This is a genomic window from Streptomyces sp. NPDC102441 (assembly GCF_044765585.1).
Lineage (GTDB): Bacteria > Actinomycetota > Actinomycetes > Streptomycetales > Streptomycetaceae > Streptomyces.
In genome coordinates this window covers 637,710-693,621 of the sequence record NZ_JBIWKH010000001.1, presented here as the reverse complement: position 1 = coordinate 693,621, position 55,912 = coordinate 637,710, and the positions used below count along the sequence as shown (strand labels likewise).

Annotated in this window: 55 protein-coding genes and 2 pseudogenes (1 of these 57 running past the window's edge); 36 read left to right on the top strand and 21 right to left on the bottom strand. The window is 71.3% G+C overall.

What is annotated here, in order from left to right; all coding sequences use genetic code 11:
- The 3 genes from ACIREO_RS03225 to ACIREO_RS03215 all read left to right on the top strand — a co-directional run.
- On the top strand, window positions 1-602 hold the 3' portion of the coding sequence (locus tag ACIREO_RS03225) for an ABC transporter ATP-binding protein (RefSeq protein ID WP_404104229.1). 376 nt of this gene lie to the left of the window's left edge; only the last 602 of its 978 coding nucleotides appear in the window; the start codon falls outside the window, past its left edge; it ends in the stop codon at window positions 600-602.
- Window positions 592-1,770, top strand: coding sequence for an ABC transporter ATP-binding protein (locus ACIREO_RS03220; protein ID WP_404104227.1), 1,179 nt, complete (start codon window positions 592-594; stop codon window positions 1,768-1,770). The genes ACIREO_RS03225 and ACIREO_RS03220 overlap by 11 nt, the downstream gene beginning before the upstream one ends.
- Window positions 1,771-1,976: 206 nt before the next feature.
- Window positions 1,977-3,074, top strand: a complete 1,098-nt coding sequence (locus tag ACIREO_RS03215) for a hypothetical protein (RefSeq protein ID WP_404104225.1) — start codon at window positions 1,977-1,979, stop codon at window positions 3,072-3,074.
- A gap of 9 nt (window positions 3,075-3,083) precedes the next feature.
- On the opposite strand, the gene ACIREO_RS03210 is transcribed toward ACIREO_RS03215, so the two are convergent.
- Entirely contained in the window at window positions 3,084-5,210 is a 2,127-nt protein-coding gene (locus ACIREO_RS03210; protein WP_404104222.1) for an alpha/beta fold hydrolase, read from the bottom strand.
- Window positions 5,211-5,376: 166 nt separating this feature from the next.
- Here ACIREO_RS03210 and ACIREO_RS03205 point away from each other — a divergent pair, with 166 nt between their 5' ends.
- The 6 genes and pseudogenes from ACIREO_RS03205 to ACIREO_RS03180 form a co-directional block, all read left to right on the top strand.
- Complete coding sequence (locus ACIREO_RS03205; protein ID WP_386320008.1) at window positions 5,377-5,571, top strand: hypothetical protein; 195 nt, start codon at window positions 5,377-5,379, stop codon at window positions 5,569-5,571.
- Between the two features lie 93 nt (window positions 5,572-5,664).
- Window positions 5,665-6,582: an N-acetyl-1-D-myo-inositol-2-amino-2-deoxy-alpha-D-glucopyranoside deacetylase gene (mshB, locus tag ACIREO_RS03200; RefSeq protein ID WP_404104219.1), complete on the top strand. Its 918-nt coding sequence runs from the start codon at window positions 5,665-5,667 to the stop codon at window positions 6,580-6,582.
- Window positions 6,579-7,040: a DUF6113 family protein gene (locus ACIREO_RS03195; protein ID WP_404104217.1), complete on the top strand. Its 462-nt coding sequence runs from the start codon at window positions 6,579-6,581 to the stop codon at window positions 7,038-7,040. Before mshB ends, ACIREO_RS03195 begins: the two co-directional genes overlap by 4 nt.
- A gap of 430 nt (window positions 7,041-7,470) precedes the next feature.
- Window positions 7,471-9,333, top strand: coding sequence for a hypothetical protein (locus ACIREO_RS03190; RefSeq protein WP_404104214.1), 1,863 nt, complete (start codon window positions 7,471-7,473; stop codon window positions 9,331-9,333).
- Between the two features lie 92 nt (window positions 9,334-9,425).
- Window positions 9,426-9,863 carry a VOC family protein gene (locus ACIREO_RS03185; RefSeq protein WP_404104212.1) on the top strand — a complete coding sequence of 146 codons (438 nt, stop codon included), beginning with the start codon at window positions 9,426-9,428 and terminating at the stop codon, window positions 9,861-9,863.
- A gap of 53 nt (window positions 9,864-9,916) precedes the next feature.
- Window positions 9,917-10,024: pseudogene (locus ACIREO_RS03180) on the top strand (DNA-binding response regulator); the annotation flags it as partial.
- Window positions 10,025-10,072: 48 nt separating this feature from the next.
- Here the strand turns inward: ACIREO_RS03180 and ACIREO_RS03175 are convergent.
- The 3 genes from ACIREO_RS03175 to ACIREO_RS03165 form a co-directional block, all read right to left on the bottom strand.
- Window positions 10,073-11,866: a coagulation factor 5/8 type domain-containing protein gene (locus ACIREO_RS03175; protein WP_404104209.1), complete on the bottom strand. Its 1,794-nt coding sequence runs from the start codon at window positions 11,864-11,866 to the stop codon at window positions 10,073-10,075.
- Between the two features lie 246 nt (window positions 11,867-12,112).
- Window positions 12,113-12,976: a tetratricopeptide repeat protein gene (locus ACIREO_RS03170; protein WP_404104206.1), complete on the bottom strand. Its 864-nt coding sequence runs from the start codon at window positions 12,974-12,976 to the stop codon at window positions 12,113-12,115.
- Window positions 12,977-13,005: 29 nt separating this feature from the next.
- A complete protein-coding gene (locus tag ACIREO_RS03165; protein WP_404104204.1) occupies window positions 13,006-14,007 on the bottom strand; it encodes a GNAT family N-acetyltransferase in 1,002 nt (333 codons plus the stop codon).
- A 117-nt stretch (window positions 14,008-14,124) separates the two neighbouring features.
- Here ACIREO_RS03165 and fdxA point away from each other — a divergent pair, with 117 nt between their 5' ends.
- Together fdxA and dapC are read left to right on the top strand one after the other, a co-directional pair.
- Complete coding sequence (fdxA, locus tag ACIREO_RS03160) at window positions 14,125-14,445, top strand: ferredoxin (protein ID WP_014154250.1); 321 nt, start codon at window positions 14,125-14,127, stop codon at window positions 14,443-14,445.
- A gap of 156 nt (window positions 14,446-14,601) precedes the next feature.
- The gene (dapC, locus tag ACIREO_RS03155) at window positions 14,602-15,708 is read left to right on the top strand and encodes a succinyldiaminopimelate transaminase (RefSeq protein ID WP_404104202.1); all 1,107 of its coding nucleotides are present in this window, start codon (window positions 14,602-14,604) and stop codon (window positions 15,706-15,708) included.
- Between the two features lie 170 nt (window positions 15,709-15,878).
- On the opposite strand, the pseudogene ACIREO_RS03150 reads toward dapC, so the two are convergent.
- Window positions 15,879-16,157, bottom strand: a pseudogene (locus ACIREO_RS03150) (ATP-binding protein); the annotation flags it as partial.
- Between the two features lie 461 nt (window positions 16,158-16,618).
- On the opposite strand from ACIREO_RS03150, the gene dapE reads away from it, so the two are divergent.
- Entirely contained in the window at window positions 16,619-17,698 is a 1,080-nt protein-coding gene (dapE, locus tag ACIREO_RS03145; RefSeq protein ID WP_404104200.1) for a succinyl-diaminopimelate desuccinylase, read from the top strand.
- Between the two features lie 85 nt (window positions 17,699-17,783).
- Window positions 17,784-18,569: a TIGR00730 family Rossman fold protein gene (locus ACIREO_RS03140; protein WP_404104197.1), complete on the top strand. Its 786-nt coding sequence runs from the start codon at window positions 17,784-17,786 to the stop codon at window positions 18,567-18,569.
- Between the two features lie 47 nt (window positions 18,570-18,616).
- Here ACIREO_RS03140 and folP read toward each other — a convergent pair whose 3' ends face one another.
- Window positions 18,617-19,489: a dihydropteroate synthase gene (gene folP / locus ACIREO_RS03135; protein WP_404104195.1), complete on the bottom strand. Its 873-nt coding sequence runs from the start codon at window positions 19,487-19,489 to the stop codon at window positions 18,617-18,619.
- Between the two features lie 130 nt (window positions 19,490-19,619).
- On the opposite strand from folP, the gene ACIREO_RS03130 reads away from it, so the two are divergent.
- The 3 genes from ACIREO_RS03130 to ACIREO_RS03120 all read left to right on the top strand — a co-directional run bounded on the left by ACIREO_RS03130 (window position 19,620) and on the right by ACIREO_RS03120 (window position 22,075).
- A complete protein-coding gene (locus ACIREO_RS03130; protein ID WP_404104192.1) occupies window positions 19,620-21,038 on the top strand; it encodes a PLP-dependent aminotransferase family protein in 1,419 nt (472 codons plus the stop codon).
- Window positions 21,039-21,101: 63 nt separating this feature from the next.
- A complete protein-coding gene (locus ACIREO_RS03125) occupies window positions 21,102-21,494 on the top strand; it encodes a DivIVA domain-containing protein (RefSeq protein WP_404104483.1) in 393 nt (130 codons plus the stop codon).
- A complete protein-coding gene (locus ACIREO_RS03120) occupies window positions 21,491-22,075 on the top strand; it encodes a DNA-3-methyladenine glycosylase I (protein WP_404104189.1) in 585 nt (194 codons plus the stop codon). The genes ACIREO_RS03125 and ACIREO_RS03120 overlap by 4 nt, the downstream gene beginning before the upstream one ends.
- A 2-nt stretch (window positions 22,076-22,077) precedes the next feature.
- On the opposite strand, the gene ACIREO_RS03115 is transcribed toward ACIREO_RS03120, so the two are convergent.
- Entirely contained in the window at window positions 22,078-22,878 is an 801-nt protein-coding gene (locus tag ACIREO_RS03115) for an enoyl-CoA hydratase/isomerase family protein (protein WP_404104187.1), read from the bottom strand.
- 314 nt (window positions 22,879-23,192) lie between these two features.
- Between ACIREO_RS03115 and ACIREO_RS03110 the strand changes: the two genes are divergently transcribed.
- On the top strand, window positions 23,193-23,360 hold the full coding sequence (locus tag ACIREO_RS03110) for a DUF3117 domain-containing protein (RefSeq protein ID WP_003966491.1): 168 nt from the start codon (window positions 23,193-23,195) through the stop codon (window positions 23,358-23,360).
- Between the two features lie 97 nt (window positions 23,361-23,457).
- Here the strand turns inward: ACIREO_RS03110 and ACIREO_RS03105 are convergent, their stop codons facing one another.
- Window positions 23,458-24,123: an O-methyltransferase gene (locus ACIREO_RS03105; RefSeq protein ID WP_404104184.1), complete on the bottom strand. Its 666-nt coding sequence runs from the start codon at window positions 24,121-24,123 to the stop codon at window positions 23,458-23,460.
- A 178-nt stretch (window positions 24,124-24,301) separates the two neighbouring features.
- On the opposite strand from ACIREO_RS03105, the gene sigE reads away from it, so the two are divergent.
- The 5 genes from sigE to ACIREO_RS03080 all read left to right on the top strand — a co-directional run bounded on the left by sigE (window position 24,302) and on the right by ACIREO_RS03080 (window position 29,448).
- A complete protein-coding gene (sigE, locus tag ACIREO_RS03100; RefSeq protein WP_250288661.1) occupies window positions 24,302-25,063 on the top strand; it encodes an RNA polymerase sigma factor SigE in 762 nt (253 codons plus the stop codon).
- Window positions 25,060-26,037, top strand: coding sequence for a zf-HC2 domain-containing protein (locus tag ACIREO_RS03095; RefSeq protein ID WP_404104182.1), 978 nt, complete (start codon window positions 25,060-25,062; stop codon window positions 26,035-26,037). Before sigE ends, ACIREO_RS03095 begins: the two co-directional genes overlap by 4 nt.
- A gap of 89 nt (window positions 26,038-26,126) precedes the next feature.
- The gene (locus ACIREO_RS03090) at window positions 26,127-28,040 is read left to right on the top strand and encodes a trypsin-like peptidase domain-containing protein (RefSeq protein WP_404104180.1); all 1,914 of its coding nucleotides are present in this window, start codon (window positions 26,127-26,129) and stop codon (window positions 28,038-28,040) included.
- Between the two features lie 109 nt (window positions 28,041-28,149).
- On the top strand, window positions 28,150-28,659 hold the full coding sequence (locus tag ACIREO_RS03085; protein ID WP_404104178.1) for a sec-independent translocase: 510 nt from the start codon (window positions 28,150-28,152) through the stop codon (window positions 28,657-28,659).
- Between the two features lie 126 nt (window positions 28,660-28,785).
- Complete coding sequence (locus ACIREO_RS03080) at window positions 28,786-29,448, top strand: hypothetical protein (RefSeq protein WP_404104175.1); 663 nt, start codon at window positions 28,786-28,788, stop codon at window positions 29,446-29,448.
- A 58-nt stretch (window positions 29,449-29,506) separates the two neighbouring features.
- Here the strand turns inward: ACIREO_RS03080 and ACIREO_RS03075 are convergent, their stop codons facing one another.
- From ACIREO_RS03075 to ACIREO_RS03065, 3 genes are read right to left on the bottom strand one after another with little or no spacing between them, the layout of a single operon-like run.
- On the bottom strand, window positions 29,507-30,640 hold the full coding sequence (locus ACIREO_RS03075; RefSeq protein WP_404104173.1) for an Mrp/NBP35 family ATP-binding protein: 1,134 nt from the start codon (window positions 30,638-30,640) through the stop codon (window positions 29,507-29,509).
- Window positions 30,641-30,683: 43 nt separating this feature from the next.
- Entirely contained in the window at window positions 30,684-31,244 is a 561-nt protein-coding gene (locus tag ACIREO_RS03070; RefSeq protein WP_404104171.1) for a DUF1003 domain-containing protein, read from the bottom strand.
- Window positions 31,234-32,508, bottom strand: coding sequence for a magnesium transporter MgtE N-terminal domain-containing protein (locus ACIREO_RS03065; RefSeq protein ID WP_404104168.1), 1,275 nt, complete (start codon window positions 32,506-32,508; stop codon window positions 31,234-31,236). The genes ACIREO_RS03070 and ACIREO_RS03065 overlap by 11 nt, the downstream gene beginning before the upstream one ends.
- Window positions 32,509-32,681: 173 nt before the next feature.
- Here ACIREO_RS03065 and ACIREO_RS03060 point away from each other — a divergent pair, with 173 nt between their 5' ends.
- Window positions 32,682-33,434 (top strand): hypothetical protein, encoded by a 753-nt coding sequence (locus ACIREO_RS03060; protein ID WP_404104165.1) that lies wholly within the window; start codon window positions 32,682-32,684, stop codon window positions 33,432-33,434.
- Window positions 33,435-33,443: 9 nt separating this feature from the next.
- Here the strand turns inward: ACIREO_RS03060 and ACIREO_RS03055 are convergent, their stop codons facing one another.
- Entirely contained in the window at window positions 33,444-33,962 is a 519-nt protein-coding gene (locus ACIREO_RS03055) for a hypothetical protein (RefSeq protein WP_404104163.1), read from the bottom strand.
- A gap of 35 nt (window positions 33,963-33,997) precedes the next feature.
- A complete protein-coding gene (locus ACIREO_RS03050; protein ID WP_404104161.1) occupies window positions 33,998-35,113 on the bottom strand; it encodes a magnesium and cobalt transport protein CorA in 1,116 nt (371 codons plus the stop codon).
- A 410-nt stretch (window positions 35,114-35,523) separates the two neighbouring features.
- Between ACIREO_RS03050 and ACIREO_RS03045 the strand changes: the two genes are divergently transcribed.
- On the top strand, window positions 35,524-36,108 hold the full coding sequence (locus ACIREO_RS03045; RefSeq protein WP_404104159.1) for a suppressor of fused domain protein: 585 nt from the start codon (window positions 35,524-35,526) through the stop codon (window positions 36,106-36,108).
- Window positions 36,109-36,189: 81 nt separating this feature from the next.
- Here ACIREO_RS03045 and ACIREO_RS03040 read toward each other — a convergent pair whose 3' ends face one another.
- On the bottom strand, window positions 36,190-37,422 hold the full coding sequence (locus ACIREO_RS03040) for an MFS transporter (protein ID WP_404104156.1): 1,233 nt from the start codon (window positions 37,420-37,422) through the stop codon (window positions 36,190-36,192).
- A 155-nt stretch (window positions 37,423-37,577) separates the two neighbouring features.
- Here ACIREO_RS03040 and ACIREO_RS03035 point away from each other — a divergent pair, with 155 nt between their 5' ends.
- The 3 genes from ACIREO_RS03035 to ACIREO_RS03025 all read left to right on the top strand — a co-directional run bounded on the left by ACIREO_RS03035 (window position 37,578) and on the right by ACIREO_RS03025 (window position 39,890).
- Window positions 37,578-38,222, top strand: coding sequence for a DUF6758 family protein (locus ACIREO_RS03035; protein ID WP_404104153.1), 645 nt, complete (start codon window positions 37,578-37,580; stop codon window positions 38,220-38,222).
- A gap of 86 nt (window positions 38,223-38,308) precedes the next feature.
- Window positions 38,309-39,175, top strand: coding sequence for a PHP domain-containing protein (locus ACIREO_RS03030; RefSeq protein WP_404104150.1), 867 nt, complete (start codon window positions 38,309-38,311; stop codon window positions 39,173-39,175).
- A 109-nt stretch (window positions 39,176-39,284) separates the two neighbouring features.
- Window positions 39,285-39,890, top strand: coding sequence for a MarC family protein (locus tag ACIREO_RS03025; RefSeq protein ID WP_404104148.1), 606 nt, complete (start codon window positions 39,285-39,287; stop codon window positions 39,888-39,890).
- Between the two features lie 107 nt (window positions 39,891-39,997).
- Here ACIREO_RS03025 and ACIREO_RS03020 read toward each other — a convergent pair whose 3' ends face one another.
- A complete protein-coding gene (locus tag ACIREO_RS03020; protein WP_014154223.1) occupies window positions 39,998-40,150 on the bottom strand; it encodes a hypothetical protein in 153 nt (50 codons plus the stop codon).
- Between the two features lie 212 nt (window positions 40,151-40,362).
- On the opposite strand from ACIREO_RS03020, the gene ACIREO_RS03015 reads away from it, so the two are divergent.
- Window positions 40,363-41,274 carry an NYN domain-containing protein gene (locus tag ACIREO_RS03015; RefSeq protein ID WP_404104145.1) on the top strand — a complete coding sequence of 304 codons (912 nt, stop codon included), beginning with the start codon at window positions 40,363-40,365 and terminating at the stop codon, window positions 41,272-41,274.
- 30 nt (window positions 41,275-41,304) lie between these two features.
- Here the strand turns inward: ACIREO_RS03015 and ACIREO_RS03010 are convergent, their stop codons facing one another.
- Window positions 41,305-42,183, bottom strand: coding sequence for an alpha/beta fold hydrolase (locus ACIREO_RS03010; RefSeq protein WP_404104142.1), 879 nt, complete (start codon window positions 42,181-42,183; stop codon window positions 41,305-41,307).
- Between the two features lie 106 nt (window positions 42,184-42,289).
- A complete protein-coding gene (locus ACIREO_RS03005; RefSeq protein WP_404104139.1) occupies window positions 42,290-44,299 on the bottom strand; it encodes a DEAD/DEAH box helicase in 2,010 nt (669 codons plus the stop codon).
- Between the two features lie 448 nt (window positions 44,300-44,747).
- Here ACIREO_RS03005 and ACIREO_RS03000 point away from each other — a divergent pair, with 448 nt between their 5' ends.
- Window positions 44,748-45,494 (top strand): ferritin-like fold-containing protein, encoded by a 747-nt coding sequence (locus tag ACIREO_RS03000; protein WP_404104136.1) that lies wholly within the window; start codon window positions 44,748-44,750, stop codon window positions 45,492-45,494.
- A gap of 41 nt (window positions 45,495-45,535) precedes the next feature.
- On the opposite strand, the gene ACIREO_RS02995 is transcribed toward ACIREO_RS03000, so the two are convergent.
- From ACIREO_RS02995 to ACIREO_RS02980, 4 genes are all read right to left on the bottom strand, one after another.
- A complete protein-coding gene (locus tag ACIREO_RS02995) occupies window positions 45,536-45,808 on the bottom strand; it encodes a hypothetical protein (protein WP_404104133.1) in 273 nt (90 codons plus the stop codon).
- Window positions 45,809-46,004: 196 nt separating this feature from the next.
- Entirely contained in the window at window positions 46,005-46,232 is a 228-nt protein-coding gene (locus ACIREO_RS02990; RefSeq protein ID WP_404104130.1) for a DUF3107 domain-containing protein, read from the bottom strand.
- 135 nt (window positions 46,233-46,367) lie between these two features.
- Window positions 46,368-47,009, bottom strand: coding sequence for a TetR/AcrR family transcriptional regulator (locus tag ACIREO_RS02985; protein WP_099174612.1), 642 nt, complete (start codon window positions 47,007-47,009; stop codon window positions 46,368-46,370).
- Window positions 47,010-47,177: 168 nt separating this feature from the next.
- Window positions 47,178-47,390, bottom strand: coding sequence for a hypothetical protein (locus ACIREO_RS02980; RefSeq protein WP_404104128.1), 213 nt, complete (start codon window positions 47,388-47,390; stop codon window positions 47,178-47,180).
- A gap of 110 nt (window positions 47,391-47,500) precedes the next feature.
- On the opposite strand from ACIREO_RS02980, the gene ACIREO_RS02975 reads away from it, so the two are divergent.
- From ACIREO_RS02975 to ACIREO_RS02945, 7 genes are all read left to right on the top strand, one after another.
- Entirely contained in the window at window positions 47,501-48,466 is a 966-nt protein-coding gene (locus tag ACIREO_RS02975; protein WP_404104126.1) for an alpha/beta fold hydrolase, read from the top strand.
- An 8-nt stretch (window positions 48,467-48,474) separates the two neighbouring features.
- Window positions 48,475-49,791: a DUF3152 domain-containing protein gene (locus ACIREO_RS02970; protein WP_404104124.1), complete on the top strand. Its 1,317-nt coding sequence runs from the start codon at window positions 48,475-48,477 to the stop codon at window positions 49,789-49,791.
- Between the two features lie 88 nt (window positions 49,792-49,879).
- Window positions 49,880-49,975, top strand: coding sequence for an Ms4533A family Cys-rich leader peptide (locus tag ACIREO_RS02965; RefSeq protein WP_404104122.1), 96 nt, complete (start codon window positions 49,880-49,882; stop codon window positions 49,973-49,975).
- Window positions 49,976-50,177: 202 nt separating this feature from the next.
- Window positions 50,178-51,905, top strand: coding sequence for an ABC transporter substrate-binding protein (locus tag ACIREO_RS02960; protein ID WP_404104119.1), 1,728 nt, complete (start codon window positions 50,178-50,180; stop codon window positions 51,903-51,905).
- Between the two features lie 197 nt (window positions 51,906-52,102).
- Window positions 52,103-53,110 (top strand): ABC transporter permease, encoded by a 1,008-nt coding sequence (locus tag ACIREO_RS02955; RefSeq protein ID WP_404104117.1) that lies wholly within the window; start codon window positions 52,103-52,105, stop codon window positions 53,108-53,110.
- Entirely contained in the window at window positions 53,107-54,096 is a 990-nt protein-coding gene (locus ACIREO_RS02950; protein ID WP_404104115.1) for an ABC transporter permease, read from the top strand. The genes ACIREO_RS02955 and ACIREO_RS02950 overlap by 4 nt, the downstream gene beginning before the upstream one ends.
- Window positions 54,093-55,733, top strand: coding sequence for an ABC transporter ATP-binding protein (locus ACIREO_RS02945; protein ID WP_404104113.1), 1,641 nt, complete (start codon window positions 54,093-54,095; stop codon window positions 55,731-55,733). Before ACIREO_RS02950 ends, ACIREO_RS02945 begins: the two co-directional genes overlap by 4 nt.
- Window positions 55,734-55,912 lie beyond the last annotated feature (179 nt).

Sequence of the window (55,912 nt, the reverse complement as noted above, 5' to 3'; positions counted from 1 at the left end):
ACGCCAAGGCCAAGGCCATCGAGCTGATGGACCGGGTGCGTATCCCGGCCGCGCGCGAGCGGGTCGGCAACTTCCCGCACCAGTTCTCCGGCGGTATGCGCCAGCGCATCATGATCGCCATGGCGCTGGCGCTGGAGCCCGACCTCATCATCGCCGACGAACCGACCACCGCCCTCGACGTGACCGTCCAGGCCCAGGTGATGGAGCTGCTCGCGGAGCTGCAGCGTGAGCTCAACATGGGGCTCATCCTCATCACCCACGACCTCGGCGTGGTCGCCGACGTCGCCGACAAGATCGCCGTGATGTACGCGGGCCGGATCGTCGAGACCTCGCCCGTCCACGAGATCTACAAGGCGCCCGCCCACCCGTACACCAAGGGTCTGCTGCGGTCGATCCCACGGCTCGACCAGAAGGGCCAGGAGCTCTACGCGATCAAGGGCCTGCCGCCCAACCTGCTGCACATCCCGCCCGGCTGCGCCTTCAACCCACGCTGCCCCATGGCCCAGGCCGTGTGCCGCACGGACGTGCCGCCGCTCTACACCGTGGACGACGAACGACGGAGCGCCTGCCACTTCTGGAAGGAGACGCTCGATGCACGCTGACGAGACGGGCCGCGGGGGCGGCGGCTCCACGCTCCAGGCCGCGGCGTCCACGCGCCCGTACGCCGAGGGCGACCCGATCCTGGAGGTGCGCGGCCTGGTCAAGCACTATCCGCTGACCCAGGGCATCCTCTTCAAGAGGCAGGTCGGCGCGGTCAGGGCGGTCGACGGCGTGGACTTCGACCTGGCGGCGGGCGAGACGCTCGGCATCGTGGGGGAGTCGGGCTGCGGCAAGTCGACCGTCGCCAGGATGCTGGTGCACCTGGAGCCGCCGACCGGGGGCACGATCCGCTACAAGGGCGAGGACGTCACCAAGCTGTCCGGACGGGCGCTGAAGGCGGTGCGCCGCAACATCCAGATGGTGTTCCAGGACCCGTACACCTCGCTGAACCCGCGCATGACCGTCGGCGACATCATCGGGGAGCCGTACGAGATCCACCCCGAGGTGGCGCCCAAGGGGAGCCGGCGGCAGAAGGTGCAGGACCTGCTCGACGTCGTCGGCCTGAACCCGGAGTACATCAACCGCTATCCGCACCAGTTCTCCGGCGGTCAGCGCCAGCGCATCGGGATCGCCCGCGGCCTCGCGCTCAACCCCGAGATCATCGTCGCCGACGAACCGGTCTCCGCGCTCGACGTGTCGGTCCAGGCCCAGGTCGTCAACCTGCTGGACCGGTTGCAGGCCGAATTCCACCTGAGCTTCCTGTTCATCGCGCACGACCTGTCGATCGTCCGGCACATCTCCGACCGGGTCGGCGTCATGTACCTGGGCCGGATCGTGGAGATCGGCACGGACGAGGAGATCTACGAGCACCCGACGCACCCGTACACCCAGGCGCTGCTGTCGGCCGTCCCGGTGCCCGACCCGACGGCCCGTGATCACCGCGAGCGGATCATCCTGCACGGTGACGTCCCCTCCCCGGCGAACATCCCGTCCGGGTGCCGCTTCCGCACCCGGTGCTGGAAGGCGCAGGAGCGGTGCGAGCTGGAGGTGCCGCTGCTGGCCGTGCCGGCGGCCTTCCGGGAACTTGGGACACCGGCCCGGCACGACTCGGCGTGCCACTTCGCCGAGGAGAAGCAGGTGGTGCCGCCGGAGGACGGGCGGGAGGCATCCGAGGACGGGCGGGAGGCATCCGAGGACGGGCGGGAGGCTCCCGAGGGTGACAAAGAATGATAAATGAGCCTCAGATCCGTTAACAAAGAGGCAACTCGGCCGTCGTCGCACCGATATACGGACCTTCCATCATGGGGAACGTACGGCCGTGCGGGTGCCGTGAACCGGCCGGGGCGTTCATCACGTCGCCCCGGCCGGTTGCCCGTTGCCGCCCTGCCCCGGAGGACCCCTTGTCCATCGGCGGACCGCGGTGGAGTATCGCTGAGGTGATACTCACACGGGGAGCCAGAATCACCGGAGCGGTGCTCTGCGCCGTGCTCGCGGCTCTTGTCGCGGCGTGGATCGTGCGGGACCTCCGGGCCGTCGGCGATCCGCCGGACCTGGCGCGTTACTGGGCCGGGTACACGGACAGCCGGCCGAGGGAGCTGCCCGCCACCCTCCAGGCCGACCCGGTGCTCCTCGCCGTCTACGTCTTCGCCCTGTTCGCCGCGGTGCGCTCCTCGGTCGCCGCGTCCACGCTGGTCGCCACCGGACTGGTCACGCTCGCCCTGCGGCTGCCGGGCGTCTGGACCATCGGCGCGTCCTGGATGGACGAGCGGTCCAGCGACGAACTGCGCACCCGCGCCCTCATCGGTACCTTCGTCGCCCTGGCCGCCGGCCTCGCGCTCGTCATCACCGGGGCCGCGGGCCGCAGGCAGCCCGTCGACTCCTACGAGCCACTGCCCACCCGGCCCGGCCGTGGGGCCGGAGTCACGGCCTTCCTGGTGCTCGGCGCCTCGGGGGCGGTCATGATCGCCTGGGAGGTCCGCCAGCTCTTCACGCTGCCGGACGAGCTCTATCCCGCGTGGTTCACCGGTGGCGAGGTCCTCACGCTCGGGCTGACCGCCACCCCGCCGGGCTGGAGCGGCGTGGCACTCGGCGTGGTCTGCCTCGTGGTGGCGTGGACCGCGCTCTTCCGCGCCGTCCACGCCCGCCCGCTCGGCATGATCGCCGCGGGATTCCTGCTGGTCTCCGGCGGCTGTGGTGTCGCCCGCGCCCTCCACAACAGGTGGCTGGAGGACTTCGGCGAGGAGCCGGGCGAGCAGCAGCTCATCATCCTCACCTCGTTCCTCTTCGCCGTCGCCGGGGCGACGGCTCTGCTGGTCCTGGCGCGCAGGGGCTTCGAGATCACCGACGGACAGGACGAGGGGCCCGGCGGCTACGGCTATCCGCAGGGCGGCGCACCGGGCTACGGCTATCCGCAGACCGGCACCCCTGGCTACGGCTATCCGCGGAGCGGTGCCGGCCCCGGCCCCGGATACCCGTACAGCGGCGGCGGAGCCGGCAACCCGCCGCCGCCCGCGTCCCCGCCGCCCGGCTGGTGACGGCCATCCCTATGCCCGGGGCAGCCCCAGGGACCGCCTGAGGAAGTCCACCTGGAGCAGCAGCAGATTCTCCGCCACCTGCTCCTGCGGGGTCATGTGCGTCACCCCGCTCAGCGGCAGCACCTCGTGCGGGCGCCCGGCGGACAGCAGCGCGGAGGACAGCCGCAGGGCGTGGGCGACCACCACGTTGTCGTCTGCGAGGCCGTGGACGATCATCATCGGCCGCACGGCGTCGGCCGGCTCCGAGAGCCCCTCGTCGGTCACCAGGGAGTTGCGGGCGTACACCTCGGGCTGTGCTGCCGGGTCGCCGAGATAGCGCTCGGTGTAGTGGGTGTCGTAGAGCCGCCAGTCCGTCACCGGTGCGCCCACCACCGCCGCGTGGAAGACGTCGGGGCGCCGCAGCACCGCGAGCGCCGAGAGATAGCCGCCGTACGACCAGCCGCGCATGGCCACCTTGGAGAGATCCAGCGGGAAGCGCCCGGCCAGCGCGTGCAGCGCCTCGACCTGGTCGTCGAGGGTGAGGGTGAGGTCGTCCCTCACCGCCTTCTCCCAGCCGGGTGAACGGCCCGGCGCGCCCCGGCCGTCCGCGACGACCACGGCGAATCCGTGGTCCGCGAACCACTGGGAGGTGAGGTGCGGATTGTGGGCGGCGACGACCCGGCGGCCGTGCGGGCCGCCGTAGGGGTCCATCAGGACCGGAAGCGGTCCGTCCGACTCCATGTACCCGGTGGGGAGCAGCACGGCGCACGGGATCCGCCGTGCGCCCCCCTCGGTCAGATGGACCCTCGCGGTCAGGACCGGCTCCTGGGCGAGATTCGCCACGGCGGCGATCCGCTTGCCGTCCCGCAGCACCTGTACGGATGTTCCCGGGTGCTCCAGGGACGCCGAGAGCAGCACCGTCACACCGCCCGCGCGCACCGCGGAGTGCACCCCGGGCCCCTCGCTGACGCGCTCCACGCCCAGCTCGTTCACCCGGTACACATGGCTCTGGCCCGTCTCCGGATCGGCGGCGCCCTCACCCGCGGTCGCCTGCACCAGGATGTCCGACTCCCCGATGTCCAGGACCGCCTGGATGTGCAGCTGGTCGCCGGTCAGCGGCCGGTCGCCGACCGAGAGCACCCGCGCGCCCCCCTCGTCGGCGACCCGCACGAGCCGCCCGTCGGGCGCCCAGGCGGGCACCCCGGCGAAAAGATCAAGCCAGACGCCGTCCTCGTCGACATGCACCGTACGGGTCGCGCCGCTCTCCGTGTCGACGGCCAGATACAGCTGGCTGCGCTGGTCACGGGCCTGCACCAGGAGCAGCGGGGCGCCGTGCGAGGACCAGTGCACCCGCGCCAGATAGGGAAAGCGGGACCGGTCCCAGACAACCTCCGTGCGGGTCCCGTCCAGGCCCATCACGAAGAGGCGTACCTCGGCGTTCGCCGTCCCCGCCGCCGGATAGCCGATCTCGGAGGGCCTGCTCCCGGGATGCGCCGGATCGGCGATCCACCACCGCTGTACGGCGCTGTCGTCGACCCGGGCGACCAGCAGGCGCTCCGAGTCCGGCGACCACCAGAAACCGCGGTAGCGGCTCATCTCCTCGGCCGCGACGAACTCCGCGAGCCCGTACGAGGTGTGCGCGTCCTCCGGCTCGGCGATCGGCCGGTCACCGTCGCCCGTCGCCCCCACGACGCGCAGCGCGCCCCGGGCGGCGTAGGCGATGTGCCGGCCGTCGGGGGAGGGGCGCGGGTCGATCACCGGGCCCGGCACCGGCAGGGCGCGCGCCGTGCCCGCCCCCAACTCGGCGACGTACGCCTTGCCGGAGAGCGCGAAGGCCGCCAACTCGGCCGCGTCGTCAACCGCGTAGCCCACGATGCCCGCCGAGCCCTCCCGGGTCCGCTCGCGCCGCGCCCTCTCCTGCGGCGACAGCTTCTCCGCAGAACCGCCCAGCAGGGCAGCGGGATCGGCCGCGATCCGCTCCTCGCCCGTGCCGGTGTCCAGCACCAGGAGCCGGTTCGTACGGTCCGTGCCGGAGGCCGAGCGGAGGAAGAGCACCCGCGTCCCATCCGGCGAGACGGTGAAGGCCCGGGGTGCGCCGAGAGTGAACCGCTGGGTCCTGGCGTGCTGGCGGGGAAAGGTCAACTTCTGCGAGGTCATGGCCCCGAACCTAGCCCGCGACGGCCGGTCCGTGCGCCCCTCGTGCTGCTGTGCCCCGATCAATGCGTCGGCACGGATAGTTATGATCCGTAGCGCTCGGTGGGTATGAACCTGCTGGCTCCATGTGTGCTGCCTGTCCCGACCGTACTGATGGAGGTGAACCGCCGTGGCACTCTCGATTTCGGCGGTGGTGCTGCTGGTGATCGTCGTCTTCCTGCTGATCCGGAAATCCGGACTGAAGGGCGGACACGCGGTGGTCTGCATGCTGCTCGGCTTCTACCTCGCGAGCTCGTCGATCGCCCCGACCATCTCGGAGGTGACGTCGAACGTGGCAGGCATGATCGGGGGAATCAAGTTCTGACCACCGTCCCGCCCTCTGACGGATACCCCGCCGGGCGCCCCTCACACCGTGGGGCGTTCGGCCGGCGGGCCGGCCTGCTCGTAGGGTGGTCCCATGAAGGACCTCCCCGCGCGCCGTCTGCTCCTGGTGCACGCGCACCCCGACGACGAGTCGATCAACAACGGCGCCACCATGGCCAGGTACGCGGCCGAGGGCGCCCACGTCGCCCTGGTGACATGCACCCTCGGCGAGGAGGGCGAGGTCATCCCGCCGGACCTCGCGCATCTCGCCGCCGACCGGGGCGGCGGACTCGGCGGACACCGCATCGGCGAACTCGCCGCCGCGATGCGTGAGCTCGGGGTCACCGACCACCGGTTCCTGGGCGGGCCCGGCCGGTTCCGCGACTCCGGGATGATGGGCACCGAACAGAACTACAGGGCCGGGGCCTTCTGGGCCGCCGGCCTCGACGAGGCGGCAGGCCACCTCGTCGGGGTGATCCGCTCCCTGCGCCCCCAGGTCCTGGTGACGTACGACCCCGAAGGCGGCTACGGCCACCCCGACCACATCCAGGCGCACCGCGTCGCGATGCGCGCGGCGGACCTGGCCGCCGATCCCGCGTACGACGCCGGCGCCGGAGCCCCGCACACCGTCGCCAAGATCTACTGGAACCGGGTGCCCCGGTCCGTGGCGGAGGCGGCCTTCGCACGGCTGCGGGACGCCGCCCCCGACGCCTTCCCGGGGATCGCCGCAATCGACGACGTACCCGGTGTCGTGGACGACGCGCAGATCACGACGGAGATCGACGGTTCGGCCCACGCCGAGGCCAAGACAGCCGCCATGCGGGCGCACGCCACCCAGATCGCCGTGGACGGACCCTTCTTCGCTCTTTCGAACGACCTGGGACAGCCCCTCTTCACCACCGAGTACTACGAGTTGGTGCGGGGCGCCCCGGGCGGGGACGACGGTTCCCGGGAGCACGACCTCTTCGCGGGCGTGCCGGACGCGGCCTCCGCGCCGGGAGCGCGGTCATGAGCAACAGGCAGAGGCCGCGCGCCTCGTCACAGGCACCCCGTACCAACGCCCCGCCGAGGAGCCCCGCGCCCACCGGTCTCGCCGCGCCCCCGAACCCCGCGCGGATCCCCGTGTACCTCGGCCTGGCGGTGCTGGGCGCGGTCGTCGGACTCGCGGGCACTCTCGTCCAGGCAGCCCTTTTCCCGGGCGGGTTGCTGCTCGCCCTCGCGGCGTCGGCCGGCCTGTTCTACGGTGGCCGGGTGCTGACCGGGACACAGCTCGGCGCGCTGGCACCGGCGGTGGGCTGGCTCATCGCCGTCGTCGTCCTGCTCGGCGGGCGGCCCGAGGGCGACTACGTCTTCGGCCAGGAGATCGGCCTGGTGTTCTTCATACTCGGAGGGATGGCCGTCGCTGTGATGTGTGCCACGATGTCGCGGCTGCCGTATCCGGCGGGCGGCACCGGTCGAACCGGCACGTGATGTGGTATGTCCGCTCCCGGATTGCCCCTCCGCGCAGTGGTGGGTGCATCCTTGTTCCCCCCGGGCGCGGAGAGTCTTACGGTGGCGGCCAGTATGGTGGTGCGCGCGCCGAGCCGTCCCCTGGCCTGCGGCATGGGGGAAGTACGGGCGGCGGAGCCAATCGGGAGAACCTGCTTTGAGTCGTGAAACTGACAGTTCGTCCTCCGGGCCCCAGGGGCGCGGAGGAGCCGCGTACCCGTCGGGTACGCCGCCGTACGGATCAAGCCAGTATCCGTCGCTGCACCCGTCTCAGGACGGGCCGGAGGAGACTCCGGAGCCTGCGGATCCGCCTCAGCCCGAGGAGCCCAGAACAGAGACGACGCTGACGACGCGTATCCGGATCAACATCCCGGGCTCACGTCCTATCCCGCCTGTCGTGATGCGGACGCCGATGAGTGACGCGAACCCGTCCGGCGACCGTCCGGACCGCGAACGCACCGGCAGCACCCCGAGGCCCGGCGCACCCGCGCCGTCGCCCGGCGGGGCGCCCGGCTCCGGCCAGGACGCGCGTGACGGGGGTCCGTCGGCCACCGCCCCGGCCGAGAAGCCGGCCAGGGAGAAGAGCGGCAGCGACTGGTTCGCCCCGCGCAAGGCACCGGCCCCGGGCGCCGCTCCCACGGCTTCGGCCCCGGGTGCGCCCGGTCCCGGTCCCGGTCAGGGCCCCGGTCCTGGCACCGGTCAGGGCCCCCGCCCCGGTCAGGGTCCCGGTCCCGGCCGTGCCTCCGTCGGCGGTCCTTCCGGTCCGACACCGCCCCGCACGGAGTCGCCGTTCTTCTCGGGCGGCCCGCAGCAGCCCGGCGACCGGGGCGACGCCTCCCGTCCGGGCCGCAGCGCCCTCGACGACCTCGACGCCGGTCCTCGGCCCACCCCGAACACCGGTATCCGGCCACCGGGCGGCCCGGGTCCCTCCGGACCCACCACCGGCCCGGCCACCGGAAGTTCGTCCCTGACGCCGAACCTCGACCGGCTTCCCGGCACGCCCGGCGAGGTGGCTCCCGGCGGCCCGTCAGGCCCCCGGCCGGGCGCCCCCGGCGGCGTACCTCCGCGTATGTCGGACGACACCGCGATCCTCACGCCGCAGGCTCCCGCTCCGGGCCCCGGCTCCCGCTCCGGCGGGAACGTCTCCGGTGACACGCTCACCAGCGGTATCCCCGTCATCCCCGGGGAGCCCCGTTCGGCGTTCCCCGGCGGACCCGGAGCGACCCGGCTGCCCGAGGACCCCATGGACGGCGGACCGGCCGATACGGGTGCCCCGGCGCCCGCCCCGGCCCCCCGGCCCGCTCCGAAGGCCGCGCCGCCCGCCAGGAAGGGCCGCTCCAAGCTGGTCCTGCTGGGTGTGGGTGTCTTCGTGCTGTTGGGCGTGGCCTACGGCGCCGGCCTGCTGATGAACCACTCCGAGGTTCCCAAGGGCACCACCGTGCTCGGCGTCGACATCGGCGGAGGCACGAAGGAGGAGGCGGTCACCAAGCTCGAGGCCGCCCTCGGCAAGCGCGCCCGGACGCCCCTGCAGCTCTCTGTGGACGGCAAGAAGGAGAAGCTCGCCCCGGACAAGGCCGGCCTCACCCTGGACAGCCAGGAGACCGTCCGAGGCGCCGCGGGCAGCGACTACAACCCGGTCTCGGTGATCGGGTCCCTGTTCGGCGGGGCACGCCCCGCCGACCCGGTGATCCCGGTCGACGAGGAGAAGCTCGGGGTCGCGCTGACCGACCTGTCGGGAGTCTCCGGCTCCGCCAACGACGGCACGATCAAGTTCGAGCCGAACAAGGCCGTTGCCGTCCCCGGCAAGTCGGGGAAGGGACTGGACGTCAACCGGTCGATGATCTCCGTCCGCGACGCCTACCGCGCACAGGTACAGACCGGCGAGCCGGCCGTCGTCGAACTGCCGGTCGCCGCCACCGAACCCACCATCACCAAGGCCGAACTGGACCGGGCGATGAAGGAGTTCGCCGAGCCGGCGATGTCCGGCCTGGTCACCATCAAGGCCGGGGCCAAGCAGATCGACTTCGGCCCCGCGAGGTCCCTGCCACAGATCCTGTCCATGAAGCCGGTCGACGGCAAGCTGGTCCCCGTCTACAACAGGGAAGCGATCGACACCCTGCTGGACGGTGTCTTCGACGGCATCATGATCACCAAGGGTGACGGGAAGAAGCACCAGGTCAGCGCTGCCGACGTGGCCCAGGCCATGCAGGGCGCGCTGCTCGGCGGGACCCCCGCGGAGCGCACCGCCTCCATCGACCTGACCGGAGCGGGCTGACCCGGACGCGACGCATCGGCACGACCGCCCCTGCCCGGGTCCCCGGGCGGGGGCGGCGTCATACGGCCCCCGACCGCAGAGGAGACGGATTCATGTCCACCCCGTGGAGTCTGACGCTCGACTGCGCGCACCCGAAGGCACTGGCGGCCTTCTGGGCACAGGCGCTCGGTTACGTGGAGAAGCCACCGCCCGCCGGATTCGGCAGCTGGGAGGAGTGGTTCGCCCACCACGACATCCCGGAGGAGGAGTGGGACGACGGCGCCTATCTGGCCGACCCGGCCGGCAGGGGCCCGAGCCTGTCCTTCCAGAAGGTCCCGGAGCCGAAGACGTCGAAGATCCGCCTGCACCTCGACGTCCAGGCGGGCGGCGGCCGCGAGACCCCGTGGGAGACCAGGTGGCCGAGGGTGGCCGAGGCGGTGGAGCGGCTGACCGACGCCGGCGGCACGGTGATCCGGGTGCACGAGCTCCAGGGGCGGCCCGACCATGTGGAGATGGCCGACCCGGAGGGGCATGAGTTCTGCGTGCTCTGAACGGCACACATGACCCGGACGGGAAAGGGCCCGGCCGGCCGGGGCGGCGGCGACTCTCCCCGGGGGCGGTGCGCAACTACCTGTCCACGGCGATTCAGAAGCCGGCCGCACGTAACCGCGCGGAGGCCGTCCGGACCGCCCAGGACAAGGGCTGGCTGTGAGGACGGGGCCCGGCCGCGGGATGCGGCCGGGCCCCGTCCTCCCCGGTCCTACGGGAAGGAGACCACCTGGGAGGGAATGGTGTCCGTACCGGATGTGGGGGATCCGGTGTCGTTGATGACGTGGTCGTACTGACCCTGGCCGCCCAGGGAGACGACGAGCAGGTCGTGGAACTTCACCCCGGGCTTCACCGGGGCCTGGAAGCCGTGCTGCTGGCGGATGGTGGGGTCGACGTTGAAGTAGCAGTAGCTGCCCATGCCCCAGCCCTCGTGGGTGGTGACACTGTCGGCGACCTTGTAGGCGGCGTAGCCCTTGATGTCGCCGTTCTGGATGGCGGCCTGGTTCGGGGCGTCGTACGCCTTCTCGTTCTGGAAGAAGATCGTCTTGCCGTTCTCGCCGTTCCACTGGACGTCGTACTTGTTGAAGTGTTCGACGAACAGTCCGGTGGCCAGTACGTCGTCACCGTTGACCGTCAGGCCGTAGTCGGACCGGTTGGTCTCCCAGCCGACCCCGTCGCCGTGGTCGGCGCGCCACAGCCAGGTGTGGTCGATGATCGTGTCGTTGCTGTTGACCACCATGCCGGTGGTCGCCTTGCCGGCACCCGCGCCGCCGACCCGGACGAACACGTCCTGGAGGCTGGTGGGGTTCGCGGAGTGGTCGGCCGAGGCGCCCTCGGGACCGACCTCGACGAGCGTCTCGGAGTTGGTCTGTCCCGCGTCGACCAGGAGTCCGGCGAGCTTGACGCCGTCGACGTCGCCGACCTTGATCGCGGTCACCCCGTTGTCCGGGATGATCGTCGCGAGGCCGAGGCCCAGGGCGACGGTGTCCGCACGGTCGATGTCGATGGTCTCGTCGACGTGGTAGACGCCCGGGGTGAACAGCAGGTGCAGGCCCTGGTCCACGGCCGCGTTGATGGTCTGGGCGGTGGCGCCCGGCTTGACCACGTAGAACTGGTCGAGCGGGATGGACTCACCCTCGGTGCTGCCGTCGGCCCAGCTCGTGCCGCGTGCGTCGGTGCGCTTGGCGGGGACGAAGACCTTGTAGTCGTCGCCGTCGAGGTAGAGGAAGGGCTTCTCGCGGGAGACCGGGGTGTTGTCCAGGGTCGTGTACGGGGGCTCGGGGAAGCTCTGCGCGGGTGCTCCCTCGACGCCGGAGAACGTCATGTTCCAGACGCCGTTGCCCCAGCCGCCGACGGAGCTGTCGCGGGTGTACCACTGCTGCTGCGAGTAGGGCCCGACCTCGCCGTCGATCTTGCTGTCGGCGATGTAGCCGCCACTGGCCCAGCCGTAGCCGTCGGGCGCCAGGTTGAGGCCGCCCTTGACGTGCATACGGCGGAAGGGAGCGGCCTGGGAGACCGCCCAGCGGTTGGTGCCGCTGACGGGGTTGAGAGCCAGGTTCTCGGCCGAACGCCAGAAGTTCTGCGTGGCGTTGCCGTCGAACCAGCCGGCGTCGACCGTGACATCGCCGTTGAAGGTGGTGTCGTCGGGGTTCATGCCGAGGCCCGCGATCGAGGTGTAGAAGCCGATCTGCGCGTTGATGTTGTCGTACGTGCCCGGCTTGAACATCAGCGCGTAGCGGTCGGTGCCGAACTGGTTCGACTCCTGCTTCTTGAAGACCTCGTCGACCTTGCCCTGGATGTCGGGCGTCGAGGGGTCGAAGACCAGCACGTTGGGGCCGAGGTCACCACCGCCGGGCACCTCCGCGGTCTCGTCGCCGAACGCCGACTGGGCCGTGGGGAAGGCCATGAGCAGCGAAACGGTGAGCGCGGCGAGTCCGAGCGCCTTGGAACGGCGGCGCCGGCGGGGTGCGGTGGGGGGCGCGGAACTCGTGGGGGGAGCTTGCATGGATGACGTCTCCTGGGTCGTGGTACGGGTGCACGACGGAACCTTGAGAGGGTGAGAGAGCGCTCTCTCGTGTCGCCGATGTAACCGCTGTCGCCCTGGACACGTCAAGAGGTGTGCGTCAGAAGCCTCGACGGATCGCCGTACGGGCAACAAATGGCGCCGGTGGTAAGGCAATTGGGATGCTTTGGGCGCAGACGGTGCCCCCGGTGAGTTCACAGGGTGACCGCTTGCAGGGCAGGAGAGGCCCTAGTTCAGCAGCGCCCTGGCGGCCTGGGCGCGGTGGCGGATGGCCTCGGCCGCCGTCGGCTCTATGCCGTCGACGATCTCCGCGTACTCGTCCATCTCCGCCGCCCCGCGCAGGAACTCCCCGCGCTGCACGAGGAGCTGGGCCCGCTCGTAGCGGAGCCTCGCGGGGTGCGAGGGCAGCAGCAGGGAGAGTTCGAGGGCCCACAGCGCCACGTCCGTACGCTCGGGGCGTGCCGCCGCCCAGGCCCTGATGTTGTTCAGGATCCGCAGCACCGTCTCCAGCGGCCTGGCGGGCACGTGGGTCCTCGCCGACGGCGGTTCTCCGGTCGCCCCCGTCACCATCAGCTCCGCGTCCTCGCCGCTCAGCGGGGTGCCACCGGCGAAGGGGTCGGCCAGAATCCGCTCGGCCGGATCACCGAAACCGACCACGTAGTGGCCCGGGAGGGCCAGCCCGTAGACGGGCGCCCCGGCCCTCCGGGCGACCTCGATCCAGACCACGGACAGCAGGATGGGCAGCCCCCTGCGGCGCCGCAGCACCTGCTGGAGCACCGACGACTCCAGCCGCTGGTAGTCCTGGGACGAGCCCGCGAAGCCGCAGCCCTCGCCGAGCAGGCCGGCGAGCGCTGAGGCCCACCCCCAGGCGTCGCGGGCTCCGTACGGGAGGAGGCCGGCCAGCCGGTCCAGCTCGATCTGGGCCGCGTCGATGCCGTACGGATCGGCGTCCCCGGGCGACGGAGGGGCGGCCTCGGCGCCGAGCAGCAGACAGAGCAGCGCGAGGTCCGGCCGTTCGGAGCGCGCCTCCTCGGCGAACCGCCGCCGTCGTTCGGCCGTGCCGTCGGCCGTGCCGGGATCCTCAGCGCTCATGTGTGACACGTCCCCCTGTTGCTGTCCCGCTACGCGGGCCGGAAGTGGTGGTAGCGGTGGTGGGTGGCGAAGCCCATGCCGTCGTACAGCGCACGGGCACCTTCATTGTCCGCCTCCACCTGGAGCCACGCCGCCGAGGCACCCTCGTCCAGCGCCGTGCGGGCCAGCGCCGTCATGACGGCCGTGGCGAGACCGCGGCGCCGGTGCTCCGGGGCCACCTCGACGGCCATGAACCCGGCCCAGCGGCCGTCCACCACACAGCGACCGATCGCGGCGGGCGGCCCTTCCGGGCCCTCGCCCGGCACCGAGGCGAACCAGACCGAAGGGCCGCTGCCCAGCACCTTCAGCACATGGGGTCCCGGCGTCTCGAAGCGCTGGTAGCGGGAGAGCCACGCGTCGTCGGCCTCGCGGGCCGTCCGTACGGCGGAGACGTCCGCGTCCAGGTCCCCGACCGGTGCGAGCGCCGCGATCCGCACCTCGGCCGTCACCTCGCGCCGCCACCCGTGCTCCTCCAGCTCCGCGCAGAGCCGCTCCTGAGTGCCCTCGGCGCCCGTCGCGGTCTGGATGCAGGCGGGCAGGCCCCGTTCCCCGTACCAGCGGCGGACACGCCCGAGGGCCTCGCCGAGCGGAAGACCCGGATCGCCGAGCGGCAGCACGGAGTTGGCGCGGCGGGTGAATCCGCCGGCCGCGCGCAGCCGCCAGTCGCCCAGGAGTTCGCTCTCGACGGGCTGCCAGGCACGCGCGGTCGCCAGGGCGAGTTCGCCGAAGGAGGCGGCTGGACCGCGGCGGCGTGCCGGGGCCGCGGGCACCACTTTGCCCGCCACCAGTGCGGATTCCGCGATGCGGACGACTTCGCCGCTCCTCGTCGTGACCGACACCACTTCGTCGTCCCACGATGTGAGAACCCCGACCGTGTCGGTGAACTTCGGGCCCTCGCTGGGCCCGTCGGCGACGCGCCGCACGGATACGCGTTTGCCCACGTCAGCGGGTGTTATGCGAACCTCGAGCCGTCCGCCGATGGTGAATTCCACAGCTCTGTCTGCCCCTCCTGTTCGGATCGTGCCCCGGAACGGAGATACTAGGGGCGGGCATCGACGACGCCGCGCTCCCGCGCGAGAGCCAACGCCCTACCGAGGAGGAACGACAGCGTGACCTACGTCATCGCGCAGCCTTGTGTCGACGTAAAGGACAAGGCCTGCATCGAAGAGTGCCCCGTCGACTGCATCTACGAGGGCTCCAGGTCCTTGTACATCCATCCGGACGAGTGTGTCGACTGCGGAGCCTGTGAGCCGGTCTGCCCGGTCGAGGCCATCTTCTACGAGGACGACACCCCGGAGGAGTGGAAGGACTACTACAAGGCGAACGTCGAGTTCTTCGACGACCTCGGTTCCCCGGGCGGCGCCTCCAAGCTGGGTCTCATCGAGCGCGACCACGCGTTCATCGCCGCGCTGCCGCCGCAGAACCAGTAACGACCTCACCCGCGACAGGGAGTGAGCCGGCTCCCTGTCGCGGGCCACAGGCCGCAAGCGGCAGCACGAGCGCCACCCGGTCCCGTACGGCTTGTCACCGTGCGGGACCGCGGCGTTTCCCGGCCGCCACGCCCCCGTACGAGAAAGCAGAGTTCCGTGTCCGCAGCAGTGCCCGTCTCCTCCCGTCTCCCTGTCTTCCCCTGGGACAAGCTGGCGCCCTACAAGGCGACGGCCGTGGCCCATCCGGACGGCCTCGTGGACCTGTCGGTCGGCACGCCCGTCGACCCGGTGCCCGAGCTGATCCAGCAGGCGCTGATCGCCGCCGCGGACAGTCCCGGCTATCCGACGGTGTGGGGGACAGAGGCGCTGCGCGACGCGCTGACCGGCTGGGTGGAGCGCAGGCTCGGCGCGGCGGCCGGGGTCGGGCACGAGAACGTGCTGCCGGTCGTCGGCTCCAAGGAACTGGTCGCCTGGCTGCCGACCCAGCTCGGACTCGGTGCGGGCGACAAGGTCGCCTACCCGAGGCTCGCCTACCCGACGTACGAGGTCGGCGCCCGGCTCTGCGGCGCCGAGCCCGTCGCCTACGACGACCCGACGGAGCTGGACCCGGCAGGTCTGAGGCTGCTCTGGCTCAACTCCCCTTCCAACCCGACGGGCCGCGTCCTGCCGAAGGACGAGCTGACCCGGATCGTCGCCTGGGCGCGTGAGCACGGGGTGCTGGTCTTCAGCGACGAGTGCTACCTGGAGCTCGGCTGGGAGGCCGAGCCCGTCTCCGTGCTCCACGCGGACGTCTGCGGCGGCACGTACGAGGGCATCGTCGCCGTCCACTCGCTCTCCAAGCGCTCCAACCTCGCCGGCTACCGCGCGGCCTTCGTCGCGGGTGACGCCGCCGTCCTCGGCGAGCTGCTCCAGATCCGCAAGCACGGCGGAATGATGACGCCGGCCCCGGTCCAGGCGGCGACGGTCGCGGCGCTGGGCGACGACGCGCACGTGGCGGAGCAGCGGGCACGCTACGCGCGGCGGCGCGCGGTGCTGCGGGCGGCGCTGGAGGCCCACGGCTTCCGGATCGAGCACAGCGAGGCGAGCCTGTACCTCTGGGCCACGCGCGACGAGCCCTGCTGGGAGACGGTGGCGCGTCTGGCGGAGCTCGGGATCCTCGTGGCACCGGGCGACTTCTACGGGCCGGCCGGCGACCGCTTCGTACGGGTGGCGCTGACGGCCTCTGACGAGCGCGTGGACGCGGCGGTCAAGCGGCTGGCCTAGGCGGCCACGGCCCGGGCGGACACGGCCTCGGGCGGACCTCCGTACGCCGAGGGGCCTCGGGAGTGCGCACTCCCGAGGCCCCTTCGTGCGCCCGTCACGGCGCGTGGTCCGGCTGGTCAGCCGAGCGGCAGGCCCTTCGTCGGGAGGGTGTCCTCCGTCAGCTCGCCGTCCGCCACGGTGCCGGCCTTCTCGAGAGTCTTGCCCGCGGCGGGAAGGGCCGTGCCGACCACCTTGCCGCCGGTCTCGTTCGCCACCTCGGAGCCCTGCTTCGAGGTGGAGTCCAGTGTGCTGCTGAGTCCGGCGCCGTCGAGCGAGGTGAGGCCGCCGAGCGCCGGGGTCTGCGGGAGCCCCGCGGCACCCGCGGCACCGGCCGCGCCGACCACGGGGGCCGCGCCTGCGGCGATCAGCAGCGCGGCACGGGCGATCCGGCGGGTCAGGGGGAGGGACATGATGCTCCTTCGGCGGGACGTCATACGGGTACACGGCGGATGTGGAATCCGCCTGTCCGGTGATCGGACGCACTGAACAACCGGTTCGGGGGCGGGGAAGGTTGCGGGGCACCAAGGCAAAGACTGGGTAATGCGTCAGATAATCCGCAACGGAGGAACCCGGGCGAACGGCGCATCGGGCCGTCGCCTGATGAACCGTCACTGCCCTGTGTGCGCAAGGAAATCCCTCCGGACCGCAGGGGCGGGGAAACGGTGCGGGGGACGGGGCTCCGGTCGACGCCGAATTGCCCGTACGGGTGACGGGGCGCACTCCTGAGCGAGGCGCATTCGGGCCTCGGTTGCACCGGATCCTCACGCTCCGTCCGCCGGCCGCGACGGGAGAGAGGTCTGGTCCGCGGTGCGAAAGCCCGTACCGGAGAGTGGGACCAGGGTCGCGCGACGCGTCCTTTAGGCTCGTGGCCATGCATGGACACACGCTCGATCTCGCGCTCGACGGCCCGGAGCTCACCGCACGGCTGGTCGACTTCCCGTCGGTCAGCGGGCAGGAGAAGGACCTCGCCGACGCCATCGAGGCGGCCCTGCGCCCGCTGCCGCACCTGACCGTCGACCGCCACGGCAACAACATCGTGGCCAGGACGCAGCTGGGCCGTGCCGAGCGCGTCGTGCTGGCGGGGCACATCGACACCGTCCCGATCGCGGACAACGTGCCGTCCAGGCTCGACGACGACGGCGTGCTGTGGGGCTGCGGAACCTCCGACATGAAGTCGGGCGTCGCCGTCCAGCTGCGCATCGCGGCGACGGTGCCGGAGCCCAACCGCGACCTCACGTTCATCTTCTACGACAACGAGGAGGTCGCCGCCCACCTCAACGGCCTCGGGCACGTGGCCGAGGCTCACCCCGAGTGGCTCGACGCGGACTTCGCGGTCCTCCTGGAGGGCTCCAACGGCGAGGTCGAGGGAGGCTGCCAGGGCACCCTCCGCGTCCATCTGCGGTTCGCGGGCGAGCGCTCCCACTCCGCACGGGGCTGGATGGGGTCGAACGCGATCCACGCGGCCGCCCCGGCGCTGGCCCGGCTGGCGGCGTACGAGCCGCGCCGCCCGGTCATCGACGGGCTGGAGTACCGCGAAGGGCTGAACGCCGTGGGCATCGAGGGCGGCGTCGCCACCAACGTCATCCCGGACGCCTGCACCCTGGTCGTCAACTACCGCTACGCCCCCGACATCACGGCCGAGGAGGCCGAGGCGCACGTCGAGGAGGTCTTCGCGGACTGCGGGGTCGCCGAGTTCGTCGTGGACGACCACACCGGCGCCGCGATGCCCGGTCTCTCGCACCCGGCGGCCAAGGCGTTCATGGACGCGGTCGGCGGCGTCGCACGGCCCAAGTTCGGCTGGACGGACGTGTCGCGTTTCGGCTCCCTGGGTGTCCCCGCGGTGAACTACGGACCGGGTGACCCGCTGTTCGCGCACAAGCGGGACGAGCATGTGCGGGTCGAAAGGATCACGCACTGCGAGGAGCGTCTTCGCTCGTGGCTCACCAGCTGACTCATGGCATTCCCCTGTACGTAACCTCCGCCGATCTAGGCTGAAGCGACACAGGCACATCGCAGGTCGGCGGAGGGAGCAGGTCATGGGCAACCCGGAGGACGCACGGATCCCCGAGGGCGCACAGATTCCCGAGGGTGCGGTGAAGCCCGAGGAACAGCGACTGGGTCCGGTACTGCGCCGCAGGGACCAGGTCCAGCCGGGCACGACCGATCAGCGGCTGCTGGATTCCGAGGGCGACTCGGAGTGGGTCCACACCGACCCCTGGCGGGTCATGCGGATCCAGTCCGAGTTCGTGGAGGGATTCGGCGCGCTGGCGGAACTTCCCAGCGCCATCAGCGTCTTCGGTTCGGCCCGCACCCCGGCGGGCGGACCGGACTACGAGGCGGGCGTGCAGATCGGCAAGGCGCTGGTCGAGGCGGGGTTCGCCGTCATCACCGGCGGTGGACCCGGTGCGATGGAGGCGGCGAACAAGGGGGCCAGGGATGCCAAGGGCGTCTCCGTCGGACTCGGCATCGAGCTGCCCTTCGAGTCCGGGCTGAATCCACATGTCGACATCGGCGTCAATTTCCGCTACTTCTTCGTCCGCAAGACGATGTTCGTGAAGTACGCGCAGGGCTTCGTCGTCCTGCCCGGCGGCCTGGGAACGCTGGACGAGCTCTTCGAGGCGCTGACCCTGGTGCAGACGGGCAAGGTGACGCGCTTCCCGATCGTCCTGTTCGGTACGGCGTACTGGGGCGGCCTGGTCGACTGGCTGCGGGACACCGTGGTCGCGGGAGGCAAGGCGTCCGAGCGGGACCTGATGCTGTTCCACGTCACGGACGACGTGGACGAGGCGGTCCGGCTGGTGACGAAGGAAGTCGGCCGGTAGCAGGCGCGGGGCGGGCCCCGCCCGCCCCGCGGTCCCCGGCGAGGGGGCTACGCCAGGCCCCGCCGCGCGACCGCCGGCGCCCGGTGGCCCGCGATGGACGCCACCATGTCCAGGACCTGCCGGGTCTCGGCCACCTCGTGCACCCGGTACACCCGCGCCCCCAGCCATGCCGACACGGCCGTCGTCGCGAGCGTGCCGATGACGCGTTCCTTGACCGGCTTGTCGAGGGTCTCCCCGACGAAGTCCTTGTTGGAGAGGGAGACCAGCACCGGCCAGCCCGTGGCCGTCATCTCCTCCAGTCGGCGCGTCGCCTCCAGCGAGTGCCGGGTGTTCTTCCCGAAGTCGTGCCCCGGGTCGATCATGATCCCGTCCGGCCTGACCCCGAGCTCCACGGCCCTCTCGGCAAGATCCAGGGTCACGCGCAGGATGTCCGCCATCACGTCGTCGTAGGCGATCCGGTGCGGCCTCGTACGGGGCTCGGCGCCGCCCGCGTGCGTGCACACCAGCCCCGCTCCGTACCGCGCGGCCACTTCTGCCAGCTTCGGGTCGACGCCGCCCCACGCGTCGTTCAGCACGTCGGCCCCCGCCTCGCAGACGGCCTCACCCACATCGTGCCGCCAGGTGTCCACGCTGATCACGACGTCCGGGTGGCGGCGGCGTACCTCGGCGACGAAGCCGACCGTGCGGCGCGCCTCCTCCTGCGCCGTCACCTCCTCGCCGGGTCCGGCCTTCACCCCGCCGATGTCGACGATCGCCGCGCCCTCCGCGACGGCCTGCTCGACCCGGGAGAGCGCCGGTTCGTCGCGGAACGTCGCCCCCTGGTCGTAGAAGGAGTCGGGAGTCCGGTTCACGATCGCCATGATCACCGGCTCGTGCGGCCCGAACTCCCGCCGCCCCAGCCTGAGCGCCCCGCTTCGCATTCCCTCTTCCTCTCCCTGGATCCCGCCTGCGACTTTAGGCCCTCAGCCGGAGCGTCACACCGTGGAGTCCAGGCGTTCGATCATGATTCTCACGGTAGGCGGATTCGGCCCGGCGCTACGCTCCAATACCGTGGACGTCTCCCAGACCAATCACGCGTGGGCGACACTGCTGGACATCGGCCTTCCGGAACGCGGCCGGCGCCGCCTGCACGATCGCCTGGCTCACGCGCTGCGCACCGCGATACGGGACGGGCGGCTCACGGAGGGCGCCGCCGTGCCACCGAGCCGAGCGCTCGCCGAGGAACTCGGCTGCTCCCGCTGGGTCGTGACGGAGGCGTACGGACAGCTCGTCGCGGAGGGGTATCTCTCCGCCCGGGTGGGCTCCGCCACGCGTGTCTCGTGGTCACCGGAGACCACGCAGCCGCAGCCCCGCGCGCGGCGCGCACCGGAGCGGCCGCCCATCCGGTACGACCTCGCGCCCGGCCTTCCCGACCTGCGGGCGTTTCCGCGCCGCCGATGGGCGGACGCCGTCCGGACGGTGACCGGCTCGGCCGTCCACTACGACCTCGGCCGGCCCGGCCCCACCGGGCACTTGGTGCTGCGGACCACCGTCGCGGAGTACCTGCGGCGCTCACGCGGCGCGGACGCGCACGCCGAGTCCGTGTCCGTGTGCGCCGGCGTCACCGACGGTCTGGTCCGCACCTGCCGGGCGCTGCGCGCCGAGGGGATCGCCGACCTGGCCGTGGAGGACCCGGGCTGGGGGCGGCTGAGGGACGCCGCGACGAGCGCCGGCCTCCGTGTGCACCCGGTGCCCGTGGATCACGACGGCCTCCGCGTCGAGGACCTCGCGCGCACGCCTGCCAGGGCCGTCGTGGTCGGCGCGGCACACCAGTTCCCCACCGGCACGGTGCTCTCCCCGGAGCGCCGGGCCCGCCTGGTGCGCTGGGCCCGCGAGGTGGGCGGCTTCGTCATCGAGGACGACTACGACTCCGAGTTCCGCTACGACCACCACCCGGTCGCCGTCATGCAGGGAATGGATCCGAGCCGGGTCGTCCTCCTCGGCTCGGTCAGCAAGACGCTGTCGCCCGCCCTCGGCCTGGGCTGGCTGGTCGCGCCCGCCGGGATGGCCCCGGCGCTCCGGGCGGCGAACCCCGTCGCCGCGGCACCACCGGTACTCGACCAGCTCGCGCTCGCCACCTTCCTCGAACGCGGGTGGTACGACGCCCATCTGCGCGCCTCGCGACGGCGGTTCCGCTCCCGCCGCGACCTGCTGGTCCGGACGCTCGGCGCCCAGGTGCCGGAGGGCCGGGTCTCCGGCACCGCCGCCGGGCTGCACATCGTGCTCCACCTGCCGGACGGCGCAGGCCTCCAAGGGGCGGTCCGGGCCGCGGCCGCCGCAGGGCTGCGGCTGACGGACCTCGACGACTACCGCGCGGAGGGACCGGGGCAGCGGGCGCTCGTCCTCGGGTACGGAAACATCAGCGAGACGGAGATCCCTCCGGCAGTCGCGCTCCTCCGGGAAGCGCTGGGTCCGGCTGTTCAGTGGTGAGGCCCTGACTGTCAGCGGCGCATGGCACGATCTGATCTGGACAGGTATTCCGCTCCCTGGGAGATGCACGTGTTCTGGTTCTTGCTGCTCACGATGGTCGTGGTCGTGGCCGCGGTCACCCTGGCGGTCGTCGGTGGAGGCGGAAGCGCGGTGCTTCGGGACGTCGAGCCCGAGCGGCTCACCGACCCGCTGCCCGCGAACCGGCCCGTCGGCCGTGCCGATGTCGAAGCCATGCGACTGCCCATGGCCGTGCGCGGCTACCGCATGACGGACGTGGACGAGGCCCTCGGCAGGCTGGGGGCGGAGCTCGCGGAGCGGGACGCCCACATCGCCGAGCTGGAGTCGGCGCTCGCCGGAGCCCAGGCCACCGCTGTGAACGGCCCCGACCTGTTCAAGCGGCCGGGCGGGCCACCGGCCGCCGGGGACGGCCCGCAGGACGGGGAGGGCGGCCGATGAGCGGCGCGGAACCGGCGGCGGACGGGCGCCTGCGCTGCCCGTGGGGCCTGTCCACGGAGGACTACCTCGCCTACCACGACACCGAGTGGGGCCGCCCCGTCCACGGCGACGACGCCCTCTTCGAGCGGCTCTGCCTCGAGGCGTTCCAGTCGGGGCTGTCGTGGCTGACGATCCTGCGCCGCCGCGAGGGCTTCCGGAGCGCGTTCGCCGGATTCGAGATCTCCGCCGTGGCGGAGTTCACCGACGCCGACAAGGAGCGTCTCCTCGCCGACGCCGGAATCATCCGCAACCGCGCGAAGATCGACGCCGCGCTCGCCAACGCCAAGGTGCTGGCCGGCTGGGGCGAGGGCGAGCTGGACGCGCTCATCTGGTCGTACGCACCGGACCCGGCCACGCGGCCTGCCCCGCGCGTCCTCGGTGACGTCCCGGCGGTCACCCCGGAATCCACCGCGCTGGCCAAGGAGCTGAAGAAGCGGTCCATCCGCTTCGTCGGCCCCACGACCGCCTACGCCCTGATGCAGGCCTGCGGCCTCGTCGACGACCATCTGGCCGACTGCGTGGCCCGGGGCGGCGGCAGGTAGGTCTACCGGCCGAGATATTTCGGCGGCTGCTTGGCGAGGAACGCCTCGACCGCGATCGTGTGGTCCTGCGACGCGCCCGCCTTCGTCTGGAGTTCGTCCTCCTTCTCCAGCGCCTCGGCGAGCGTGTGCCCGGCGCCGTACGCCATGGACGCCTTCAGGGCCGCGTACGCCACCGTCGGCCCGTCCGCGAGGGCGCGGGCCACCGCGTGCGCCTCCTTCGCCAGGTCGGCGGCGGGCACCACCTTGTTCACGATGCCCAGCTCGTACGCCTCCTGGGCGGAGACCGAACGCGGGAAGAGGAGCAGGTCGGCGGCGCGGCTCGCGCCGATCAGCCGGGGCAGGGTCCAGGAGACCCCCGAGTCGGCGGTCAGCGCGACACCCGCGAAGGACGTGTTGAAGGCCGCGCTGTCGGCGGCCACGCGGTAGTCGGCGGCGAGCGCGAATCCGAAACCGGCCCCCGCGGCGACTCCGTTGACCCCCGCGACCACGGGCTTCTCCATCTCGGTGAGGGCGCGGACGATGGGGTTGTAGTGCTCCCGCACCGTGCTCAGCGCGTTGCCGCCGTCCGACTCGCGGGCCTCGGAGAGCTTGGCGACGTGCTCCTTGAGGTCCTGGCCGACGCAGAAGGCGCGCCCGGTGGCGGTGAGCAGAACCGCACGCACGGCGGGGTCGTCCGCGACTGCCACGAGGGCGTCGCGGAGTGCGACCTTGGCGGCGGTGTTCATGGCGTTCATCGCGTCGGGGCGGTTGATCGTGATCGTCGCGAGCCCGTCGCTCACGTCTGTGAGCACCGTGTCAGCCATTGCGGGGTCTCCTTGCGGGTCCGGCGTCGTCCCTGTCCAGGCAAGCATGGCGGACTTCGGGCGGGCCGGACATGTGACCTGCGTCTAACGATTGGACCTCGGCTGAGGGCCGACGGCGGCGCAGTATTGCAGCCGGATCGCCGAATTGGGTGGTTATGAGAGAGCGCGTTGCGGAAGCGATGCCGACCGATGTTGGTCATCGGGGTCTCTGATGCGGGATAATGCGGAGGAAGCATTGTGTTCGACGCCGGTGAGGCAGCACCTGTCATGGGGCCGCCGGCTGCGATGAGCTGGTTTCAGGAAGGGGAACGAGCATGGCGGCCATGAAGCCGCGGACGGGCGACGGCCCGCTCGAGGTGACAAAGGAGGGGCGGGGCATCGTCATGCGCGTTCCGCTCGAAGGCGGCGGTCGGCTTGTCGTCGAGCTGACTCCGGACGAGGCCGATGCACTCGGTGACGCGCTGAAGAAGGTCGTCGGCTGAGGCGGAGGCGCCCACACTTCACTGCTGCCCCGGCACGGATTCCGTGCCGGGGCAGCAGTGCGTCGGGGGCCGGGTCCGGCCCCCGCGCCGGGTACGGTCAGCCGCGCCGTACCGCACACAGCAGGCCGTCGCCCACCGGCAGCAGTGTCGCCATGAGCTCCTGGCTCTCGCGTACGGCCCGCAGGAGTTCGCGCAGGCGCAGCACCTCGGCCGGCTGTGCGGCGGAGTCGATCGTGCGGCCGTCGGCGAAGACGCCCTCGAAACAGACCAGGCCGCCCGGCCGCAGCAGGCGCAACGATTCAGCGAGGCAGTCCATGCTCTCGAGCCGGTCGCCGTCGCAGAAGACGAGGTCGTATCCGCCGTCCGCGAGCCGTGGCAGGACGTCGAGGGCGCGCCCCGGGATGAAACGGGCCCGGTTCGTGGCGAAGCCCGCGGCGCGGAAGGCCTCACGTGCGAACTGCTGCCGCTCGGGTTCCGGATCGACGGTGGTGAGTACGCCGTCCGGGCGCATGCCCTGCAGCAGATAGATACCGGACACGCCGGTTCCGGTACCGATCTCGGCCACCGCTTTGGCGTCCGCGGTGGCAGCGAGCAGGCGCAGCGCCGCGCCGGTGCCTGACGACACCGGGCGGAGCCCTGTCTCCTGGGCCCGGTCCCGGGCCCAGAGCAGAGCTTCTTCCTCGGCGACAAAGGCGTCGGCGAATGCCCAGCTCGTCTGCCGGTTGGCGGTAATGACCCTCTCCTGTCCCCGTAGTTGGCGCAACGGTGACTGTATCCGCTGGACCCGGGAACCCGCAGATGGGACCGGGCGTTATGAGGGGACAGAGGAGAACACGTGGTCCGGGCCCTGTGGCCCGGTCCGGAATGTGCCTCTTGCTCCCGGGGACACCGGGACACCAGCAGGTAAAAAGGCTTATCCGGAGCTAACGGGCGAGGTGGCTATGGTAGGGGCTCCACTGGACACCACCAGAGCCGATAGGGGAGGTGCGGCTGCGCCTGTGGATCGGAGAGGTGCGCTGCGGCGCTTTCTCAGGTCGGCGGGTGAGCCGAAATCCGTGACCGACATTGCTGACCGTTCTTCCAACGTTTCCGCACCGACCGCGACCTTCGCATCAGATGCGGATTCCCAGGCGTGGACCCCGCCCTCATGGGAAGAGATCGTCAGCACCCACAGCGCCCGTGTGTACCGCCTCGCCTACCGGCTGACGGGAAACCAGCACGACGCCGAGGACCTCACCCAGGAAGTCTTCGTCCGCGTCTTCCGGTCGCTGTCGACCTACACGCCCGGCACTTTCGAGGGCTGGCTGCACAGGATCACGACGAATCTCTTCCTGGACATGGTCCGCCGCAAGCAGCGGATCCGTTTCGACTCCCTCGGCGACGACGCGGCCGAGCGGCTGCCGAGCCGTGAGCCGTCCCCGCAGCAGGTCTTCAACGACACGCACTTCGACGCGGACGTCCAGCAGGCGCTGGACACGCTCGCGCCCGAATTCCGTGCCGCGGTGGTCCTCTGCGACATCGAGGGCCTCTCGTACGAGGAGATCGCCGCCACGCTCGGCGTCAAGCTCGGCACGGTGCGCAGCCGCATCCACCGCGGCCGCTCGCACCTGCGCAAGGCGCTCAAGCACCGTTCGCCCGAGGCCCGCGCCGAGCAGCGTTCCCTCGCGGACGCGGTCCTGGCAGGGGAGGGCGGAACGGCGTGAGCGGCACAGGTCCGACCCCCGCGGAGCAGCATCTGGGGGACCGGCTCGCCGCGCTTGTCGACGGCGAGCTCAAACACGATGCCCGGGAGCGGGTCCTCGCCCATCTGGCGACCTGTGCCCGCTGCAAGGCCGAGGCCGACGCCCAGCGGCGGCTGAAGAGCGCCTTCGCGACATCCGCGGCCCCTTCACCCTCCGAGGGCTTCCTTGCCCGCCTCCAGGGCCTCCCCGGGGGCCCCAGCGGCGATGACGAGGGCCCCGACGACGGCTCGAACGGCCGGCGCCGCTTCGGGGAGGGAATCTTCCCCGTGCCGCAACCCGGCGGGCCACCGGGATCAGGACGCTCCCCGCTCGACGGCTTCGGCTATCTCCCCACGGCTCACGGCTCGAGTGCCGTACTGCCGGGCGGTGCGTCCGGCACCGGCTTCCGTATCCACGACGTGGCCCGGGAGCCCGACCGGTCTCCCTGGCGCGCCCGGCGCTTCGCGTTCGTCGCGGCCGGCGCGGTCTCGCTCGCGGCCATCGCGCTGGGTGGCTCCCTCCCGCTCGACCACAGCCCCGAGACCCCGCTCAGCGCCGAGGGCGCGGGCAGCAGCACGACTCCGCTGGACGCCGAGGAGCGGACCGGCGGTGCCGACGCGACGGCCAGCCGCAGTGGTGGCGGCGCCCTCACCGTCGGGGAGGGCCAGGATGTCCGGCCGAGCGCCGCACCGTCCTCGTCCGTCCGGCCGGTGTCCGCTTCGGCGCCCTCGCTGCTGAGCACCTCCGCTCTCACCGGGGGCACGTTCGCCTTCCCCGTCCTGAACGTGACCGTGCCGCCGCTCATACGCCCGACCGACGCCGAGCCGCCGTACTCATCGGCGCTCCGCGCGTCCGCGCTCCGTGCGGGAGCGGAACCGCAGCCGTCCGGACCGCCCACGACGGCCTCCGCCCCGCCGGTGCAGGACCGTGCGATGCCGCTGACCCCGCTGCGCTGACCGGGACCCTGCGCGCGGATTCGCAAACCTGGTTGAATTCCGGGAGGGACGCCTCTGTGAGGCGTGCATGGGCCAGTTGCGGGGAGAGCATGGACGACGGGAAGCCCAGCGGGCCGAAGACGAAGTGGTGGAGCCGTCCCTCTACGGAACGGAACCGTCCGGCCGGTCCGGAGGACGCGGTGGCCGTCGCCGAAGAGGGCGCGAGGACGACACCCCCGCGCGGGGAGGCGGCAGCCGCCGCGCCCACGGCCGGAGAACCGCCCGAGACGGACGGCGACTTCATGCCCGCGCCGCCGGCCGCCGGGCCGTTTGCGCCCGAGCCGTCGGACGAGCCCCGCGATTTCATGCCCGCTCCGCCCGCCCGCCCCCACACCTCCGGGGCGGCGGCCGTCGAGCAGGCAGCACCGGCGCCGACGGTCACCGAGCCGGTGGCCCCCGCGCCCCCCGCCGCCGAGCCCGCGGCGCACCGTACGCAGCCGCTGCACGCGCCCGACGAGTACAGCACCCCGCCGTACGGGGGCCCGGGGCCATGGGCGCCCGCGCCGCCCGTGCAGCGCCCGGTGCCGACTCCGGCCCACGGGACCCCCGTACCGCCGCCGTACGCGGGGACGAACGGGCACGGTGCGGCCGCGGCGCCGCCCGCCTCCGCCTCCGCTCCGGCCGGTCAGGGAGGCGCCGAGGGCTGGGCGCCCCCGCCGCACACCGTGCCGCAGCAGCAAGCGGCGGCCCAGCACACCCAGGCCCCCGCGCAGATCCCGCAGATCCCGCAGACCCCCCAGATCCCGCAGGCCCCGCACCAGCCCTCGCAGTGGCTGCGGTACGACCCCTGGGGGACGCCGCAGCAGCCGCTGAGCCATCCCGACCCCGGGCAGGGGACGGATCCCCGCCCGCGCGGGGGACGCCGGGGTTCCGTCCTCGTCGGGGCCGTACTGCTCGCTCTCGTAGCCGGTGGGATCGGAGGCGGGATCGGTGCCTACGTCGAGCGCAACGGCGGTCTGACCACCGTCGAACTGCCCCAGTCCGGCCGGGACGACGGCGGCCGGGCCCCCGACAGCGTCGCCGGGATCGCCTCCAGCGCCCTGCCCAGCGTGGTCACCCTGCATGTCAACGGCTCCGCCGAGTCCGGCACCGGCACCGGCTTCGTCCTCGACGACAAGGGCCACATCCTCACCAACAACCATGTGGTCGCCCCCGCGGGTTCCACCGGCGACATCACCGTCACCTTCAACGGCGGGGAGAGCGCGCCGGCCGAGATAGTCGGCAAGGACAGCGGCTACGACCTGGCCGTCGTCAAGGTGACCGGTGTCTCGGGCCTCAAGCCGCTGCCGCTCGGAAACTCCGACAACGTCCAGGTGGGCGACCCTGTGGTGGCCATCGGCGCACCCTTCGACCTGTCCAACACGGTCACCTCCGGCATCATCAGCGCGAAGCAGCGCCCCATCACCGCGGGCGGTGAGAAGGGCGACGGCACCGACGTCAGCTACGTCGACGCCCTGCAGACCGACGCCCCGATCAACCCGGGCAACTCCGGAGGCCCTCTGGTCGACGCCGAGGCCCGGGTCATCGGCATCAACAGCGCGATCCGCGCGGCCGACAGCGGATCAGGTCTCGACGGCGGCCAGTCCGGCTCCATCGGCCTCGGCTTCGCGATACCGATCAACCAGGGCAAGCGTGTCGCCGAGGAGCTGATCAACACAGGCAAGGCCACCCACCCCGTGATCGGCGTCACGCTGGACATGGAGTTCACCGGCGACGGAGCCAAGGTCGGCGGGAAGGTGGCCGACGGCGGATCGGCGGTGACGGAGGGAGGCCCGGCCGACGAGGCGGGCATCCGGTCCGGCGACATCATCACCGACGTGGAGGGCCAGCGGGTGCACAGCGGCGAGGAACTGATCGTCAAGATCCGTGCGCACCGGCCCGGTGACCGGCTCGGGCTCATCCTGACCCGCGGCGGCAAAGACCTGTCCATGACTTTGACGCTGGGTTCGGCAAGCGGCACCTGACGGCCACCGGCAGGTACCGCGCGGACAGCTTCGCCGGGTACCGTGGAGCGGTCCGGGCCCCTGATGATCCGGCGGCGGAGACCACGCAGAGAACACGAGGAGCAGCAAGGTGTTCAATGACATAGGCGCACTCGAGCTGCTGACGCTCGTGGTTCTCGCCGTGCTCGTATTCGGTCCGGAGAAGCTGCCGAAGGTCATCCAGGACGTCACGCGCACCATCCGCAAGATCCGTGAGTTCTCGGACAGTGCCAAGGAAGACATCCGCTCGGAGCTCGGGCCGCAGTTCAAGGACTTCGAGTTCGAGGACCTCAACCCCAAGACGTTCGTCCGTAAGCAGCTCATGGACGGCAACGACGACCTGGGGCTCAAGGAGATCCGCGAGAGCTTCGACCTGCGCAAGGAGATGGCAGAGGTCACCGACGCGGTGAACGGCCACGAGAGCGCCTCGTCCACGGGCACCGCCGCGGCGGCGTCCGGTGCGGCGGTGCCCGGTGCGGCCGCTGCCGCGGCGGCTCCGGACCTCCTCAAGAAGCCCGCGCAGTCGGCCCCGGACCTCCTGAAGAAGCCCGCGCAGTCGGCCGAGGACGCGCGCCCGCCCTTCGACGCAGACGCCACCTGAGACCCGTCAATCCCGACTCGTCCGGACCGTATGGCTATTCTCCATCTGTCCGGTAGCGAGGTTGCCCATGCCCACGGGGGGAGGGCCGCTCCGGATCAGTGAAAGATCGAGGAGGCGGCCGGGCAGATGGAGACGACGAGTCGGGTAGGGGCGGATGGTGCGCCCAGCACAGTCACCGCAGAGGGGGTGCCGGCGACCCGGCGTACTGTCGACGGCTATCTCAAGGCGCCGTTCCCCTGGTACGGGCTGGACGAGGCCTTCACGGGTCCGCGCTGGCTGATGCATGTCACCGCCGCGGCGGACGACACGGTGCAGCACGGTTCCACCGGGCACGGCGAGGAGCCCGTCGTACGGGCCGACGCCGGGGCTGAGAAGGCGCGTTTCGCGGTGGTCGTGACCGTGGGCAGCAGCCCCGTGCGGGACAGCGACGACGGTACGGGGGTACTGGACGCCACCACGGTCTCGTCGGCGGCCTGGCTGGCGGGCTCCGGCCTGCTGGACTGCACCTGGCCCCCGCAGATGGACCACACCCTGCGTGGCGAATGGCTGAACCAGCAGACCGAGACTGCGTTCGAACTCGCGGACGATCTCGGCCGGGACTTGTGGTCGACGCTGTCCCTGCCGGTGGACGGCGTGCCGGTGGACTTCCACTACCGCGAGTCCGAGTTCGGCTGGGTGCTCGCGGGCTCGGCCCCCGACGGGGTGCACATCGGCGCGTACGGACGCGGCATGAGCGCCTACGGCCTGGGATTCGCGGTGATCGGCGACATCGCTTCGTACGAGAACTGAGGCACACGCGTACGGGTGGGGACGCCTCTCCAGGAGGCCGTCCCCGCCCGTACGACGCTCAGAACTTGTTGCGCGGGGTGAGTCCCAGCGACATGCCCGACAGGCCGCGCTGACGGCCGCTCAGCTTGTCGGCGATGGATCGCAGCGCGGCGCCCGCGGCGGAGTCCGGGTCCGACAGGACGACGGGCTTGCCCTCGTCGCCGCCCTCACGCAGCCGTACGTCGATCGGGATGGACCCGAGCACAGGCACCTCGGCGCCGACCGTCTTCGTCAGCCCCTCGGCGACCCGCTGTCCGCCGCCCGTACCGAAGACGTCGATGATCTCGTCGCAGTGCGGGCACGGCATGCCCGACATGTTCTCGACGACGCCGACGATCTTCTGGTGGGTCTGCACGGCGATCGAGCCTGCCCGCTCGGCCACCTCGGCAGCGGCCTGCTGCGGGGTCGTGACGACGAGGATCTCGGCGTTCGGGACGAGCTGCGCCACGGAGATCGCGATGTCACCGGTGCCCGGCGGCAGGTCGAGCAGCAGGATGTCCAGGTCGCCCCAGTACACATCGGCGAGGAACTGCTGCAGCGCGCGGTGCAGCATGGGGCCGCGCCAGACCACCGGGGCGTTGCCCGGGGTGAACATGCCGATGGAGATCACCTTCACGCCGTGGGCGGACGGCGGCATGATCATGTTCTCGACCTGGGTGGGCTTGCCGGCCGCGCCGAGCATCCGGGGCACGCTGTGCCCGTAGATGTCCGCGTCGACCACACCGACCTTGAGGCCGTCGGCCGCCATCGCCGCCGCGAGGTTCACCGTCACCGAGGACTTGCCGACGCCGCCCTTGCCGGACGCGACCGCGTAGACCCGGGTCAGTGAACCGGGCTGGGCGAACGGCACCTCCCGCTCGGCGGTGCCGCCGCGCAGTGACGAGGCGAGCTCCTTGCGCTGTTCGTCGCTCATCACGTCGAGAGTGACCTCGACCCGCGACACGCCCTCGACGAGGGCCACCGCGTCGGTCACGTTCTTGGTGATCGTCTCGCGCATCGGGCAGCCGGAAACCGTGAGGTACACGGTGACAGCGACTACACCGTCAGGATCGATCTCGATCGACTTCACCATGCCCAGCTCGGTGATCGGTCGGTGGATCTCCGGGTCGTTCACTGTCGCCAGCGCTTCGCGCACCGCGTCTTCCGTAGCCATAGGGACGATGGTACGGCGCTAGGGGCTACGCGTGGGTAACGCCTCAGCGGTCGCCTTCGTCACTCTCGACGTGAGTGAGGATCCGGCGCTCCTCCATGTCCTTCACCAGGGTCTCCAGCTCCGACCGGATCCAGTCCCGCGTGGCGACCTCCCCGAGACCCATCCGGAGCGCGGCGATCTCCCGGCTGAGGAACTCCGTGTCCGCGATCGAGCGCTCGTTCTGCTTGCGGTCCTGCTCGTGGGTGACCCGGTCGCGGTCGTCCTGGCGGTTCTGCGCGAGGAGGATCAACGGGGCCGCGTAGGAGGCCTGGAGCGACAGCATCAGGGTCAGGAAGATGAAGGGGTACTGGTCGAACCGCAGTTCCTCCGGCGCGAAGATGTTCCACACCACCCACAGGATGATGATCAGCGTCATCCAGACGATGAACCGTCCTGTGCCCAGGAACCGGGCGATGCGCTCGGAGAACCGGCCGAACGCCTCCGGGTCGTACTCGGGCAGCAGCCGGCGCCGCGGTGCCTTCGGCTGGTCGAGCCGGGGACGCGGCGGGCGCACGAGGCCCGAGGCACCCGTCGGCACGGCCCTCGCACGGTCCTCAGCGGCCACCGGTGATCTCCTCCTCGCCCAGGAAATCCGTCTCGCGCCAGTCCTCGGGCAGCAGGTGGTCCAGCACGTCGTCGACGGTCACCGCGCCCAGCAGCGAGCCGCTCTCGTCCACCACGGGCACCGAGACCATGTTGTACGCGGCCAGATAGCTGGTCACCGCGGGCAGCGGGGTGTCCGGTGCCAGGGGGACCAGATCGCTGTCGACGATCGAGCTGACCAGGGTGAACGGCGGATCCCGCAGCAGCCGCTGGAAATGCACGGTGCCCAGGTACTTGCCGGTGGGGGTCTCGTCCGGCGACCTGCAGACGTACACCTGGGCGGCGAGCGCGGGGGACAGGTCCTGCTGGCGGACCCTGGCCAGCGCGTCCGCGACCGTCGCGTCGGGCCGCAGGATGATCGGCTCGGTCGTCATCAGCCCGCCCGCGGTCCTCTCCTCGTACGACAGCAGTCGCCGCACGTCGGCCGCGTCGTCCGGCCGCATCAGGGCCAGCAGGCGTTCCTTGTCCGCCTCCGGCAGCTCCGAGAGCAGGTCGGCCGCGTCGTCCGGGTCCATCGCCTCCAGGACGTCCGCGGCGCGGTCCTCCGCCAGCTTGCCGAGGATCTCCACCTGGTCGTCACCGGGGAGCTCCTCCAGGACGTCCGCGAGCCGGTCGTCGTCCAGGGCCGCGGCGACCTCGGCACGGCGTTTGGGTGTCAGATGGTGCAGGGCGTTGGCGACATCGGTCGGGCGGAGCCGCTCGAAGGTCGCCACCAGGCTCTCGGCGCCCTGCCCGTGCTCCTCCAGCGAGAAGCCGCTGATGGCCGACCACTCCACGGTCAGCGACTCGCCCTTGCGGCGGAGGGCTCCGCCGCGTCCCTTGCGCACGAAGAACTTGTCGATCTCCCAGTCGCGGCGGGCCGGGAGCTGCTGGATGGCGACGTCGAGGACGGTCACCTCCTCGTCCGTCTCCTTGAGGCGGACCCGCCGGTCAAGGAACTCGCCGAGAACGAGTCGCTCGGTCGGGCGCTGCTCGAAGCGCCGCATGTTGACCACGCCGGTCGTGATGACCTGGCCCGACTCGACCCCCGTCACCCGGGTCATCGGAAGGAAGATGCGCCGCCGGCTCACGACCTCGACGACCATGCCGAGCAGCCGTGGCGGCTTGCCGCCGACCCGGAGCATCGCCACCAGATCGCGGACCCGGCCGACCTGATCACCATTTGGGTCGAACACAGGTACGCCGGCGAGATGCGAGACGAAGACCCTGGGAGTGACTGCCGCCATCCTGTGCGCCTCCCTCTGTCCCCGACATCCTCCTTTGCCGTGATCAGGCTAGCCCGTACCGGTCCGTGACGCCCTGGCGGGCCGTCCGTACGGAGCTCTGCCGAACGGCGTACGCGGCACGGGTACGCTGCCGTCTGCCAACCCCAGACACACAGATGAGAGGCAGTGCGCCTGTGACCTCTTCCGCCCCGGCCGTCCGGGCCCGCCGCCGGACCGCTTTCGCCGTGGTGCTCTGCGCGGGGCTGACCGTCGCCCTCACTGCCTGCGCGGAAGAAGACCCGGACAAGGGGACCAACGGCGTCGGCAAACTGACGCCCTCGCAGATCGAGAAGAAGGCGCTGGCCGCCGCCGACGGCGCGGACGCGGTGCGGCTGACGGGCAAACTGGTCAGCAAGGGCGGGACCTACACCATGAACATGCAGCTCAGCGGCAAGGGCAGCACAGGTTCGGTCACGTCGAAGCAGAACACGTTCGCGTTGCTGCGCATCGGTGACGAGCTCTTCCTCAAGGCCGACGCGGGCTTCTGGAAGGACGAGAAGGCCGACGACGAGAGCGACCAGGCCGCTGACAAGCTGGACGGCAAGTACGTGAAGGTGCCCGAGGACGACCCCACCTACCAGCAGCTGCGCGGCTTCACCGAGAAGAAGACGCTCCTCGACGGGATGCTGGCCCTGCACGGGAAGATCAACAAGGGCGACCGGGACACGATCGACGGGGTGCGCACTGTGCAGATCATGGGCGGAAAGGGCGAGGGGGGCGCACTGGACGTCTCCCTCAAGGGCACTCCGTATCCCCTGCGTGTGGCCCGAGGCGGCGGCGGCGGGACCGTCACGCTCGCCGACTGGGGCAAGCCGTTCCCGCTGGAGGCGCCGGCCGAGGACGACACCGTCGACTACGGCGGCGAGCTGCCCAGGTCCTCCGGCTGACGGGGCAGGTCAGCGTTTCCCGCGGCGCTTCAGCAGCAGCCGGGGGAGTGCGGCGGGCGCCGTGTGCCGTGTGGTCGCCCCGGTGGGCAGCGGCGGTGCGGCCAGCGAGGTGTCAGGCAGGTCCGTGCGGGAGTCGCCGGGAGTCAGCCGCACGACCCGGCACTCACGTGCCCAGCGCTCCGTCAGCCGGTCGGCGTCCGGGGCGTTCAGCCGTTTTCCCCTGAGCTCGCCGACCGCCGCCTCCCACTCCTCGGAGTGCGGCTCCAGCACGGCGACGGCGGCGCTCCAGGTGACGAGCCTGCCCCCCTTGTCCTTGCTGCGCACGGTCACCTCGGCGGTGGCGCCGGCGTCCAGCCCGACGGGCAGCGGCTGCTCCCCGGGGCCGTCCCCGACGAGCACGGCCGCACCCTCGTGCCAGAGGTGCCACAGCGCCCGGGACGCGCCGGTGCCGCGCACCCAGATCAGGCCGGACTTCTTGGTGGCCTCCTCGACGAGAGCCCGGGCAAGCAGTACGCCAGCAGCAGTCATGCCCGAACTCTATCGAGCCGGTCGTCGCGCTCTCCTCAGAGCCAGCCGTTGCGCTTGAGGGTGCGGTGGATGGAGAAGCAGACGACACCGATGAGCGCCAGCACCATCGGATAGCCGTACGTCCACCGGAGTTCGGGCATGTGCTTGAAGTTCATGCCGTACACCCCGCAGATCATCGTCGGTACGGCGATGATCGCCGCCCAGGACGTGATCTTGCGCATGTCCTCGTTCTGCGTGACGGTCGCCTGCGCCAGGTTGGCCTGGAGGATCGAGTTGAGCAGCTCGTCGAAGCCGATGACCTCTTCGTGCACGCGGGCCAGGTGGTCGGCGACATCGCGGAAGTACTTCTGGATGTCGGGGTCGACCAGCCGCATGGGGCGCTCGCTCAGCAGCTGCATAGGCCGCAGCAGCGGCGACACGGCGCGCTTGAACTCCAGCACCTCGCGCTTCAGCTGGTAGATCCGGCCCGCGTCCGACCCGCGAGGGGTTCCCTTCGCGGGAGTGGAGAACACGTCGATCTCCACCTCGTCGATGTCGTCCTGCACCGAGGCCGCCACCGCGATGTAGCCGTCCACGACATGGTCGGCGATGGAGTGCAGCACGGCGGAGGGGCCCCTGGAGAGCAGCTCGGGGTCCTCCTGGAGCCGGTGGCGCAGGGCGCGCAGCGAACCCTTCCCGCCGTGCCGGACGGTGATCACGAAGTCCCGTCCGGTGAAGCACATCACCTCACCGGTCTCGACGACCTCGCTGGTCGCCGTCAGTTCGGCGTGCTCGACGTAGTGGATCGTCTTGAAGACAGTGAACAGCGTGTCGTCGTACCGCTCCAGCTTCGGCCGCTGGTGGGCGTGGACGGCGTCCTCGACGGCGAGCGGGTGGAGGCCGAACTCCCGGGCGATACCGGCGAATTCCTCCTCGGTCGGCTCGTGCAGGCCGATCCAGGCGAAGCCGCCCTCCTCCCGTACACGCAGCATCGCCTCGCGCGGCGTCAGGCAGGAGGCCTCGGTGATCCGGCGCCCGTCCCGGTAGACCGCGCAGTCGACGACGGCGCTGGAGGCGGAGGGGTCACGGGTGGCGTCGTAGCTGTTGTACGGGGTGTTGCTCTTGCGCAGGGACGGGCGCACGGCGGCGCGCAGGTCACGGATCATCGACATGGCTGGCTCCTCTTCACGGAGGGCCGTCGGGTGGGCACGTGGAACAGCCCGGAATGGGGACGTGCGCTCACGTCCGCAAAGCGGGCGGCACCGCGTGGGCACGATGACGGCGTTCGCTACAGACAGGCAAAAACGCGGGGCTCTTCCGGTGCGCGAACTGCCGTGATGACGTCCGGCGAGGGCGTCAGATCACAGAGGAAGGCGTCGTGCGGAAGGGCGGTTGGTACTGCACGGTCGACTTGGATCCATTGCAGCCCCACCTCCTCCGGCCGGTCCCCCGTGGGGGATCACGTGTTGTCAGGACTGAGAGCGCGCTCTGCGCGCTGTCCCGACCGACGCCTCAGGCTATCAGCCGGGCGAGGAGCCAATCCCTCTCTGTTCCCGTTCCTTACGCGTTCTATGCTCGCGGCATGGGAGAAATTCTTGATCTGGTCGAGGCCCGGCTCCGTACGGCGCTGGGGGAGCCGGACGCACGTGCGGATGTGACGTTCCTCGGCACGGACCGCTTCGAGGTGCTCCGCTTCATCGACGGCGACGTGGTGCGCTACGCCACGCTCGGCATGGCCGCACAGCCCATGGCCGACCCGACCTCGCCGCTCGCCGACCCCGTGAAGGGGCCCCGCGCCGAACTGCTCCTTTCCGTACGGGTGGGGCTCGCTGACACCGACCAGGTGCTGCGGCCCCTCGCGGTGCTGGCGGCGTCCCCGCAGGTGGAGGGGCTGATCGTGGCGCCGGGGGCGTCACTGGACCTCGGGCAGCCGCTGTGGGCCGGGGCGCCCTTCAGTTCCGTGCTGGTCGCCGAGCCGGGCGGCCTGGTCGAGGACCTGGAGCTGGATGCCCCGATGGACCCGGTGCGTTTCCTCCCGCTGCTGCCGATGACGCACAACGAGGCGGCCTGGAAGCGGGTCAGGGGTGCGCAGGAGCTCCAGGAGCGCTGGCTCTCGCACGGGACCGACCTGCGGGACCCGCTGCGCGCGTCCGTACCGCTCGACTGACGGCCCCCGGGGCATGCGAAAGCCCCGCCGCGCGGTCAGGAGCGTAACCGTGGGCGGGGCGGGAAGAGGGAGACCGCCGGATCAGTCGGCGAAGACGGTGACGCTGTCCTCCGTGGCGTGACGCGGCTCCAGCTCCTCTGCCTCGTGGGTGAGCGCCGTGCGCCGGACCCAGATGACCACCGCACCGACGAGGGCCGCGACGGCGGCGACGACGAACGGCATGTGGATGTCGCTCCACTCCTCGATCTTCGGCGCGAGGTAGGGGGCCGCCGCCGCGGCGAACCAGCGGACGAAGTTGTAGCCGGCGCTCGCCACCGGGCGGGGCGCGTCCGAGACGCCGAGCGCCAGTTCGGTGTAGACGGTGTTGTTCATGCCGATGAAGGCGCCCGAGACGATGGTGCAGACGATGGCCGTCGTGTGGTTGCCGTACCCCAGGACCACCAGGTCCGCGGCGAGCAGCACCAGGGAGCCTCCGACCACCTTCAGCGAGCCGAAGCGCCGCTGCAGGCGCGGTGCGACGAGCACCGAGAAGACGGCGAGCAGCAGGCCCCAGGCGAAGAACACCGCACCCGACCTGTACGGCGACATGTTCAGGACGAAGGGCGTGAAGGCCAGGATCGTGAAGAACGCGTAGTTGTAGAAGAACGCCGACGTGGCGACCGAGGCCAGCCCGCCGTGGCCGAGCGCCTTGACCGGGTCCAGCAGTGAGGTCTTCCGGGCAGGCTTGGGCTGCTCCTTGAGGAACGCCGTGATGCACAGGAACCCGATCGCCATCAGGGCGGCGGTGCCGAAGAAGGGGTAGCGCCAGCTGGCGTCACCGAGCAGGGCGCCGACCAGGGGCCCGCACGCCATGCCGAGGCCGAGCGCCGACTCGTACAGCAGGATCGCCGCCGACGCGCCGCCGGCGGCGGCGCCGACGATCACCGCGAGGGCGGTGGAGACGAACAGGGCGTTGCCCAGGCCCCAGCCCGCCCGGAAGCCGACGAGCTCGGCGACGGACGAGGACGTCCCGGAGAGCGCGGCGAAGACGACGACCAGCGCCAGGCCGGCCAGCAGGGTCTTGCGTCCGCCGATGCGGCTGGAGACGAAGCCGGTCACCAGCATCGCGACGGCGGTGATCAGGAAGTACGAGGTGAACAGCAGGGACACCTGGCTGGGTGTGGCCTCGAGCCCCTTGGCGATGGACGGCAGGATCGGGTCCACCAGACCGATCCCCATGAAGGCCACGACCGAGGCGCCCGCCGTGGCCCAGACGGCCTTCGGCTGACGCAGGATGCTGGTCGCCCCTTCGTCGAACGGATCCTCTGCCTGCATGGCTTCTCTCGCTTTCCACCAGTCCGCTGCGTTATACACAGAATAAGTTAGACACGCTAATAGATGCAACCCACATCTATATCCCGGCCGGAGCCGCGCTGCGGACGGGTGATCGTCCTTGACGCGGCGACGGCCGGAGAGGACCGTGGGTCTTTATGAGGGGCGAACCCAGTTGCCCGAAGTGCGGTGGCCGGGTCAGGGCGCCCGGCCTTTTCGCCGATGCCTGGCAGTGCTCCGTGCACGGCCAGGTGCACCCGATGCAGCCGGTGGTCCCGCCCAGCGTCGAGGCGCTGGGCGTGGTGGTGCACCGGGCCCAGGTGCCGGTGTGGATGCCCTGGCCGCTCCCGGTGGGCTGGCTGTTCACCGGCGCGGCGTACGCGGGCGACGACCGCAGCGGCGGCCGGGCCACCGCCGTCGTGTGCTCCGGCCCCGGTCCGCTCGGAGGCATGGGGGAGCTGCTGCTCGTCGCGGAGGAGCTCGGTGTCGGGCTCGGCGCACGCTATGCGGGCATCGAGGGCCTCGACCCCGGCTCCGGCCTGGCCGTCGAGACGGCGCCCGACGCCAAGGTGCTCGCGGCGGGACGCCCCACCCCCCTCTGGCACGTCAAGGACGCCCCCGCCGACCGGGCGGTCTTCGCGGGCGAGGCGCGTGGCCTGTGGCTCTGGGCGATCGTCTGGCCCGAACAGTCCGGGCTCCTGATGTACGACGAACTGGTGCTCACCGATCTCCGCGACGCCGGAGGGGAAGTGGATCTCCTGCCGTGCGGGGCGCTCACCCCCCGGCTGCTCACACGGCCCTGACCCGGTGGCGGCAAGGGCAGGAGGGTGACGCCCGGCGGTTATCCTTGAGCGTCCCCTGTCCGCCCGCCAGCACCGGAGTACGCGTCGTGCGCATCGATCTGCACACCCACTCCACCGCTTCGGACGGCACGGACACCCCGGCGGAGCTGGTGGCCAACGCGGCGGAGGCCGGCCTCGACGTCGTCGCTCTGACCGACCACGACACGGTGCGCGGCCATGCGGAGGCGACGGCCGCCCTCCCCGAGGGGCTCACGCTCGTCACCGGGGCCGAGCTCTCCTGCCGCGTCGACGGCATCGGCCTGCACATGCTGGCCTACCTCTTCGATCCGTCCGAGCCCGAGCTGGCCCGTGAGCGCGAGCTCGTCCGGGACGACCGGGTGCCGCGGGCGCAGGCCATGGTGCGCAGGCTCCAGGAGCTGGGCGTCCCGGTCACCTGGGAGCAGGTCGCGCGGATTGCCGGGGACGGCTCGGTCGGCCGCCCGCACGTCGCGACCGCGCTCGTGGAGCTCGGCGTCGTCGACACCGTCTCCGACGCCTTCACCTCGGCCTGGCTGGGCAACGGCGGTCGCGCGTACGCCGACAAGCACGAGCTCGACCCGTTCGACGCGGTCCGGCTGGTCAAGGCCGCCGGCGGTGTGACGGTCTTCGCTCATCCACTCGCCGTGAAGCGCGGCGAAGTGGTCTCCGAAGCCGTGATCGCGCGGCTGGCCGCCGCCGGTCTCGACGGCATCGAGGTCGACCACATGGACCACGACGAGCCCGCCAGGGCCCGGCTGCGGGGCCTCGCCGCCGATCTCGGGCTGCTGCCGACCGGGTCCAGCGACTACCACGGCACGCGCAAGACCGTCCGGCTCGGCGAGTACACCACCGACCCCGAGATCTACGGCGAGATCACCCGGCGCGCCACGGGGGCGTTCCCCGTGCCGGGCGCCGGGGGACCGGCCCCCGCGTAACGGGGCTCTCCCTCCCTCGCTCCTCCTCCCTCGCACCCCCGTGCGTCCTCGTGGCGTGCCGGTGCGCGCATCCTCCTGTTCGGCCCGCTCTTCTCTCGCAAGGCTCATCGTGTTCGACATCGCTGTCTTCGGATCCCTTTTCCTCACCCTTTTCGTGATCATGGATCCGCCCGGGATCACCCCGATCTTCCTGGCCCTCACCGCGGGCCGCCCCGCCAAGGTGCAGCGCAGGATGGCCCTGCAGGCCGTCGCCGTCGCGTTCGGTGTGATCGCCGTCTTCGGCCTGCTCGGCCAGCAGATCCTCGACTACCTGCACGTCTCCGTCCCCGCGCTGATGATCGCGGGCGGACTTCTCCTGCTGCTCATCGCACTGGACCTGCTCACCGGCAAGACGGACGAGCCCACGCAGACCAAGGACGTCAACGTGGCCCTCGTACCGCTCGGCATGCCGCTGCTCGCCGGGCCCGGTGCGATCGTCTCGGTGATCCTCGCGGTGCAGCACGCCGACAGCATGGGCAGTCAGATCTCGGTCTGGACCGCGATCGTCGCCATGCATGTCGTGCTCTGGCTGACCATGCGCTATTCGCTGCTGATCATCCGGGTCATCAGGGACGGGGGCGTCGTGCTGGTCACCAGGCTGGCCGGGATGATGCTGTCCGCCATCGCCGTACAGCAGATCATCAACGGTGTCACCCAGGTCATCCAGAACGCCTGACCCGGCCCTGGACGCCACAGCGCCCCCGCACAGGCCCTCCGTGCGGGGGCGCTTCGTCTTCAGCTCGTCATCCGCTCGAAACCAGCGACGCCAAGCGATACAAGGTGTTACGAAGCCGACGTGTCGGCCGGCCGGATGTAGATGCGCTGGCCCATTGCTGCGGCCTGCTGCACGATCCGGTTGACGGAGGCGGCGTCCACGACGGTGCTGTCCACGGCGGTACCGTCGACATCGTCGAGTCGCATGATCTCGAAGCGCATATGGCTTCCCTTCGTCTGATCCTCCTGCTGGAGAACTACTGGGAGGACGGGCTGGCCGTCCGCAAGGATGGGGAGCGCAGGGCGTCGACACGTCCCGTGCTCCTCAGGGGGTACAACGGCTTGCTCACTGCAAACATTCCCTACGCTAAGGAAATTTTTTGGATGTCTAAGTACCCGTCGGTAATCAGCCATGTGCAGACAATGAGGTCCGTATGAGTCACCCGGACGCGCGGACGGACGAAGGGCCGGGCATTCGCGAACAGCTGGACCGCACCAACGAACTGCTCCTGCGTGTACTCGCCGAGGTGTCGAAGACCCCCTCCACCCACGCGATCTTCGTGGACGCCGGGTACGTCTACGCGGCGGGCGGGCTGCTCGTCACCGGCACCGAGGACCGCCGGTCCTTCGACCTGGACGCGGAAGGGCTGATCGAGGCCTTCATCGACAAGGCCCGCACGATCTTCGCGGACAGCAGGCTGCTGCGCGTGTACTGGTACGACGGGGCCAGGCGCCGGATCCACACCGTCGAGCAGCAGTCCATCGCCGAACTCCCCGACGTCAAGGTCAGGCTCGGCAACCTCAACGCCAACAACCAGCAGAAGGGCGTCGACTCACTCATCCGCACCGACCTCGAGTCGCTCGCCCGGCACCGCGCCATCAGCGACGCGGCACTCGTCGGCGGCGACGAGGACCTCGTCTCGGCCGTCGAGGCCGCCCAGGGCTACGGCGCCCGCGTCCACCTCTGGGGCATCGAGGCGGGCGAAGGCCGCAACCAGGCCGAACCCCTGCTCTGGGAGGTCGACAGCCAGCGCACCTTCGACCTCGACTTCTGCCGCCCGTACGTGACCCGGCGCTCCGTCACGATGTACGACGACGAGAGTCCGGCGCCCGCACGTGAGGACGTGCGCTTCGTGGGCGCGCAGATCGCCGCGGGCTGGCTCTCCTCGCGCGGCCGTGAGTCCCTGGCCGACCTGCTGCCCGGACACCCCTATCTGCCGGGTTCCGTCGACCAGGACCTGCTCGTCGAGGCCGAACGCCTCCTCCAGCACTCGTTGCGCGGCCACGCCCATCTGCGCCGGGCGCTGCGCGACGGCTTCTGGCAGCACCTGCAGGCGCAGTACTGACACCCGGCCGCCGGGGTGGGCCGACGGAGGTCAGGCGGGGCGGACCGGTGAAGGCCGGACGCTCTCCCAGAACGAGACGAGGGCCGCCGCGGTCTCCTCCGGGCGGGCCGTGTTGGGGGAGTGCTCGGCGCCCTCGATCACGGTGCGCCGGGCGCCCAGCCGCTGGGCCATCCGGTCGAGCAGCGGAACGGGCCAGACGTCGTCGCGCTCGCCCGAGACCACGTGCACGGGGAGGGACAGCGCGGCGAGCTCGGCCACCCGGTCGGGCTCGGACGACAGCTGCGCGCCTGTGGCGATCAGCTGCGCCGGGTCATGGCGCATCCAGCGGCGGCGCAGCTCCTCGCCGTCGCCCGTGTCCGCGTCCTCGGGCGGGTCCATGGCGCGCATCATCTGCCAGACCTCGGCCATGCTCCAGCGGCCCAGGGCGTCGCTGAGCAGCCGCGCCTTCTTCTGCTGGGCGGGGTCGATCTCGGCGGGACCCGACGACATCAGGGTCAGCGAACAGAAGGGCGTGGCATCCAGCAGCACCGCCGCGCGGGCGATCTGACCGCCCAGGGAGTGCCCGAGCAGATGGATGCCGCCGGGCAGGTCGGCATCGTCGGCAGCGGCTGCCTGCGCCAGCACGTCACGCGCCAACTCGGATTGCGCGTAAGGGTTCTGACGGCCAGTCCGCTCCGTCTCGTACTGCCCCCGCCCGTCGACGGACAGCACCCGGAAGCCGGCCTCGGCGAGAGGTTCGAGCAGCGCGACGAAGTCCTCCTTGCTGCCGGTGTACCCGGGCAGCAGGAGGGCGGTGGAGTGTGCGCCGGAGGGTGGTGCGGCGTCCAGCACGGCGAAGTCCCCGCGCTCGGTACGCAGTACGCGGGCGCGGGCACAGGGGGGCGGGGTGAAGGTGGGCGGCCGGCTCATGCGCCCGAGGGTATCGCCGGGGGCCGCGCTCCGCCCGGGCAGACGTACGGCCCCGGCCCCCGCAGTGCGGGAACCGGGGCCGTACGGAGGTGACTGCGGCCGGAGATCAGCCCTCGGTCGTCTCGGCGGCGACCGCCGCGCGGGACCTGCGGCGGCGCGGCTTCGCGGGTGCCGCCTCGCCGTCCGCCGTGATCTCGGTGACCGCGGCGGTCTCGGCCTTCTCCGCGGCCGTGGCGCGCGGCCGACGGCGGCGCGGCTTGGCCTCCGCGACGTCCTCGGCGGTCGCCGTGGTGGCCACCGCCTCGGTCTTCGGCTTGGCGGCGGCACGCGGACGGCGGCGCGGCTTGGTGTCCGTCACCGGCTCGGAGACCGGAGCGATCTGGAAGTCGACCTCGTCGGCCGGCTTCACGACCCGGGTGCGGCGGCGCGGCTTGGTGGCCACGGGCTCAGCCACGGGTGCGGAGACGGCCACGGTCTGGAAGTCCACCACGGGCTCGGCGGCCGGGGCCGGCGCGACGACGGCGGGCTTCGTGGCCGTGGTCGTGGCACGGGCACGGCGGCGGCGCGGCTTCGCGTCCGGGGCCGGCTCGGTCTCGGCGACGGGCGCGGGCTCGACGACGGGGGCCTCGACGGCCGGGGCCTCGACCACGGCCACCGCTGCCTCCGTCACGGCCTCGGGGACCACGGCACGGGTGCGGCGCCGACGGCGCGGGGTGCGCGTCTCCGACGTCTCCTCACCGGCTGCCTCGGCGGCGGGTGCCGGGACGGTGACGGCCGCGGCTTCGTCGAGGACGCCTCCGCCCCGCGTGCGACGACGCTGACGCGGCGTGCGCGGCGCACGCTCCTCGCGGGGAGCGGGAGCCGAGGAGGCGGCGGGGGCGGACTTGCGGCCACGGCCGCCGGTCTCGCCGAGATCCTCGACCTCCTCCGCGCGCAGACCCGCACGGGTCCGCTCGGTGCGCGGCAGGACACCCTTGGTGCCGGCCGGGATGCTGAGCTCCTCGTACAGGTGCGGGGACGTGGAGTACGTCTCCGGCGGGTCCGGGAACTTCAGGTCCAGAGCCTTGTTGATCAGCTGCCAGCGCGGGATGTCGTCCCAGTCGACCAGCGTGACCGCGATGCCCTTGGCGCCCGCGCGGCCGGTACGGCCGATGCGGTGGAGGTACGTCTTCTCGTCCTCCGGCGACTGGTAGTTGATGACATGGGTCACACCCTCGACGTCGATGCCGCGTGCGGCGACGTCGGTGCAGACGAGGACGTCCACCTTGCCGTTGCGGAAGGCGCGCAGCGCCTGCTCACGGGCGCCCTGGCCGAGGTCGCCGTGGACCGCGCCGGACGCGAAGCCGCGCTTCTCCAGCTGCTCAGCGATGTCGGCGGCCGTCCGCTTCGTACGGCAGAAGATCATCGCGAGTCCGCGGCCCTCGGCCTGCAGGATGCGGGAGACCATCTCGGGCTTGTCCATGTTGTGCGCGCGGTAGACGTGCTGCACCGTGTTCTTCACGGTCGTGCCCTCGTCGTCGGGCGACGTGGCGTTGATGTGCGTCGGCTGCGACATGTAGCGGCGCGCGAGGCTGATGACGGCACCGGGCATGGTGGCCGAGAACAGCATCGTCTGGCGCTTCGGCGGCAGCATCGTGATGATGCGCTCGACGTCGGGCAGGAAGCCCAGGTCGAGCATCTCGTCGGCCTCGTCCAGGACGAGGACACGGATGTGCGAGAGGTCGAGCTTGCGCTGGCCCGCCAGGTCGAGCAGGCGCCCCGGGGTGCCGACGATCACGTCGACGCCCTTCTTGAGGGCCTCGACCTGGGGCTCGTACGCCCGGCCGCCGTAGATCGCCAGAACGCGGACGTTACGGGCCTTGCCGGCGGTGAGGAGGTCGTTGGTGACCTGCTGGCAGAGCTCACGGGTGGGGACGACGATCAGCGCCTGGGGCGCGTCCGTCAGCTTCTCGGGCGCGGCGCGGCCGGCCTCGACGTCGGCGGGGACGGTCACACGCTCGAGGAGCGGAAGGCCGAAGCCGAGCGTCTTGCCGGTGCCTGTCTTGGCCTGGCCGATGACGTCTGAGCCGGAGAGCGCTACGGGGAGCGTCATCTCCTGGATGGGGAAGGGGGACATGATGCCGACCGCCTCGAGGGCTTCGGCTGTCTCGGGAAGGATTCCGAGGTCGCGGAACGTAGTCAGGGTGCTGCCTCTTCTGTGAGACGCGGCCCGAGGCGAACGCGGGGGTCGTACCGTGCCGGGGTTGGTCATCCGGCCGTGGATGGGCCGGGTGGCGCGGGACCACTGCCGTCGCTCGAGCGCTCGTGCCGCTGAGGGGGCCCCTCATCTGCGGTCGCACATGATGTACGCCCCGCGTGGAGGGCTGTCGGGTCGGAGCCGATCGGGCCACCGACCGGGCATCCTCATTCAAGGTCGCGCTTCAGGCACAGCTAATGCTCAGTAAGCGCAATACCACTGTACCCCGGATTCGCGCATACGTGTTGGGCGAATTCATCGGAACGGTGTGATGTCTCCCGCTGGCCAGCCCCTTCCGCCCCCGCCGGGGCGGGCTATTCTGCGCTGCATGGAGACGCCTGACAACGCCACTGAAGCATCCGACGAAGCACCCGCACCGACCGGAATCGCCGCCCAGGACTGGGCCACCGCGTCCGCCGACCCGCAGTACCGTGCCGCGGTGGTGGATCTGCTCGGCGCGCTCGCCTACGGGGAACTCGCGGCCTTCGAGCGGCTCGCCGAGGACGCGAAACTCGCACCGACACTCGGTGACAAGGCGGCACTGGCGAAGATGGCGTCCGCCGAATTCCATCATTTCGAGCAGCTGACCGACCGGCTCACGGCCATCGACGAGACGCCGACCGCCGCCATGGAGCCGTTCGCCAAGGCGCTGGACGACTTCCACCGCCAGACGGCCCCGTCGGACTGGCTGGAAGGCCTGGTCAAGGCGTACGTCGGCGACTCGATCGCCAGCGACTTCTACCGGGAGATCGCGGCCCGCCTGGACAAGGACACCCGCTCCCTCGTCCTCTCCGTGCTCGACGACACGGGCCACGGGAACTTCGCGGTCGAGAAGGTGCGGGCCGCGATCGAGGCGGAGCCCCGCGTCGGCGGCCGGCTCGCCCTGTGGGCGCGCAGGCTGATGGGAGAGGCTCTCTCGCAGGCGCAGCGGGTGGTCGCGGACCGCGACGCGCTGTCCACGATGCTCGTGGGCGGCGTGGCGGACGGCTTCGACCTGGCCGAGGTCGGAAGGATGTTCTCCCGGATCACCGAGGCCCACACCAAGCGGATGGCCGCCCTCGGCCTCGCGGCCTGACCGGCCGGGGCCGGGCCTCGGCGGCCCCGGAACCTGAGGCCCTAGTGAGCCGCCGCTGACCGCACCGGGCGGCTGCCGCGCGGGCGGATCAGCAGGGACAGGGTCACCGCCCCGACCAGCACGGCGCCGGCGGGCGTCGCCAGGAGATGGCCGGAGCCCAGTGCCGAGTGCGTCAGATACGCGCCGAACAGGGCACCCAGACCACCCGTGACGAACACCACGCGGGAGGACGGGAGCCGGCCGGGCAGAGAGTGGAGCACGCCCCACGAGAGGGCGAGTCCGAGCACGACGGCGCTGATGGATTCCCAGAGCACAGAGGGTTCACCTCGCTTGTTGGCGCGGCGGTCGGTCGGTCGTAGGCGGTCTTACCCGGGGCCCGTGGGATACAACCCTCCCGGGCCCCTGTGAACCCCACCGAGGGAAGAACAGGGGGCGGATCCGGGGGAGAAAAGGTGGAGGCCCGGCGGACGATTCCGCCGGGCCTCCACCTCTGCTGCCGTGTCGCGCGGGCTACAGCGCGCCGAATCCCACCCGTCGGGTGCTGGGCTCGCCGATCTCCACGTATGCGATCCGGTCGGCCGGCACCAGGACCTTGCGGCCCTTTTCGTCCGTGAGGCTGAGCAGCTTCGCCTTGCCGCTGAGCACCTCGCCGACCGCGCTCTCGACCTCTTCGGCGGAAAGTCCGCTCTCCAGAACGATCTCGCGGGGCGTGTGCTGCACCCCGATCTTGACCTCCACGGCTATGTCCCTCCGACGGTCCGACTCTGCGCGGTGAACCGCGCCGTACGCAGCACACATTAGCCCGGTGAAGGGACCGACCACGGGTCGACCGGCAACGCCCGCAGCGAACACCGGCCGCGGTTCCCGCCGGACTCAGTGCTGATCGGCGCCGTGCAGCGGGAATCCGGCGATTCCGCGCCAGGCGAGCGACGTCAGCAGCTGTACGGCCGAGTCACGCGGAATGCCCGACGGGCTGGAGAGCCAGTAGCGCGCCACGACCTGGGAGACGCCGCCGAGTCCCACCGCGAGCAGCATCGATTCGTCCTTGGACAGGCCCGTGTCACCGGCGATGACGTCGGAGATGGCCTCCGCGCACTGCAGCGAGACCCGGTCGACCCTCTCGCGGACCGCCGGCTCGTTGGTCAGGTCGGACTCGAAGACCAGACGGAAGGCGCCGCCCTCGTCCTCCACGTACGCGAAGTAGGCGTCCATCGTCGCCTCGACACGCAGCTTGTTGTCCGTGGTCGAGGCGAGCGCCGTACGGACCGCCTGGAGCAGTGACTCGCAGTGCTGGTCGAGCAGAGCGAGGTAGAGCTCCAGCTTTCCGGGGAAGTGCTGATAGAGCACCGGCTTGCTGACGCCGGCCCGCTCCGCGATGTCGTCCATCGCCGCGGCGTGGTAGCCCTGGGCGACGAAGACCTCCTGGGCGGCGCCCAGCAGCTGATTGCGTCGGGCACGGCGGGGCAGCCGGGTGCCCCGCGGGCGCGCCGCCTCTGTCTGCTCGATGGCTGTCACGCCGCCTCCCAAATTCGTGATCGAACACAGCCGTACCGTGCACGCTGCGCCGTGGGGCCATCGTACTTTTGAGTAACCCGGGTATGCGCGGCGCGGACGCAGAATTTCACGGACCGGACGGCTGCGGTAGCCACAGATACGTCGGCCAATGCCGCAAAGCGGTGCGTTTTACCGGTAATCGTCCTCATCTTGTGTGACAACGCGGGCCTGCTCCGCCGCATCCGCCTCGTTCGCGGCGCCTCGGTCGATGCCGGTGACCGGTTCGTCACGCTCCGGCCGGACGGTGGCCTGCTGTTCGGCGGTGTCTGCTTCAGGGGCTTCGGGGTCCGGTTCGTCCGGCTGTGCCTCGAAGGTCTCCGGGTCGCTCGGGTCGACCGTCATGGTGACTCCCTTCCCTCTCCTGCAGCCTAGGAGCAACCCCCAGGGTGCGCTATGCGGTCTGTGACTGCGAACACATGAACCACCGCGTGATCGTCTCGTAACATTGCCGCATGTCTTCGACCGAGCTGCCCGGTATCCAAGCCGCCGCTGCCGCGGTGGCACCCAAGGTCGGTGCCGTCCGGGTCGCGGAGGGGGAGAAGCTGCGCTCCGTCTCGCTGCCCGGCCTCACTCTGACCGTCCGTTCCCGCCCGGCGCGGACGGAGGGCCCGGCTCCCGCCCTCTTCGTGCACGGTCTCGGTGGCTCCTCCCAGAACTGGTCGGCCCTGATGCCGCTGCTGGCGGACACGCTCGACAGCGAGGCGGTCGATTTGCCCGGCTTCGGGGATTCCCCGCCACCGGACGACGGCAACTACTCCGTCACCGGACACGCCCGGGCGGTGATCCGGCTGCTGGACGCGGGCGGGCGTGGGCCCGTTCACCTTTTCGGTAATTCTTTGGGCGGCGCTGTTGCCACCCGGGTCGCGGCCGCCCGGCCCGATCTGGTGCGCACGCTGACGCTGATCTCCCCGGCCCTGCCCGAGATCCGGGTCCAGCGGCCCGCAGTGCCGACCGCCCTGCTCGCACTCCCGGGCGTCGCATCCCTGTTCGCCAGGCTCACCCGGGACTGGACCGCGGAGCAGCGCACCCGCGGCGCCATGGCACTCTGTTACGGCGATCCGGCACGAATCTCCGACGAAGCCTTCCGCCACGCGGTGGCCGAGATGGAGCGCCGGCTTGAACTGCCGTACTTCTGGGACGCCATGACGCGCTCGGCACGGGGCATCGTCGATGCCTACACGCTGGGAGGACAGCACGGGCTGTGGCGCCAGGCCGAGAGGGTGCTCGCACCGACCCTGCTGGTGTACGGCGGACGGGACCAGCTCGTCTCGTACCGGATGGCACGCAGGGCGTCCGCGGCTTTCCGCGATTCGCGCCTGCTGTCACTGCCCGACGCGGGGCACGTGGCGATGATGGAGTACCCGGAGGCGATCGCCCAGGCGTTCCGGGAACTGCTCGACGAACGTGGCGGGAGCTGATCCGGGGCGTGGGACGACACAGCCGAAAGGGCCCCGAGGCCACCCGGCGCGAAACCGGGACCGCGACAGGTGCCGGTCCGGAGCGCGGGGCAGGCAGGCGTGGGCGGGACTCCGCCACACCGCCTCCGCGGGAAGGCCACAGCCCGTTCCGCGACGCTCCAGCACCGCAGGTGCGCGGCGGGCACCCCGAACAGCGTGAGCCGGGCGGCGGCTGGGGGAGCGGTCCGCAGCCGCAGTACGACGGCCGGGGGCCGGGCGCCCAGGAGCCCATCCGCGCCAGGCAGGCCGCCATGGCGCGGCAGCAGGCGGCGCAGCAGGCGCCCGGGCGGCGCACGTCCGGGCCGCAGACCGGCAGTGCCCCGCTCATACCGGGCCCGCGCAGGGAGTTCGTGGAGGCGTTCGACACCGAGCCTTCGCGTCCCGCACCCCCGGTTCCGCCCGAAGACACCCCCCGGACCTCCATGGACCCCGGCGGACCCGACGAGGTACCGGACGGCGACGCCCCGGCGGCGAAGGGCGGCAAGGGCCGCGCGTTCACGGGGATCGCGGCCGCCGCCGTGACCACGGTGCTCGCGGTCGTGGTGGCCGGGCAGGTGGCACAGGACTCCGGGAGCGTGGGGGGCGGCCCGGGGACCACGGGCGTCGACCGGCAGGACTCCGAGGACGCCTCCCGTTCGGTGGACCGGGCGACCCCCGAGGTGCAGCGGCAGGAGGTCAAGCCCCTGTCGTACGCGCAGAAGATGGCCACCGCCTTCCCGCTGGCGCCGGACCTGAAGGCGTCCGGGAAGTTCGAGGCGGTACCGGGGCTGGCGAAGGCTCCCGGCAAGGGAGACAAGCACCGATACCGGATCGATATCGAACAGGGGATGGGTCTCGACGCGGGACTGTTCGCCGAGGCGGTGCAGAAGACGCTGAACGACGACCGGAGCTGGGCGCACGACGGCGCCATGACCTTCGAGCGGATCTCCTCCGGCGAACCCGATTTCGTCATCACTCTCGCGAGTCCCGGGACCACGGGTGTCTGGTGCGAGAAGTCGGGCCTGGACACCACCGAGGACAACGTCTCGTGCGACTCCGCCGCCACCGACCGCGTGATGATCAACGCCTACCGCTGGGCGCAGGGCGCCTCGACCTTCGGGGCGGACAAGCTTCTGCCCTACCGTCAGATGCTCATCAACCACGAGGTCGGCCACCGGCTGGGGCACAACCATGTGAGCTGCCGCACCCCCGGTGCCCTGGCGCCCGTGATGCAGCAGCAGACCAAGACCCTGGACCTGGACGGCATCAAGTGCCGCCCCAACCCATGGGTTTATCCGGGGAGTTGAGACCACGGGAAGTCGATCTGTCCGCATGGTGGGACGGCCGTCTCAGCGCGCGTTGACATCAGGGGAGGGGTCGTCCATATTTCTCCGCATGTCACGCAGCCCCGCATTCACCGAGCGCGCCGCCCTTGAGCTGGCGCTGCTCGGCGTGGCCGGGCACTGCGTAGCCGACGTTCTCTGTCGCTGACGCCTGCTCGAGCGCGCGTCGGCCCCCTGACGAGCCCTTTCCGGGCTCCTCCGCACTTCCTCCTGCCGCGCCCGGGCGTACTCCGTCCGCAGGCGCGGCATTTCGGTATCCGGTCCCCTTACCCGTCACCGGGGCGGGACCCGCTGCGCCGCACGGACCCATCTCTTCTCCCTGCCGCAGCACACCGAGAGGTCATCTTCCGATGAGTCAGCCGTCCGTCATATCGCGCCGCGTGGCGACCACCGCCGCCGTCAGCCTTGCCCTGGTCGCCGGACTCGCGGCCTGCGCCGGGCCCCAGGACAACGGGGGAAGCGGCGGCTCCGGCGCCTCGGGCAAGCCGCAGAAGGGCGGCACCCTCACGGTCCTCAACAGCAACCCGACGGAGGACTTCGACCCGGCGCGGCTCTACACCTCCGGCGGCGGCAACGTCCCCTCCCTGGTGTTCCGTACGCTCACCACCCGCAACCGCGAGAACGGCGCGGCGGGCGCCGAGGTCGTCCCCGACCTGGCCACCGACCTGGGAACGCCCAGCAAGAACGCCACCGTCTGGACCTACACCCTCAAGGACGGACTGAAGTACGAGGACGGCACCGCGATCACCAGCGCGGACATCAAGTACGGCATCGAGCGGTCCTTCGCCGCCGAACTCTCCGGCGGCGCGCCCTATCTGCGCGACTGGCTGATCGGCGGGGCCGACTACCAGGGCCCGTACAAGGACAAGAAGGGCCTCGACTCGATCGAGGTGCCGGACGAGAAGACCATCGTCTTCCACCTGAACAAGCCCGAGGGCGAGTTCCCCTACCTCGCCACCCAGACCCAGACCACCCCGGTGCCCCAGGCCGAGGACACGGGCACCAAGTACGAGGAGCACCCGGTCTCCTCCGGGCCGTACAAGGTCGTCTCGAACGAGAACGACGGCGAGCGCCTCGTCCTGGAACGCAACGAGCACTGGTCGGCCGACACCGATGAGGAGCGCAAGGCCTACCCGGACAGGATCGACGTACGCTCCGGCCTGGACTCCGCCGTCATCAACCAGCGTCTCTCCGCCTCGCAGGGCGCCGACGCCGCGGCCGTCACCACCGACACCAACCTCGGCCCGGCCGAACTCGCCAAGGTCTCCGGCGACAAGGGGCTCGCCGCCCGCGTCGGCACCGGCCACTTCGGCTACACGAACTACATCGCCTTCAACCCGAAGGTGAAGCCGTTCGACGACCCGAAGGTGCGCCAGGCGATCTCCTACGCCGTCGACCGCTCCTCCGTGGTCAACGCGGCCGGCGGATCCTCGCTCGCCGAGCCCGCCACCACCTACCTGCCGAACCAGAAGTCCTTCGGCCACACGCCCTACGACCACTTTCCGGCGGGTGAGACCGGCAACGCCGCGAAGGCCAAGGAGCTGCTGAAGGAGGCCGGCTACCCCAAGGGGCTGACCGTCACCCTCACGCACTCCAACGACAAGGACTTCGAGACCAGCCCGGAGATCGCCACGGCGCTCCAGGCCGCGCTCAAGAAGGCCGGAATCACCGTCGGGCTCAAGGGCCTGGAGAGCAACGACTACGCCGACACCATCCACAGCGCGTCCAAGGAGCCGGGCTTCTTCCTCGCCCACTGGGGTGCCGACTGGCCCTCCGGAGGCCCGTTCCTCGCTCCGATCTTCGACGGGCGCCAGATCGTGAAGGACGGCGCCAACTTCAACACCGGCTTCCTGAACGACGCGTCGGTCAACAAGGAGATCGACGAGATCAACAAGCTCACCGACCTGGACGCCGCCGCCAGGCGCTGGGGCGCGCTCGACAAGAAGATCGGCGAGCAGGCACTGACCGTGCCGCTCTTCCACCCGGTCTACAAGCGGCTTGTCGGCCAGGACGTCAAGAACGTGGTCATCAGTGACTGGACCGGCGTTCTCGACATCTCCCAGGCGGCGGTCAAGTAGGACCGTCCGGCGATTGGGGGGCGGCGTCGCGGGGTTGGGCACGCACTCCTCCAAGCTCTCGGCTTCGCTCGAGCGGGGGGACCCCCATGACCAGGGGAGACCCCAATCGCTCCGCGTTGCCTCCCTCCTCCGCCTTGCAGCTGCACGCACCCAGCCCCGCTCCTTCACCCACCCCCCAACCGCCGGACGGTCCAACCATGTCGGAAGCACTTCTGGTCCAGGAGGCGGGAGCGGCGCCGGTCGCCGCCCCCGCCTCGGGGGCCCGGCAGTTCTGGCTGCGGCTGCGCGCACAGCGCGCGCCCGCCGTCGCGGCTGCCGTCGTCCTCCTGCTCTTCCTGGCCGCGCTCGGGGCCCCGTTGCTCTCCGCGCTCGCGGGCCAGGACCCCAACACCTACCACCCCGCCCTCGTCGACTCGGCGGCCGGCGGGGTCCCCATCGGCTCCTTCGGAGGCATCAGCGCGGACCACTGGTTCGGCGTCGAACCGCAGACCGGCCGCGACCTCTTCGCCCGCGTCGTGTACGGGGCCAGGGTCTCGCTCGGCGTGGCCGTCGCGGCCACCGTCCTCCAGGTCGCCATCGGCGTGGCCGTGGGGCTCGCCGCGGCCCTCGGCAGCCGCCGGGTCGACCAGGTCCTCAGCCGGATCACCGACATCAACGTCGCGCTGCCGCTCATGGTCATCGCCCTCGCCCTGCTCGCGATCGTCCCGGCCTCCTTCCCCAGGCCCGTCCTCATCGCCCTGGTCATCGGCGGCATCAACTGGGCGGGCACGTCGAAGATCGTGCGTGCCCAGGCGCTCGCCCTGAAATCTCTCGACTTCGTCTCCGCGGCCCGGCTCGCCGGCCGCGGGCGGTGGAGCATCGCCCGGCGCGAACTGCTGCCCTCGCTCGCCGCGCCCGTCATCACGTACGCAGCGCTGCTCTTCCCCGGCAACATCACCGTCGAGGCGGCCCTGTCCTTCCTCGGCGTCGGCATCAAACCGCCCACGCCGTCCTGGGGGCAGATGCTCACCGAGGCCGACACCTGGTACCAGTCGGCCCCCACCTACCTCCTGCTGCCCGCCGGGCTGCTCTTCGTCACCGTGCTCGCCCTGACCGTCCTCGGCGAGGGCGTCCGTACGGCACTCGACCCGCGGGCCGCCTCCCGGCTGCGGATCGGCACCGGACGCAAGGAGCGCACGGAACGTACGAAGGAGCAGGCGTCATGACCGGGTTCCTGCTGCGGCGGCTGGGCGGCGCCGTCTTCGTGCTCCTCTCCCTGACCGTCGTCCTGTACGCGGTCTTCTACGTGGCCCCGGGCGACGTCGCCCAGATCGCCTGCGGCCCGCGCTGCTCACCCGCCCAGGTCGCCCAGGTGACCGAGCAGCTCCGGCTCGACGACCCCGTGTACACCCAGTACTGGCACTTCCTCCAGGGCATCGTCGCGGGGCGGGACTTCTCCACCGGCACCGGCGTGGAGCACTGCTCCGCGCCCTGCCTCGGGGTCTCGTACCAGAGCGATCAGCAGGTCATGCAGCTGATCCTGACCAAGCTGCCGGTCACCGGCTCGCTCGTCATCGGCGCGTTCGCCCTCTGGATCCTGCTCGGCGTCGGCACGGGAGTGCTGTCCGCGTGGCGGCGGGGCCAGGTCACCGAGCGGGTCCTCACCTGGCTGACCCTGGCCGGGACGGCCACACCGGTCTTCGTCATCGGACTGCTGCTCATCATCATCTTCTGCTCCACGCTGCGGTGGCTTCCCTCGCCCACCTACGTGCCTTTCACCGAGAACCCCGAGCAGTGGGCCTGGGGCCTCCTGCTGCCCTGGGTGTCCCTGGCACTCATCGAGTCGGCCAAATACGCACGGCTGACCCGGAGCTCCATGCTGGAGACGCTCGCGGAGGACCACGTACGCACCTTTCGCGCGTACGGCGTCAGCGAGCCCGCCATCATGGGACGGCACGCCCTGCGCGGTGCGCTCGCCCCGGTGATCGCGCTCAGCGCGCTGGACTTCGGCTCCATGTTCGGCGGTGCGGTCCTCACCGAGTCCCTCTTCGGGATCCCGGGCCTGGGGCGCGAACTGGTCCACGCCGTCAAGGTCGTCGACCTGCCCGTGGTCGTCGGCATGGTGCTGGTGACCGGCTTCTTCGTGGTGCTCGCCAATGCCGTCGCGGACATGCTGTACGCGCTGGCCGACCGACGGGTGGTCCTGTCATGACAACACCGCTGGTCCAGGTCGAGGACCTCACCATCGACTTCGGCACCGTCCGCGCCGTGGACGGGCTCTCCTTCACCCTGGAGGCGGGCGCCGCCCTCGGCGTCGTCGGGGAATCGGGATCGGGCAAGAGCGCGTCCGCCTCCGCGCTGCTCGGACTCCACCGGGGTACCGGCGCCCGGGTCACCGGGACCGTCCGCGTCGCCGGCACGGATGTGGGCGCCGCGGGCGAGGCCGAACTGCGGGCACTGCGGGGCGCGAAGGCCGCCATGGTCTTCCAGGACCCGCTCTCCTCGCTCGACCCGTACTACACGGTCGGCGACCAGATCGCCGAGGTGTACCGGGTGCACAACTCCGTCTCCCGGCGGGCGGCCCGCTCCAGGGCCGTCGAGGTCCTGGACCGGGTCGGCATCCCGGACGCGGCCCGCCGTGCCCGGTCCCGGCCGCACGAGTTCTCCGGCGGGATGCGGCAGCGGGCCCTCATCGCGATGGCCCTGGCCTGCGAACCCAGGCTGATCGTCGCGGACGAGCCGACCACCGCCCTCGACGTCACCGTGCAGGCGCAGATCCTGGACCTCCTGCACGATCTGCGCCGCGAGACGGGCATGGGGCTGCTGCTGGTCACCCACGACGTGGGTGTCGCGGCGGAGAGCGTGGACGACGTCCTGGTGATGCAGCACGGCCGTGCGGTGGAGCGCGGCCCGGTCGCCGAGGTGCTGGGCGCCCCCCGGCAGCCGTACACCCGCGAGCTCCTGGCCTCGGTGCCCAGGGTCGACGAGAAGCGGGCCGGTGTCCCCGGCCCGAGGACCGTGTCCCCGGACACCGAACCGCTCCTCGAAGCCGACGGCCTCCGGCGTGACTTCGGCCGGGGCGCCGGCTGCGTCACCGCCGTCGACGGGGTGTCGCTCACCGTCCACGCCGGTGAGACCCTCGGCATCGTGGGCGAGAGCGGAAGCGGCAAGACGACGCTCGGACGCATGCTCGTGCGGCTGACCGACCCGACGGCGGGCCGGCTGCGGTACGGCGGGAGGGATATCGGCTCGCTGCCGGAGAAGGACCTCCGTCCGTTCCGCCGCGAGCTCCAGATGGTCTTCCAGGACCCCGTCGCATCGCTGAACCCACGCCGCTCGATCGGTGAGTCCGTGGCCGATCCGCTCCGTGCCGCGGGGGAGACCGACGAGACCCGGATCCGGGAGCGCGTGCGCGAACTCCTGGAAAGGGTCGGACTCGACGCCGGCCGGTACGCACGCTATCCGCACGAGTTCAGCGGCGGCCAGCGTCAGCGGATCGGCATCGCGCGGGCCCTCGCCGCCGAGCCGAAGCTGATCGTGTGCGACGAGCCGGTCTCCGCGCTCGACGTCACGACCCAGGCCCAGGTGATCGCGCTCCTCGCGGAGCTTCAGCGCGAACTCGGCATCGGACTCGTCTTCATCGCGCACGACCTGGCGGTCGTACGGCAGGTAAGCGACCGGGTGGCGGTGATGCGGCACGGCCGGATCGTCGAACAGGGTGCCGTCGACGAGGTGTACGGGTCGCCGCGGGACCCGTACACGAAACAGCTCCTGGCGGCGGTTCCCGCCCTCGATCCCGCACGCGCCGCGGCGCGCCGCGCGACCCGCTCGGAGCTGGCCGCAGCCTGACTCCGTGTCACCGTGCGCTCGCGTATCGCAACGGAACGCGACAAGGGTGGGAAAGTTACGCCGGTTCACCCCTTTCGGTGGTGGGCCGGCCAAACCACCCACGCCCCCCAAAAGAAGAAGAACAAACTCCAGCCCCCCCCGGACCACCCACCCACGCCGCCCCCCCCCACCCCCACGAG

Coding starts and splice junctions, on each gene's coding strand:
- ACIREO_RS03175 (WP_404104209.1), bottom strand. CDS start 11,866: ATGCAAGCTCCCCCCACGAGTTCCGCGCCCCCCACCGCACCCCGCCGG.
- ACIREO_RS03170 (WP_404104206.1), bottom strand. CDS start 12,976: ATGAGCGCTGAGGATCCCGGCACGGCCGACGGCACGGCCGAACGACGG.
- ACIREO_RS03220 (WP_404104227.1), top strand. CDS start 592: ATGCACGCTGACGAGACGGGCCGCGGGGGCGGCGGCTCCACGCTCCAG.
- ACIREO_RS03040 (WP_404104156.1), bottom strand. CDS start 37,422: ATGCAGGCAGAGGATCCGTTCGACGAAGGGGCGACCAGCATCCTGCGT.
- ACIREO_RS03190 (WP_404104214.1), top strand. CDS start 7,471: ATGAGTGACGCGAACCCGTCCGGCGACCGTCCGGACCGCGAACGCACC.
- ACIREO_RS03185 (WP_404104212.1), top strand. CDS start 9,426: ATGTCCACCCCGTGGAGTCTGACGCTCGACTGCGCGCACCCGAAGGCA.
- ACIREO_RS03065 (WP_404104168.1), bottom strand. CDS start 32,508: ATGGCGGCAGTCACTCCCAGGGTCTTCGTCTCGCATCTCGCCGGCGTA.
- ACIREO_RS03080 (WP_404104175.1), top strand. CDS start 28,786: ATGGAGACGACGAGTCGGGTAGGGGCGGATGGTGCGCCCAGCACAGTC.
- ACIREO_RS03050 (WP_404104161.1), bottom strand. CDS start 35,113: ATGTCGATGATCCGTGACCTGCGCGCCGCCGTGCGCCCGTCCCTGCGC.
- ACIREO_RS03090 (WP_404104180.1), top strand. CDS start 26,127: ATGGACGACGGGAAGCCCAGCGGGCCGAAGACGAAGTGGTGGAGCCGT.
- ACIREO_RS02945 (WP_404104113.1), top strand. CDS start 54,093: ATGACAACACCGCTGGTCCAGGTCGAGGACCTCACCATCGACTTCGGC.
- ACIREO_RS03125 (WP_404104483.1), top strand. CDS start 21,102: ATGCACGTGTTCTGGTTCTTGCTGCTCACGATGGTCGTGGTCGTGGCC.
- ACIREO_RS03120 (WP_404104189.1), top strand. CDS start 21,491: ATGAGCGGCGCGGAACCGGCGGCGGACGGGCGCCTGCGCTGCCCGTGG.
- ACIREO_RS02955 (WP_404104117.1), top strand. CDS start 52,103: ATGTCGGAAGCACTTCTGGTCCAGGAGGCGGGAGCGGCGCCGGTCGCC.
- ACIREO_RS03115 (WP_404104187.1), bottom strand. CDS start 22,878: ATGGCTGACACGGTGCTCACAGACGTGAGCGACGGGCTCGCGACGATC.
- ACIREO_RS03020 (WP_014154223.1), bottom strand. CDS start 40,150: ATGCGCTTCGAGATCATGCGACTCGACGATGTCGACGGTACCGCCGTG.
- ACIREO_RS03045 (WP_404104159.1), top strand. CDS start 35,524: ATGGGAGAAATTCTTGATCTGGTCGAGGCCCGGCTCCGTACGGCGCTG.
- mshB (WP_404104219.1), top strand. CDS start 5,665: ATGAAGGACCTCCCCGCGCGCCGTCTGCTCCTGGTGCACGCGCACCCC.
- dapE (WP_404104200.1), top strand. CDS start 16,619: ATGCATGGACACACGCTCGATCTCGCGCTCGACGGCCCGGAGCTCACC.
- ACIREO_RS03110 (WP_003966491.1), top strand. CDS start 23,193: ATGGCGGCCATGAAGCCGCGGACGGGCGACGGCCCGCTCGAGGTGACA.
- ACIREO_RS02980 (WP_404104128.1), bottom strand. CDS start 47,390: ATGACGGTCGACCCGAGCGACCCGGAGACCTTCGAGGCACAGCCGGAC.
- ACIREO_RS03210 (WP_404104222.1), bottom strand. CDS start 5,210: ATGACCTCGCAGAAGTTGACCTTTCCCCGCCAGCACGCCAGGACCCAG.
- ACIREO_RS03000 (WP_404104136.1), top strand. CDS start 44,748: ATGGAGACGCCTGACAACGCCACTGAAGCATCCGACGAAGCACCCGCA.
- ACIREO_RS03075 (WP_404104173.1), bottom strand. CDS start 30,640: ATGGCTACGGAAGACGCGGTGCGCGAAGCGCTGGCGACAGTGAACGAC.
- ACIREO_RS03010 (WP_404104142.1), bottom strand. CDS start 42,183: ATGAGCCGGCCGCCCACCTTCACCCCGCCCCCCTGTGCCCGCGCCCGC.
- ACIREO_RS03035 (WP_404104153.1), top strand. CDS start 37,578: ATGAGGGGCGAACCCAGTTGCCCGAAGTGCGGTGGCCGGGTCAGGGCG.
- ACIREO_RS02975 (WP_404104126.1), top strand. CDS start 47,501: ATGTCTTCGACCGAGCTGCCCGGTATCCAAGCCGCCGCTGCCGCGGTG.
- ACIREO_RS03055 (WP_404104163.1), bottom strand. CDS start 33,962: ATGACTGCTGCTGGCGTACTGCTTGCCCGGGCTCTCGTCGAGGAGGCC.
- ACIREO_RS02965 (WP_404104122.1), top strand. CDS start 49,880: ATGTCACGCAGCCCCGCATTCACCGAGCGCGCCGCCCTTGAGCTGGCG.
- ACIREO_RS02950 (WP_404104115.1), top strand. CDS start 53,107: ATGACCGGGTTCCTGCTGCGGCGGCTGGGCGGCGCCGTCTTCGTGCTC.
- ACIREO_RS03005 (WP_404104139.1), bottom strand. CDS start 44,299: ATGTCCCCCTTCCCCATCCAGGAGATGACGCTCCCCGTAGCGCTCTCC.
- sigE (WP_250288661.1), top strand. CDS start 24,302: ATGGTAGGGGCTCCACTGGACACCACCAGAGCCGATAGGGGAGGTGCG.
- folP (WP_404104195.1), bottom strand. CDS start 19,489: ATGCGAAGCGGGGCGCTCAGGCTGGGGCGGCGGGAGTTCGGGCCGCAC.
- ACIREO_RS03195 (WP_404104217.1), top strand. CDS start 6,579: ATGAGCAACAGGCAGAGGCCGCGCGCCTCGTCACAGGCACCCCGTACC.
- ACIREO_RS02960 (WP_404104119.1), top strand. CDS start 50,178: ATGAGTCAGCCGTCCGTCATATCGCGCCGCGTGGCGACCACCGCCGCC.
- ACIREO_RS03015 (WP_404104145.1), top strand. CDS start 40,363: ATGAGTCACCCGGACGCGCGGACGGACGAAGGGCCGGGCATTCGCGAA.
- ACIREO_RS03140 (WP_404104197.1), top strand. CDS start 17,784: ATGGGCAACCCGGAGGACGCACGGATCCCCGAGGGCGCACAGATTCCC.